At 70.0% G+C, this 55590-nt stretch carries 52 protein-coding genes and 2 tRNA genes (1 of these 54 cut by a window edge); 36 read left to right on the forward strand and 18 right to left on the reverse strand.

Annotated features, from left to right (window positions below; all coding sequences use genetic code 11):
- Both clpX and AC5RUW_RS04795 read left to right on the forward strand, forming a co-directional pair.
- Positions 1-808: the 3' portion of an ATP-dependent Clp protease ATP-binding subunit ClpX gene (gene clpX, locus AC5RUW_RS04790; protein WP_494159654.1), read on the forward strand. It extends 488 nt beyond the left edge of the window; 808 of the gene's 1296 nt are visible here — the last part of the coding sequence; its start codon lies off the left edge, out of view; it ends in the stop codon at positions 806-808.
- Between the two features lie 32 nt (positions 809-840).
- Entirely contained in the window at positions 841-1455 is a 615-nt protein-coding gene (locus tag AC5RUW_RS04795; RefSeq protein WP_494007236.1) for a mycothiol-dependent nitroreductase Rv2466c family protein, read from the forward strand.
- Positions 1456-1539: 84 nt separating this feature from the next.
- Here the strand turns inward: AC5RUW_RS04795 and valS are convergent, their stop codons facing one another.
- A complete protein-coding gene (gene valS, locus AC5RUW_RS04800; protein ID WP_494159655.1) occupies positions 1540-4167 on the reverse strand; it encodes a valine--tRNA ligase in 2628 nt (875 codons plus the stop codon).
- 173 nt (positions 4168-4340) lie between these two features.
- Here valS and AC5RUW_RS04805 point away from each other — a divergent pair, with 173 nt between their 5' ends.
- The gene (locus AC5RUW_RS04805) at positions 4341-4712 is read left to right on the forward strand and encodes a DUF488 domain-containing protein (RefSeq protein ID WP_494159656.1); all 372 of its coding nucleotides are present in this window, start codon (positions 4341-4343) and stop codon (positions 4710-4712) included.
- Positions 4713-4735: 23 nt separating this feature from the next.
- Here the strand turns inward: AC5RUW_RS04805 and AC5RUW_RS04810 are convergent, their stop codons facing one another.
- Positions 4736-5209, reverse strand: coding sequence for a PGPGW domain-containing protein (locus tag AC5RUW_RS04810; protein ID WP_494159657.1), 474 nt, complete (start codon positions 5207-5209; stop codon positions 4736-4738).
- Positions 5210-5349: 140 nt separating this feature from the next.
- Between AC5RUW_RS04810 and AC5RUW_RS04815 the strand changes: the two genes are divergently transcribed.
- The 6 genes from AC5RUW_RS04815 (at position 5350) to AC5RUW_RS04840 (ending at position 12838) form a co-directional block, all read left to right on the forward strand.
- Complete coding sequence (locus AC5RUW_RS04815) at positions 5350-6096, forward strand: SDR family oxidoreductase (protein WP_494159658.1); 747 nt, start codon at positions 5350-5352, stop codon at positions 6094-6096.
- 331 nt (positions 6097-6427) lie between these two features.
- Positions 6428-9709 carry an isoleucine--tRNA ligase gene (ileS, locus tag AC5RUW_RS04820; RefSeq protein ID WP_494159659.1) on the forward strand — a complete coding sequence of 1094 codons (3282 nt, stop codon included), beginning with the start codon at positions 6428-6430 and terminating at the stop codon, positions 9707-9709.
- Positions 9706-11067: a bifunctional folylpolyglutamate synthase/dihydrofolate synthase gene (locus tag AC5RUW_RS04825; protein WP_494159660.1), complete on the forward strand. Its 1362-nt coding sequence runs from the start codon at positions 9706-9708 to the stop codon at positions 11065-11067. The genes ileS and AC5RUW_RS04825 overlap by 4 nt, the downstream gene beginning before the upstream one ends.
- Positions 11068-11073: 6 nt before the next feature.
- A complete protein-coding gene (locus tag AC5RUW_RS04830) occupies positions 11074-11592 on the forward strand; it encodes a DUF4233 domain-containing protein (RefSeq protein ID WP_494159661.1) in 519 nt (172 codons plus the stop codon).
- Positions 11589-12008 (forward strand): nucleoside-diphosphate kinase, encoded by a 420-nt coding sequence (gene ndk, locus AC5RUW_RS04835; protein ID WP_494007228.1) that lies wholly within the window; start codon positions 11589-11591, stop codon positions 12006-12008. The genes AC5RUW_RS04830 and ndk overlap by 4 nt, the downstream gene beginning before the upstream one ends.
- Before the next feature lie 131 nt (positions 12009-12139).
- Positions 12140-12838 carry a CG0192-related protein gene (locus AC5RUW_RS04840; protein ID WP_494159662.1) on the forward strand — a complete coding sequence of 233 codons (699 nt, stop codon included), beginning with the start codon at positions 12140-12142 and terminating at the stop codon, positions 12836-12838.
- On the opposite strand, the gene AC5RUW_RS04845 is transcribed toward AC5RUW_RS04840, so the two are convergent.
- Together AC5RUW_RS04845 and AC5RUW_RS04850 are read right to left on the reverse strand one after the other, a co-directional pair.
- Complete coding sequence (locus AC5RUW_RS04845; protein ID WP_494159663.1) at positions 12835-13308, reverse strand: hypothetical protein; 474 nt, start codon at positions 13306-13308, stop codon at positions 12835-12837. The genes AC5RUW_RS04840 and AC5RUW_RS04845 overlap by 4 nt on opposite strands.
- 94 nt (positions 13309-13402) lie before the next feature.
- The gene (locus AC5RUW_RS04850; RefSeq protein WP_494159664.1) at positions 13403-14038 is read right to left on the reverse strand and encodes a vitamin K epoxide reductase family protein; all 636 of its coding nucleotides are present in this window, start codon (positions 14036-14038) and stop codon (positions 13403-13405) included.
- 411 nt (positions 14039-14449) lie between these two features.
- Here AC5RUW_RS04850 and AC5RUW_RS04855 point away from each other — a divergent pair, with 411 nt between their 5' ends.
- From AC5RUW_RS04855 to AC5RUW_RS04925, 15 genes are all read left to right on the forward strand, one after another.
- Positions 14450-18139: an Rne/Rng family ribonuclease gene (locus AC5RUW_RS04855; RefSeq protein WP_494159665.1), complete on the forward strand. Its 3690-nt coding sequence runs from the start codon at positions 14450-14452 to the stop codon at positions 18137-18139.
- 383 nt (positions 18140-18522) lie between these two features.
- Positions 18523-18834, forward strand: coding sequence for a 50S ribosomal protein L21 (rplU, locus tag AC5RUW_RS04860; protein ID WP_494007402.1), 312 nt, complete (start codon positions 18523-18525; stop codon positions 18832-18834).
- Between the two features lie 63 nt (positions 18835-18897).
- Positions 18898-19158 carry a 50S ribosomal protein L27 gene (rpmA, locus tag AC5RUW_RS04865; RefSeq protein ID WP_494007223.1) on the forward strand — a complete coding sequence of 87 codons (261 nt, stop codon included), beginning with the start codon at positions 18898-18900 and terminating at the stop codon, positions 19156-19158.
- Positions 19159-19261: 103 nt separating this feature from the next.
- Positions 19262-20812 carry a GTPase ObgE gene (gene obgE / locus AC5RUW_RS04870; protein WP_494159666.1) on the forward strand — a complete coding sequence of 517 codons (1551 nt, stop codon included), beginning with the start codon at positions 19262-19264 and terminating at the stop codon, positions 20810-20812.
- Between the two features lie 50 nt (positions 20813-20862).
- Positions 20863-22173: a glutamate 5-kinase gene (gene proB, locus AC5RUW_RS04875; RefSeq protein ID WP_494159667.1), complete on the forward strand. Its 1311-nt coding sequence runs from the start codon at positions 20863-20865 to the stop codon at positions 22171-22173.
- Positions 22174-22182: 9 nt separating this feature from the next.
- A complete protein-coding gene (locus tag AC5RUW_RS04880; RefSeq protein WP_494159668.1) occupies positions 22183-23541 on the forward strand; it encodes a glutamate-5-semialdehyde dehydrogenase in 1359 nt (452 codons plus the stop codon).
- A gap of 128 nt (positions 23542-23669) precedes the next feature.
- Positions 23670-23909, forward strand: a complete 240-nt coding sequence (locus AC5RUW_RS04885; protein ID WP_494159669.1) for a hypothetical protein — start codon at positions 23670-23672, stop codon at positions 23907-23909.
- 38 nt (positions 23910-23947) lie between these two features.
- Positions 23948-24649 (forward strand): nicotinate-nucleotide adenylyltransferase, encoded by a 702-nt coding sequence (gene nadD, locus AC5RUW_RS04890; protein WP_494007218.1) that lies wholly within the window; start codon positions 23948-23950, stop codon positions 24647-24649.
- Positions 24642-26219, forward strand: a complete 1578-nt coding sequence (locus AC5RUW_RS04895) for a hypothetical protein (protein ID WP_494159670.1) — start codon at positions 24642-24644, stop codon at positions 26217-26219. Before nadD ends, AC5RUW_RS04895 begins: the two co-directional genes overlap by 8 nt.
- Positions 26220-26237: 18 nt before the next feature.
- Positions 26238-26621, forward strand: a complete 384-nt coding sequence (gene rsfS, locus AC5RUW_RS04900) for a ribosome silencing factor (RefSeq protein ID WP_494007216.1) — start codon at positions 26238-26240, stop codon at positions 26619-26621.
- Between the two features lie 8 nt (positions 26622-26629).
- Positions 26630-27325: a histidine phosphatase family protein gene (locus AC5RUW_RS04905; protein ID WP_494159671.1), complete on the forward strand. Its 696-nt coding sequence runs from the start codon at positions 26630-26632 to the stop codon at positions 27323-27325.
- A gap of 139 nt (positions 27326-27464) precedes the next feature.
- A tRNA-Ala gene (locus tag AC5RUW_RS04910) sits at positions 27465-27537 on the forward strand.
- Positions 27538-27541: 4 nt separating this feature from the next.
- Positions 27542-27614: transfer RNA gene (locus AC5RUW_RS04915), tRNA-Ala, on the forward strand.
- A gap of 173 nt (positions 27615-27787) precedes the next feature.
- The gene (locus AC5RUW_RS04920) at positions 27788-29437 is read left to right on the forward strand and encodes an FAD-dependent oxidoreductase (protein WP_494159672.1); all 1650 of its coding nucleotides are present in this window, start codon (positions 27788-27790) and stop codon (positions 29435-29437) included.
- A gap of 39 nt (positions 29438-29476) precedes the next feature.
- On the forward strand, positions 29477-30388 hold the full coding sequence (locus tag AC5RUW_RS04925) for an NUDIX domain-containing protein (protein ID WP_494159673.1): 912 nt from the start codon (positions 29477-29479) through the stop codon (positions 30386-30388).
- A 9-nt stretch (positions 30389-30397) separates the two neighbouring features.
- Here AC5RUW_RS04925 and AC5RUW_RS04930 read toward each other — a convergent pair whose 3' ends face one another.
- Positions 30398-31165 (reverse strand): lysoplasmalogenase, encoded by a 768-nt coding sequence (locus AC5RUW_RS04930; RefSeq protein WP_494159674.1) that lies wholly within the window; start codon positions 31163-31165, stop codon positions 30398-30400.
- 339 nt (positions 31166-31504) lie between these two features.
- Here AC5RUW_RS04930 and AC5RUW_RS04935 point away from each other — a divergent pair, with 339 nt between their 5' ends.
- Both AC5RUW_RS04935 and AC5RUW_RS04940 read left to right on the forward strand, forming a co-directional pair.
- Positions 31505-32926 carry an MDR family MFS transporter gene (locus AC5RUW_RS04935; protein WP_494160192.1) on the forward strand — a complete coding sequence of 474 codons (1422 nt, stop codon included), beginning with the start codon at positions 31505-31507 and terminating at the stop codon, positions 32924-32926.
- Positions 32927-33150: 224 nt separating this feature from the next.
- Complete coding sequence (locus tag AC5RUW_RS04940) at positions 33151-34380, forward strand: acyl-CoA dehydrogenase family protein (protein ID WP_494159675.1); 1230 nt, start codon at positions 33151-33153, stop codon at positions 34378-34380.
- Positions 34381-34463: 83 nt separating this feature from the next.
- On the opposite strand, the gene AC5RUW_RS04945 is transcribed toward AC5RUW_RS04940, so the two are convergent.
- The 5 genes from AC5RUW_RS04945 to AC5RUW_RS04965 form a co-directional block, all read right to left on the reverse strand.
- Positions 34464-35285 carry an SMP-30/gluconolactonase/LRE family protein gene (locus AC5RUW_RS04945; RefSeq protein ID WP_494159676.1) on the reverse strand — a complete coding sequence of 274 codons (822 nt, stop codon included), beginning with the start codon at positions 35283-35285 and terminating at the stop codon, positions 34464-34466.
- Between the two features lie 155 nt (positions 35286-35440).
- Positions 35441-36022, reverse strand: coding sequence for a TetR/AcrR family transcriptional regulator (locus AC5RUW_RS04950; RefSeq protein ID WP_494159677.1), 582 nt, complete (start codon positions 36020-36022; stop codon positions 35441-35443).
- Positions 36023-36094: 72 nt separating this feature from the next.
- The gene (locus tag AC5RUW_RS04955; RefSeq protein ID WP_494159678.1) at positions 36095-37456 is read right to left on the reverse strand and encodes a D-arabinono-1,4-lactone oxidase; all 1362 of its coding nucleotides are present in this window, start codon (positions 37454-37456) and stop codon (positions 36095-36097) included.
- Positions 37453-38727 carry a type III PLP-dependent enzyme domain-containing protein gene (locus AC5RUW_RS04960; RefSeq protein ID WP_494159679.1) on the reverse strand — a complete coding sequence of 425 codons (1275 nt, stop codon included), beginning with the start codon at positions 38725-38727 and terminating at the stop codon, positions 37453-37455. Before AC5RUW_RS04960 ends, AC5RUW_RS04955 begins: the two co-directional genes overlap by 4 nt.
- Before the next feature lie 131 nt (positions 38728-38858).
- Positions 38859-39920: a patatin-like phospholipase family protein gene (locus tag AC5RUW_RS04965; protein WP_494159680.1), complete on the reverse strand. Its 1062-nt coding sequence runs from the start codon at positions 39918-39920 to the stop codon at positions 38859-38861.
- A 199-nt stretch (positions 39921-40119) separates the two neighbouring features.
- Here AC5RUW_RS04965 and AC5RUW_RS04970 point away from each other — a divergent pair, with 199 nt between their 5' ends.
- A complete protein-coding gene (locus tag AC5RUW_RS04970) occupies positions 40120-41217 on the forward strand; it encodes a fatty acid desaturase family protein (protein ID WP_494159681.1) in 1098 nt (365 codons plus the stop codon).
- A gap of 103 nt (positions 41218-41320) precedes the next feature.
- Positions 41321-42406: an App1 family protein phosphatidate phosphatase gene (locus AC5RUW_RS04975; RefSeq protein ID WP_494159682.1), complete on the forward strand. Its 1086-nt coding sequence runs from the start codon at positions 41321-41323 to the stop codon at positions 42404-42406.
- 6 nt (positions 42407-42412) lie between these two features.
- Here AC5RUW_RS04975 and AC5RUW_RS04980 read toward each other — a convergent pair whose 3' ends face one another.
- From AC5RUW_RS04980 to AC5RUW_RS04990, 3 genes are read right to left on the reverse strand one after another with little or no spacing between them, the layout of a single operon-like run.
- Entirely contained in the window at positions 42413-43504 is a 1092-nt protein-coding gene (locus tag AC5RUW_RS04980) for an FUSC family protein (RefSeq protein ID WP_494159683.1), read from the reverse strand.
- Between the two features lie 53 nt (positions 43505-43557).
- Positions 43558-44544: a LysR family transcriptional regulator gene (locus AC5RUW_RS04985; protein ID WP_494159684.1), complete on the reverse strand. Its 987-nt coding sequence runs from the start codon at positions 44542-44544 to the stop codon at positions 43558-43560.
- Positions 44545-44594: 50 nt separating this feature from the next.
- Complete coding sequence (locus AC5RUW_RS04990) at positions 44595-45182, reverse strand: ATPase (protein ID WP_494159685.1); 588 nt, start codon at positions 45180-45182, stop codon at positions 44595-44597.
- 295 nt (positions 45183-45477) lie between these two features.
- Between AC5RUW_RS04990 and nrdH the strand changes: the two genes are divergently transcribed.
- The 5 genes from nrdH to AC5RUW_RS05015 all read left to right on the forward strand — a co-directional run bounded on the left by nrdH (position 45478) and on the right by AC5RUW_RS05015 (position 50189).
- A complete protein-coding gene (gene nrdH / locus AC5RUW_RS04995) occupies positions 45478-45723 on the forward strand; it encodes a glutaredoxin-like protein NrdH (protein ID WP_494007201.1) in 246 nt (81 codons plus the stop codon).
- 130 nt (positions 45724-45853) lie between these two features.
- Positions 45854-46351, forward strand: coding sequence for a class Ib ribonucleoside-diphosphate reductase assembly flavoprotein NrdI (nrdI, locus tag AC5RUW_RS05000; protein WP_494159686.1), 498 nt, complete (start codon positions 45854-45856; stop codon positions 46349-46351).
- A 14-nt stretch (positions 46352-46365) separates the two neighbouring features.
- Positions 46366-48486, forward strand: a complete 2121-nt coding sequence (gene nrdE, locus AC5RUW_RS05005) for a class 1b ribonucleoside-diphosphate reductase subunit alpha (RefSeq protein WP_494160193.1) — start codon at positions 46366-46368, stop codon at positions 48484-48486.
- A gap of 48 nt (positions 48487-48534) precedes the next feature.
- The gene (gene nrdF, locus AC5RUW_RS05010) at positions 48535-49509 is read left to right on the forward strand and encodes a class 1b ribonucleoside-diphosphate reductase subunit beta (RefSeq protein WP_494159687.1); all 975 of its coding nucleotides are present in this window, start codon (positions 48535-48537) and stop codon (positions 49507-49509) included.
- A 134-nt stretch (positions 49510-49643) separates the two neighbouring features.
- Positions 49644-50189: a DivIVA domain-containing protein gene (locus AC5RUW_RS05015; RefSeq protein ID WP_494159688.1), complete on the forward strand. Its 546-nt coding sequence runs from the start codon at positions 49644-49646 to the stop codon at positions 50187-50189.
- A gap of 21 nt (positions 50190-50210) precedes the next feature.
- Here AC5RUW_RS05015 and AC5RUW_RS05020 read toward each other — a convergent pair whose 3' ends face one another.
- Genes AC5RUW_RS05020 through arfB form a run of 3 tightly spaced genes read right to left on the reverse strand, consistent with a single transcriptional unit; the run spans position 50211 to position 51387 of the window.
- On the reverse strand, positions 50211-50537 hold the full coding sequence (locus tag AC5RUW_RS05020) for a hypothetical protein (RefSeq protein WP_494159689.1): 327 nt from the start codon (positions 50535-50537) through the stop codon (positions 50211-50213).
- Complete coding sequence (locus tag AC5RUW_RS05025) at positions 50534-50911, reverse strand: serine/threonine protein phosphatase (protein ID WP_494159690.1); 378 nt, start codon at positions 50909-50911, stop codon at positions 50534-50536. Before AC5RUW_RS05025 ends, AC5RUW_RS05020 begins: the two co-directional genes overlap by 4 nt.
- A 53-nt stretch (positions 50912-50964) precedes the next feature.
- The gene (gene arfB, locus AC5RUW_RS05030; protein ID WP_494159691.1) at positions 50965-51387 is read right to left on the reverse strand and encodes an alternative ribosome rescue aminoacyl-tRNA hydrolase ArfB; all 423 of its coding nucleotides are present in this window, start codon (positions 51385-51387) and stop codon (positions 50965-50967) included.
- A gap of 39 nt (positions 51388-51426) precedes the next feature.
- Between arfB and AC5RUW_RS05035 the strand changes: the two genes are divergently transcribed.
- Positions 51427-52422: an ABC transporter ATP-binding protein gene (locus AC5RUW_RS05035; RefSeq protein ID WP_494159692.1), complete on the forward strand. Its 996-nt coding sequence runs from the start codon at positions 51427-51429 to the stop codon at positions 52420-52422.
- Positions 52419-53213, forward strand: coding sequence for an ABC transporter permease subunit (locus AC5RUW_RS05040; protein ID WP_494159693.1), 795 nt, complete (start codon positions 52419-52421; stop codon positions 53211-53213). Before AC5RUW_RS05035 ends, AC5RUW_RS05040 begins: the two co-directional genes overlap by 4 nt.
- A 33-nt stretch (positions 53214-53246) precedes the next feature.
- On the opposite strand, the gene AC5RUW_RS05045 is transcribed toward AC5RUW_RS05040, so the two are convergent.
- Both AC5RUW_RS05045 and AC5RUW_RS05050 read right to left on the reverse strand, forming a co-directional pair.
- Complete coding sequence (locus AC5RUW_RS05045) at positions 53247-53819, reverse strand: MOSC domain-containing protein (protein WP_494159694.1); 573 nt, start codon at positions 53817-53819, stop codon at positions 53247-53249.
- A gap of 80 nt (positions 53820-53899) precedes the next feature.
- Entirely contained in the window at positions 53900-54928 is a 1029-nt protein-coding gene (locus tag AC5RUW_RS05050) for a helix-turn-helix transcriptional regulator (RefSeq protein ID WP_494159695.1), read from the reverse strand.
- 101 nt (positions 54929-55029) lie between these two features.
- On the opposite strand from AC5RUW_RS05050, the gene AC5RUW_RS05055 reads away from it, so the two are divergent.
- Entirely contained in the window at positions 55030-55452 is a 423-nt protein-coding gene (locus AC5RUW_RS05055; RefSeq protein ID WP_494159696.1) for a VOC family protein, read from the forward strand.
- Positions 55453-55590 lie beyond the last annotated feature (138 nt).

Consider the following 55590-nt stretch of genomic DNA (forward strand, 5'->3'; position numbering starts at 1 on the left):
CGTCGGCGAGGACGTCGAGAACATCCTGCTGAAGCTCATCCAGGCGGCCGACTATGACGTCAAGAAGGCCGAACAGGGCATCATCTACATCGATGAGATCGACAAGATCTCGCGCAAGAGCGAGAACCCGTCGATTACCCGGGACGTCTCCGGCGAGGGCGTCCAGCAGGCGCTGCTGAAGATCCTCGAAGGCACGGTTGCGTCGGTGCCGCCCCAGGGCGGCCGCAAGCACCCGCATCAGGAATTCATCCAGATCGACACGACCAACGTGCTCTTCATCGTGGCCGGAGCCTTTGCCGGCCTCGAGGAGATCATCGGCTCCCGGTCCGGCCGGAAGGGCATCGGCTTCGGCGCGCCCCTGAACGAGGCGTCGAAGAACGTCGACTCCTACGCCGACGTCATGCCCGAGGACCTGCTGAAGTTCGGGCTGATTCCCGAATTCATCGGCCGCCTGCCCGTCATCACCACCGTGTCCAACCTCGACCGGCCGGCCCTGATCAGGATCCTCACCGAGCCGAAGAATGCCCTGGTGAAGCAGTTCCAGAAGATGTTCCAGCTCGACGGCGTCGAACTTGCCTTCGAGCCGGCCGCGCTCGACGCCATCGCGGACCAGGCGCTCTCCCGCGGCACCGGCGCGCGGGGGCTGCGGGCCATCCTCGAGGAGGTCCTGCTTCCGGTGATGTTCGATCTGCCCAGCCGCGACGACGTCGCGACCGTGGTGATCACTGAGGAAGCGGTCACCGAGAAGGCCGAGCCGACGCTCATTTCCCACGACGTGGTCGCCAAGCGGCGGACCAAATCCGCCTAGCAGGCGTCCCGAACAGTTTCCGAAGGAGTTCCATGCCCGAGTCCGCCCCGGCTGCCGCCGATTTCTGGTTCGATCCGATGTGCCCGTTCGCCTGGGTGACCTCCCGCTGGATGGAGGAGGTGGAGAAGGTCCGCGACGTGCGCACCGAGTGGCACGTCATGAGCCTGGCGGTGCTCAACGAGGGCCGTGACCTGCCCGCGGACTACCGGGCCCGGATCGACCGGGCCTGGGGCCCGGTGCGCGTGATCATCGCCGCGCAGGAGCTGCACGGCCGTGAGTACGTCAAGAAGCTGTACGACGCCATGGGCACCCGGATCCACAACCAGGGCAACGACGATTTCACCGACGTCATCAGCGCCTCGCTGGCCGAGGTGGGACTGCCCGCGGAGCTGGCCGAGTACGCCGGCAGCGACAAGTTCGACGAGCAGCTGCGGGCCTCCCACACCGCGGGCATCAGCCAGGTGGGCGAGGACGTGGGTACCCCCGTCGTCGCGTTCAACGGCACCGCCTTCTTCGGCCCGGTGCTCACCCGCATTCCGCGCGGTGAGGAAGCAGGCCGGATGTTCGACGGCGCGCTGATGCTGGCGGCCAACCCCGCCTTCTTCGAGCTCAAGCGCAGCCGCACCGAAAGCCCGCGCTTCGACTGAGCTCCTTTGTCTTCCCGCCCGGCGGGACGACGGGAAAGGCCCCGCCCGGAGGAATCCGGGCGGGGCCTTTTGCGTCTGAGGTGGCTACTCCGCCGGGGCGAGCTCGACGTCGGTCACGGCCAGTTCACCGTCGGCGACGGCAAGGCCCAGGTCCCGCACGTTGCCCGCGGCCTGCAGATCGGCCTGTCCGGCGCGGACCCGGGCGATCTGCGCCTCGGAGCCGGTGACGGTGGCCTTGAGCACCTCGGTGCGCTGCTTGACCTTGGCTTCGGACTTGGCCTTCCGGATGCCGCCCAGGGCCAGCGCCACGGTGCCCAGCAGGGCCGGGTCGGCGTCGGCAACGGCACCGGAGAGGCCCTCGGTGGAGGGCCAGCTGGCGGTGTGCACCGAACCGGCGCGCCACCAGCTCCAGACCTCTTCGGTGGCGAAGGGCAGGAACGGGGCGAACAGGCGCAGCAGCGCGTCCAGCGTGGTCGCCAGGGTGGCGAGCACGGAGGCCTGCTCGGCGTCGCCCACGCCGCCGTAGGCGCGGTCCTTGATCAGCTCCACGTAGTCGTCGGTGAAGGACCAGAAGAACGACTCGGTGATCTGCAGGGCCTTGGCGTAGTCATACTTCTCGAACGCCGCGGTGGCCTGGTTGACCACGTCCACCAGCTGCACCAGCAGGGAGGCGTCCAGCGGGTTGACCACCACGGAGGCTTCGGTGCCGGAGCCGATGACGTTGCGCTGCGTAGCGCCCAGGTTCAGGACGAACTTGGAGGCGTTGAGCAGCTTGATGGCCAGCCGGCGGCCGATCTTCATCTGCGCGGTCTCATAGGCGGTGTCCGCGCCCAGCTTGGCCGAGGCCGCCCAGTAGCGCACTGCGTCGGAGCCGTACTCGTTGAGCACGTCGGTGGGAACCACCACGTTGCCCTTGGACTTGGACATCTTCTTGCGGTCCGGATCCAGGATCCAGCCGGAGATGGCAGCGTGCTTCCACGGGGCGCAGCTGTTCAGCGCGTCGGCGCGCACCACGGAGGAGAACAGCCAGGTCCGGATGATGTCGTGGCCCTGCGGGCGCAGGTCGAACGGGAAGACCTTGCTGAACAGCTCCTCGTCCCGGGCCCAGCCGCCCACGATCTGCGGGGTCAGCGAGGACGTGGCCCAGGTGTCGAGCACATCCGCGTCGCCGATGAACCCGCCGGGCTGGTTGCGCTGCGACTCCTCGAAACCCGGTGCCGGCTCGGCGGCGGGGTCGATCGGCAGCATGTCCGGCGTCGGCAGGATCGGCTCGTCGTAGACCGGGTTTCCGGCGGCGTCCAGCGGGTACCACACCGGCACCGGGACGCCGAAGAAGCGCTGGCGGGAGACCAGCCAGTCGCCGTTGAGGCCTTCGACCCAGTTCTCGTAGCGGGAGCGCATGTGGGCAGGATGGAAGTCGATCTCGCGGCCCCGCTCGATCAGCCGCTCGCGCCGGTCGGCGTCGCGGCCGCCGTTGCGGATGTACCACTGCCGGCTGGTGACCACTTCGAGGGGCTTGTCGCCCTTTTCGAAGAAGTTGACCGGGTGGGTGATCTTCTTCGGCTCGCCCTCCAGGTCGCCCGAGGCGCGCAGCATCTCGACCACGGCCTCCTTGGCGGAAAACACTGTCTTGCCGGCCAGGGCAGCGTAGTTCTCCTGCGCTTCCCCGCCGGTGATCCACTCCGGGGTGTCGGCGATGATCCGGCCGTCGCGGCCGACGACGGCGCGCGTGGGCAGGTTCAGTTCCCGCCACCAGGTGACGTCGGTCAGGTCGCCGAAGGTGCAGATCATGGCGATGCCGGAGCCCTTGTCGGGCTTGGCGAGGGGGTGGGCCTTCACCTCGACCTCGACGCCGAACAGCGGCGAGGTCACGGTGGTGCCGAACAGCGGCTGGTACCGCTCGTCGTCGGGGTGGGCCACCAGCGCCACGCAGGCGGGCAGCAGCTCGGGACGGGTGGTCTCGATGAAGACCTTCTCGCCGTCGGGGCGGTGGAAGCTGATCCGGTGGTAGGCGCCGGGAACTTCGCGGTCCTCGAGCTCGGCCTGGGCGACGGCGGTGCGGAAGGTGACGTCCCACAGCGTGGGGGCTTCGGCCATGTAGGCGTCGCCGGCGGCGAGGTTCTCCAGGAAGGCGCGCTGGCTGACGGCGCGGGAGGTGTCGTCGATGGTGCGGTAGGTGCGCTTCCAGTCCACCGAGAGGCCCAGCTGGGTGAACAGGTCCTCGAAGACCTTCTCATCCTCGACCGCCAGCTCCTCGCACAGCTCGATGAAGTTGCGGCGGGAGATGACGTCGAAGTCGCGCTGGTTCTTCGGTGCCGTGGCCGGCGGCCGGTAGCCCTCGATGTAGGGCTTCGTGGGATCGCAGCGGACGCCGTAGTAGTTCTGCACGCGGCGCTCGGTGGGCAGGCCGTTGTCGTCCCAGCCCATCGGGTAGAAGACGTTCTTGCCGCGCATCCGCTGGAAACGGGCCAGCACATCGGTCTGCGTGTAGGAGAACATGTGTCCCACGTGCAGCGAGCCGGAGGCGGTGGGCGGGGGAGTGTCAATGGAGTAGACCTCGTCCCGGACGGTGTCCTCGCGGAAGGCGTAGGTGCCTTCCTCGCGCCAGCGGCGGCTCAGGGACTGCTCCAGGCCCTCGAGGGCCGGCTTGTCGGGAACGTTCACGGTCACGGGTTCTTCGGGCGTGTCTGTGCCCGGGTTGTGTTCAGCCATGTTCTCCATTCTCCCATGTGGGCAGGCTGCCGCGGTATGTTGCGCCGGACGGCCTGCAGAGGCGTGGGTGCGGCCGGGAGGCAGCGCAGCGGGAAGGCAGCTGCCGGCCCGCCGGCACCGATACGGCCGCGGCCGGTGCCGCCGCCGCCGGCCGGCGCGTAGCATCGGCGGGCATGGCGAAGGAACAGGGGAGCATCCGGATCCGGCGCATCTACGAGCCCGACGACGGCGGCTACCGGGTGCTGGTGGACCGGCTCTGGCCGCGCGGGGTGTCAAAGGAACGGGCGCATCTGGATGAGTGGCTGAAGGACCTGGCGCCGGGCACGGACCTGCGCCGATGGTTCGGGCACCGGCCGGACCGCTGGGAGGAGTTCGTATCCCGGTACCGCGATGAGCTGGCAAGGAATCCGGAGGCGGGGGACTTCGCCCTTGCCTGCGCCTCCCGGGCCGACACCGTGCTGCTCTACGGGGCGCGCAACGAGCGGCAGAACGAGGCCGTGGTGCTGCGGCAGTTCCTGCTGGAGCTGCCCGAACCCGGTGCTTAGGAGCGGAGGCGGCAGAGGAACCGCTACGGCGCGCTGGAGGCTTCCGGACCCGGCCGGCCGGCCCCCCGGAAGCGGCGGTAGCTGTAGACCAGCAGCGCCACGGCGATGCAGCCCGAACCGATGAGCGTGCCGCCGGTGGCCCAGCCGCCGGGCAGCCACCAGTCCTGATGCAGGGGCCACCAGTGCGGCGCCCGGCGCCACAGCCCCCAGGTGACGCCCGCGGCCATCAGTGCCAGGGCGCCGCCGAGGGCCAGGGCGATGCGGGGCCAGGTCTGCACCCCTTCCTCGGCGGCCTTGAACGCGCGCACCTTCACCGGGCGCAGCCAGCGGTGGGCCCACGCGTAGCGGAGCGAGAGCACGGCCAGCCCGGCGGCGATCATCAGCAGCCCGGGACCGGGCAGGACAAGGGCTGCCACCCCGACGACGACCAGAGTCCAGCCCGCAACTTCGATGCCGGTGCGGCGAAGCCAAGCAGGAATCAGATCCGTTCGAGCCATGGGCACCAGCTTTCCACATCCGCCGGCGGCACACACCCTGCTTGCCGGGGGCGGGCTGCGCCGGGCCCCCGGGGGGAGCCTCCCGCAACACTGCGGCACACGGGCGGAGGCTGCGGGAACCAACGGTTAGGGTAGGCCCCATGACCAAGCGTGTAGTTGTCACAGGAGCAAGTTCAGGCATCGGTGCCGCCGCCGTACGGGCCCTTACGGCAAGTGGCTGGACGGTGTATGCCGTCGCCCGCCGCGCCGAGCGCCTCGCCGCGCTGGCAGAGGAAACCGGGGCGGTGCCCGTCGCCGCCGACATCACCAGCAAGGCCGACGTCGACGCCCTGGCCGAGCGGGTGCTGGCCGACGGCGGCTTGGCTGCGCTGGTGAACAACGCCGGCGGAGCCTGGGGGATGGACTCCGTGGCGGGCGGGTCCGTGGAGGACTGGGCCCGGATGTACGAGGTCAACGTGCTCGGCACCCTGCGCGTCACCCAGGCGTTCCTGCCGGCGCTGCGCGCAAACGGCGAGGGCAGCGTGCTGATGCTGACGTCCACCGCCGCGTTCACCGCCTACGAGGGCGGGGCCGGCTACTGCGCCGCCAAGGCGGGGGAGGAGCTGATGGCCCGCACCCTGCGCCTGGAGGAAGCCGAGCACAACGTGCGCGTCATCGAAGTCTGCCCGGGCATGGTGAAGACCGAAGAGTTCTCCCGGAACCGGCTGGGCAGCGAGGAAGCCGCGGAGAAGGTGTACGCCGGCGTCGCCAAGCCCCTGACGGCCGAGGACGTCGCCGACGTCATCGCCTACTCGCTGAACCTGCCGCACCACATCAACCTGGACCAGATCGTGATGCGGCCGGTGGCCCAGGCAGCCCAGCACAAGGTCATCCGCCGCGGCGCCTGAACCCCGGCGATGGGGCCGGCCCGGCGCCGCCCTTCGACAGCGCCGGGCCGATCCCCTAAAATGGCCAAAGCAGCTTTGACCCGGCCATCACCGGCGAGCTTCCGGAAGAACAGCCTCCGCCCTGCGGCGAAGCGCCCAGTAGAACCGGACGGGTAAGCCCGTCACAGCAGTCAATGAGCGGCGGCCGATGCCCGCGCCCGGATCCCGGGACGGACACCCGGTCAGCAAGCGAGGTGGTACCGCGGTGAACCGCCGGCGACGCAAGGCCGGTGGGACGTTCGCCCTCGCATCCTGTACCCAGCCCATTCCTTGCCGCTACCAGGATGACGACATGCCACAGATCTACCCCAAGGCGTCCACGACGCCGTCCGCCGACGGCGCTTCCTCCTCGCCCCGCTTCCCCGAGATCGAAGAGCGGGTGCTGAAGTACTGGGACGCGGACGGCACCTTCCAGGCCTCCATCGATGCCCGCCCGGCCGGCACCGACGGCGACAACGAGTTCGTCTTCTACGACGGCCCGCCCTTCGCCAACGGCCTGCCGCACTACGGGCACCTGCTCACCGGCTACGTCAAGGACCTGGTGGCCCGCTACCAGACCCAGCTCGGCCGCCGCGTCGAGCGCCGCTTCGGCTGGGACACCCACGGGCTGCCCGCCGAGCTCGAAGCCATGAAGCAGCTGGGCATGAGCGACAAGACCCAGATCGAGGCCATGGGCATCGACAAGTTCAACGATGCCTGCCGTGCCTCGGTGATGAAGTACTCCCGCGAATGGCAGGACTACGTCACCCGACAGGCCCGCTGGGTGGACTTCGGGAACGACTACAAGACGCTCAACGTCGAGTACATGGAGTCGGTCATCTGGGCGTTCAAGACCCTGCACGAGAAGGGCCTGACCTACAGCGGTTTCCGGGTGCTCCCGTACTGCTGGAAGGACGAGACGCCGCTGTCCAACCATGAGCTGCGCATGGACGACGACGTCTACAAGAACCGGCAGGACCAGACGGTCACGGTCACCTTCCCGATCGTCGCCGGCGACAATGTGCTCTCCGCCGAGCTCGAGGGCGTGCAGGCCATCGCCTGGACCACCACCCCCTGGACCCTGCCCACCAACGTCGCCCTCGCCGTCGGGCCCGACGTTCGCTACGCCGTCGTGCCCGTTGGGCCGAACGGAACCCTGCAGGGAGAGGCCGCCGAAGGCGCCCGCTACCTGCTCGCCGAGGACCTGGTGGGCTCCTACGCCAAGGACCTGGGCTACGACGACGCCGACGCCGCCCGCGCCGCCGTCACCGGCGTGCACACCGGCACCGAGCTGCGGGGCCTGCGCTACGTGCCGCTCTGGGACTACTTCGCCGACGCCGAAAAGTGGGGCACCGCCAACGCCTTCCAGTTCGTGGTGGCGGACTATGTGACCACCACCGACGGCACCGGCATCGTCCACCAGGCCCCGGCCTACGGCGAGGACGACCAGAAGGTCTGCGAAGAGAACGGCATCCCCGTCACCCTCTCCGTGGACGAGGGCGCGAAGTTCCTCAACCTGTTCGCCGAGGGCCCGCTGGCCGAGATCGCCGGCCTGCAGGTCTTTGAGGCCAACAAGCCGATCACCCGCGTGCTGAAGGCACAGGGCCGGCTGCTGCGCCAGGCCAGCTACGAGCACAGCTACCCGCACTGCTGGCGCTGCCGGAACCCGCTGATCTACAAGGCCGTCTCCTCCTGGTTCGTGGAGGTCACCAAGATCAAGGACCGGATGGTCGAGCTGAACCAGCAGATCAACTGGATCCCGGGCAACGTCAAGGACGGCCAGTTCGGCAAGTGGCTGGAAAACGCCCGTGACTGGTCGATCAGCCGCAACCGGTACTGGGGCAGCCCCATCCCGGTGTGGGTCTCCGACGACCCCAACTACCCGCGCACCGACGTCTACGGCTCCCTGGCCGAGATTGAGGCCGACTTCGGCCGGCTGCCGCTGAACCACAACGGCGAACCGGACCTGCACCGGCCGTTCATTGACGAGCTGACCCGTCCCAACCCGGATGACCCCACGGGCAGGTCCACCATGCGCCGCGTGGAGGACGTGCTGGACGTCTGGTTCGACTCCGGCTCCATGCCCTACGCCCAGGTGCACTACCCGCATGAGAACGCCGACTGGTTCGAGCACCACAACCCGGGTGACTTCATCGTCGAGTACATCGGCCAGACCCGCGGCTGGTTCTATACGCTGCACATCCTCGCCACCGCCCTGTTCGACCGGCCCGCGTTCCGCAACGTGATCAGCCACGGCATCGTCCTGGGCTCCGACGGGCAGAAGATGTCGAAGTCGCTGCGCAACTACCCCGACGTCTCCGAAGTGCTGGACCGCGACGGCTCCGACGCGATGCGCTGGTTCCTGATGGCCTCGCCAATCCTGCGCGGCGGCAACCTGATCGTCACCGAGCAGGGCATCCGCGACGGCGTCCGGCAGGTCATGCTGCCGCTGTGGAACGCCTGGCACTTCTTCAGCCTGTACACCAACGCCGCGAACAACGGCGCCGGCTACGAGGCGAAGCTGCGCCACGACGCCCAGGACCCGCTGGACCGGTACATGCTGGCCGCCACCGGCGGGCTGATCCGGTCCATGCGCACCTCGCTGGACGCCTACGAGGTCTCCGAGGCCTGCGAGCTGCTGCGCTCCTACATGGACGTGCTGACCAACTGGTACATCCGCCGCAGCCGCACCCGGTTCTTCGACGAGGACACCGAGGCGTTCGACGTGCTCTACACCTGCCTGGAGGCGGTCTGCCGGGTGGCTGCACCGCTGCTGCCCCTGGTGACCGAGGAGATCTGGCGCGGCCTCACCGGCGGGCGCTCCGTGCACCTGACCGACTGGCCCGAGGCCGGCGCCTTCCCGACCGACGCCGACCTGGTAACCCGGATGGACACCACCCGGCGGATCTGCTCCGTGGGCTCGTCGCTGCGCAAAGGCGCGAACCTGCGGGTGCGCCTGCCGCTGCGGGAGATGACCGTGGCCGTACCGGACGCCGAGGCGCTGACGGGACAGTTCGCCGCGATCATCGCGGACGAGCTGAACCTGAAGAACGTCACCCTGGTCGACGCGGCCGACGCCGATCCGGCGGAATACGGCATCAGCCAGAAGCTGGTCGTCAACGCCCGGGCCGCCGGCCCGCGCCTGGGGAAGAACGTGCAGACGGCGATCAAGGCCGCCAAGGCGGGGGACTGGTCGGTGGACGACGCCGGCACCGTCACCGCCGGCGGGCTGGAACTGGAACCGCACGAGTACACCCTGGACACCGTGGTCGACGCCGCCGAAGGCGAAGCCGCCAAGGCCGTCACCGTGCTGCCCGGCGGCGGCTTCCTGGTCCTGGACACCGAGGTGACCCCGGACCTGGCCGCCGAGGGCACCGCCCGCGACGCCATCCGCGCCGTCCAGCAGGCCCGCCGCGACGCGGACCTGCACATCAGCGACCGGATCCGGACCGTCGTCGTCACCGGCCCCGCCTCCGCGGCGGCGCTGGAAGCGAACGCGGAGCTGGTGAAGGGCGAAACCCTCACCGCGGACCTGCAGGTCCGTGCCGACGGCGCGGACGACGACTTCGAGGTCACTGTGGAGGTGATCCGATGAGCGGGGACATCGACGGCTTCTCGGTGGAGAGCGTCTACGCCGAGCTGCTCAGCCGCGCGCCGGAAAACAAGATGGAGCCGCGGATGGCTCCGCTGTTCCGGGCCATGGAGCTGCTCGGGGAGCCGAACAAGGCCTTCCCGATCATCCACCTCACCGGGACCAACGGGAAGACCAGCACCGCCCGGCTGATCGAGGGCGGGCTGCTGGCCTACGGACTGCGCACCGGCCGCTACACCAGCCCGCACCTGAGCAAGGTCACCGAACGGATCAGCATCGACGGCAAGCCGGTCGACGATGAGACGTTCGTGCGGATCTGGGACGAGATCCGCCCCTATCTGGAGATGGTCGACGCCGAACTGGTCGCCGCCGGCCAGCCGAAGCTGACCTACTTCGAGTGCGTCACCATCCTGGCCTACGCCGTCTTCGCGGATGAGCCGGTGGACGTGGCCGTGATCGAGGTCGGCCTCGGCGGCATCACCGACGCCACCAACGTCGGTGACGGCCAGGTCTCCGTGGTGACCCCGATCAGCCTGGACCACACCGAGCTGCTCGGCGACGACGTGGCCGACATCGCGTACGAGAAGGCCGGCATCATCAAGCCGGGCGGGTTCCTGGTCAGTGCCGCCCAGCCGATGGGCGCCGCGCAGGTGCTGCTGGAAAAGGCGCGGGAGGTTGGCGTCCCTTACCGGTTCGAGGGCGTCGAGTTCGGCGTCGCCTCCCGGGTCATGGCGGTCGGCGGCCAGATGGTCACCATCGACGGCCTGGCCGGACGCTACGAGGAGGTGCCGGTGCCGCTGCACGGCGAGCACCAGGCGCAGAACGCCGCCGTCGCCGTCGCAGCGCTGGAGGCCTTCATCGGCGGCGGAACCCGGGAACTGGACGTGGAGCTGCTGCGCACCGGGTTTGCCGCGGTCACCTCGCCCGGCCGTCTGGAGACCGTCCGCACCGCCCCGACGATCATCGTTGACGCCGCCCACAATCCGGCCGGCATCACGGCCGCCGCCGCGGCCGTGAAGGAAGCCTTCAACCTCACCGCCCTGACCCTGGTCGTGGGCATCCTCGCCGAGAAGGATGCCCCCGGCATCCTGGAGGAACTGCGCGAGGGCTTCGGTGAACTGGTCAACGGTGTCTGCCTGACCCAGTCGATGTCTCCCCGTGCCATTCCGGCCGAGGAGCTCGAGGAGGACGCCCTCGACGCAGGTTTCTCCGAGGACCTGGTGCACGTGGAGCCGAAGCTCGACGACGCCCTCGAGTGGGCGGTCGCCCGCGCGGAGGAAACCGGTGACCTGGGCGGGGGAGTGCTCATCATCGGTTCGATCACCCTGGTCGCCGAAGCGCGCACCCTGCTCGGAAAGTAGGCCGACATGGCGAAACTGACCAAGGCCCAGCGCGAGTGGCGCCCGGGCATGCCCAAGAAACGCCGATCCACGAAGGTGCTGTTTGCCTCCACGGTCCTGGCCCTGGAGGCCTTCGTGGTCCTGTTCGCCACTCTGGTGGTGTTCGGGCTGAACCGGGACACCCTGAACCCGTGGCTGGTCATCGGCGGCGGGCTCGTCCTGGCGCTGGCGATGATCGGCACCTGCGCCTTCCTGACCAAACCGGCCGGCCTGGCCGTGGGCTGGGTGCTGCAGCTGCTGCTGATCATTACCGGCTTCCTGGAACCGATGATGTTCCTGATCGGCGTGCTGTTCGCCGCCACCTGGTGGTACGGCCTGCGGGCCGGGGCACGGGTGGACCGGGAGAACCGGGAGCGGGACCGGCAGCAGGCCGAATGGGACCGGGCCCAGGCCGCCAGCGGACGGGATGCCGCAGCCGGCCCCGAAGGCACCACGTCAGCGGATAGGCTGGGAGCAGACCCCGACACCCGAGGAGAAAACACGTGAGCACCGAGCGCACACTCGTCCTGATCAAGCCCGACGGCGTCCGCCGTGGCCTGACCGGCGCCATCCTGGCCCGCATCGAAGCCAAGGGCTACCGGCTGGCCGAGCTGCGGCAGGTTGCCGCCACCCGGACCCTGCTCGAGGAGCACTACGCCGAACACGCCGGCAAGCCGTTCTACGAGCCGCTGGTGGAGTTCATGCTCAGCGGCCCGGTGGTGGCCGCCGTCGTCGAAGGTGAGCGCGTCATCGAGGGCTTCCGCTCCCTGGCCGGCACCACCGACCCGACCACCGCCGCCCCGGGCACCATTCGCGGCGACTTCGGCCGGGACTGGGGCACCGCCGTGCAGCAGAACCTGGTCCACGGCTCGGACTCGCCCGAGTCCGCCGCCCGCGAGATCGGCATCTGGTTCGGCAAGTAACCGGACCGTCCGCTTGTGAAAAGGCACCCCGCCGACGCGGGGTGCCTTTTCCTTTGCGCCCTTCCTCTTCGCCGTCGCTCCCGACGGTGGGCGGGGTTGCGCGATGAGCGGCTTCGCCTAGGCTGGGCGGCATGGCTCTCATCTACGACGCGACCCTGCGCCCGACCAAGACCGAAATGATCGCCTCCTGGCTGCCGGGCACCGGCTGGTTTACCGGCCCGGCGCAGCCCGACGTGCAGCCCGTCGCCGCGTTCCGCTGGGACGACCCCGAAGGCGAGGTCGGCATCGAGACCCACCTCGTGTCCGTGGACGACGCCGTCCTCCAGGTGCCGCTCACCTACCGGGCGGCTCCGCTGGCGGGCGCGGATGCCTTCCTGCTGGGCACCATGGACCACTCCGTGCTCGGGCAGCGCTGGGTCTACGACGCCGTGGGGGACCCGGTCTACGCCGGGGCGCTGGCCGCCGCCGTGCTCGACGGACAGGACCAGGCCGAGCAGCAAACCCCCGACGGAGACGTCCTGCCGCCGACCGTGGCGCTCACCGGCACCGGATATCCCGAAGGCCAGGACCTCGTGGAAGGGCTCGACGACGGCCCCGGCGGCCCGGCGTCCACGCTGACGGCCGCCGGACTCGTCTTCTCCGTGCTTCGGGCGCCGGACCTGGACGGGCCGGCCGTGCAGGCCCCGGCCCTGACCGCCACCTGGGCGGGGCAGGAGGTTCCGGTGGTGCTGGCGTACGTCTCGGGGCAGCAGCCGGCCGCCGGGGACGGCAGCGCCGGCGACGGCATCGACGCCGCCGGCCCCGGGGCAGGAACGGACACCGCAGGCTAGGGAATCAGGCGTTCCGTGCGCAGGCGGGCAAAGAGAACCTTGAACGCGTCCTCGGTGCGCCGGTAGCCCGTGAACCCGGCCAGCCGGCTCTTGCTCATGTCGGTCAGCACTTCGATGTTCCGGCCCAGGTCCGCGTCCGTGTGCCACCAGGAGGCGAGCCGGGTGATGTCCGCCTCGGCCAGGCCGTGGCGGGCGGCCAGGTCCTTCCAGGGGCCGGCCATGTCGGCCATCTGCGCTTCCAACGGGCGCGGTTCGGTATCGAAGCCCTCCGCCTCGACGCCGAATTCGGCCGCCAGGCGGGGCCAGAGCGTCCGCCAGCGGAAGACGTCGCCGTTGACCACGTTGAACGCCTCGTTGGCGGTCTGCCCGTCCGTGGCGGCCCAGAGCATGTGCTCGGCCAGCAGGCCGGCGTCGGTCATGTCGGTAACGGAGGTCCACTGGGTTTCCGAGTCGGGGAAGATGAACGGCATCCCCAGCTCCCTCGCCCCGCGATGCCGGTGGCGCCGGCCACCAGCGCCGTGGGGGGTCTCGGAACGGGAACGGGCCGGGCGGGTTCTGAGCATGTCAGCCCGCGAAGGCGGGCAGGAACCGGAAGAAGATCGACGCCGCCGTCGCCACCCACAGGAGGACGACGATCGGCCAGATCCACTCGCGCAGGAACCGCACGAGCCCGGCCGGGGCCGGCAGCACACCGGCCGCCAGGTTCCGCACGGTCGTGAACACGAACAGCGGGATCATCGCGGTCCACACCACGATGCAGTAAATGCACAGCACGTAGATGTCGAACAGCGCCTGGCTCCACAGCCAGACCACGAACACCATGCCCAGGGTCACCCCGGCCTGCAGGCCCGCCCAGTACCAACGCGGGAACTGCGCCCCTGCGAGCAGTGAGACGCCGACCGTGATGGTGACGGCGAAGGCAACGATGCCGATCAGCGGGTTCGGGAAGCCGAACAGCGACGCCTGCCAGGTTTCGAAGACGGTGCCGCAGGAGACGAACGCGCTGAAGTCGCAGCTGGTGATGTAATCGGCGTCCGCGTAGACGCGGAGCCGCTCCAGCACGAGGATGCCGGACCCCACCCACCCGACCACCGAAGTAATCAGCATCATCCAGCCGATGTGGCGGTCGGATATCGCGCCCGGCCGCTCAGCTGCCTCCGGTGGCTGCGGCGAGGTGCGGGAGGATGGTGACGTCGGCACGGGTTCTCCTTCTGCCGGGTGGTTTTCTCCGATTCTATGCGCGGCCTCGGGCCAAAAAGGGACGCTTGTGAGATAATGGCTGTGGCCGACGGAGGAACCACATTCCGTCGTCGGTCCAGCGACAGGCTTCCGGTTCTGCCGGCGACGCTTCCCGAGCATGCTGCCCACCAATCCGGGTGGGCCGCCGGGGATCCGCCGGGCAGACCTACCAGATACAAGCCGAAACGAGAGCGTTCCGTGCCGGTAGCAGGAAAAGCGCCGCTGGTCGTCGGGAGAGACCGCGCCTGCAGATGGCGCGAGCCCCGGTCGGCAATTGGATGACTTCCGGCGGGCCGTGACGCCCCAGCCGATTTACATTGCCTCTGGGCATTGGAATGTGGCCAGTGCCGCAGGGGCCGGAGTGCACGCTAGATGACTACCGAAGACACAACAGAAAAAGCAGCGGAACTCGAACCGACGGGTGACGGCGGGCAGGCCGGCACGGCTTCAGCGCCGGCTGAAGCCCCCGCTGAAGCCCCCGCTGAAGCCGAGGCAAAGGCCCCGCCCCGCAAGCGGGCTCCCCGGACCCGCCGCAAGGCCGTGGCGCCCGAAGGCCCCGCAGAAGCGGAGGGCACCGTGAACAGCGACGCCGCCGCTGAGGCGCCCGTCGGAACCTCTGCCGCGGACCCTGCCGCCCAGGAGTCCGCTGCCGCTGCGGTTCCGGAACCCGCGGCCCAAAAGCCGAAGCGGACCCGGACGCCGCGGCGCAGCAGCGCCGCTGCCGGCGCTCCCGCCTCCCGCGCCGCCGTCGATGAGCCGGCCCCCGCTGCACGGGAGCCGGAACGGGAGGCCTCCCCGGCCGAGGCCGCGACGGCCGCCGCCCAGGCAGCCGCCGACGACGCCGTCGCCGCACCGGCCACACCCGCGGCCGAGGCCGCGGGCGTGGCCCCAGCCAAGACAACCCGCCGGCGCCGCGCCTCGGCCAAGGCAGAGTCGCCAAAGCCCGCCGAGAGCAGCATCCAGGCCGACGACGCCGAAGTCCAGGACGTGGATCCGGCTGCTACTGCCGCCGCCGCAGCCGCCGACGATACCGTCGCTGCTCCGGGATCCGCTGCCGCGGAAGCCGCCGGCCTCGATGCCGACGCACCGGCCGCAGCAGCCGAAACGGACGGTGCCGCCGACGGCCAGGCATCGGAGAAGCCCGCCCGGGCGCCCCGCCGGCGGAGCGCCGGCACACGTGCCCGGAAGGAAGCTGCCGCAGCCGAAAGCCCCGCGGCGGAGGCTGCCGCCACGCCGGCCGCGGATGACGCCGACGCCGGCACCGCCGCCCCCGCAGACGAAAAGCCCGGGGAAGCGCAGCCGGAGGAGGCAACGGGGGAGGCCGGTTCGGCACCCGGTTTCCTGGATCCGTTCGCCCTGCCGCAGGACCCGACCATTCCGCTCTTCCATGCCCCCGACCTGACCGTGGTCCGGACGCCCGCGGATGAGGCGCCCGAGCCGGAGGAGGAGGCCGAGGAGGACACCTCCGAGGCCGGCCGCCGCCGTCGTCGTCGGCGCGGCCGCACCAGGGCAGAGGCAGACACCGAGGCAGCCCCGGCAGCGGATGCCGCTGAAACCGGAAGCGGGCCCGAGGAGGGCCAGGACGGCGTGACGTCGCGCCGCCGCCGTCGCCGCCGCCGCGGCGAGGCGGACCTGGAGCTCACCGGTGGAAGCGATGACGATCCGCCCAACACGGTGACCCGCGTCCGGGCGCCCCGCGCCCACGCCGACGCCGCTCCCACCGACCGGGTGACCAGCGTGAAGGGCTCGACCCGGCTGGAGGCCAAGAAGCAGCGCCGCCGTGAATCCCGCGAGTCCGGCCGCCGCCGCCACATCATCACCGAGGCCGAGTTCCTGGCCCGCCGCGAATCGGTGGACCGGCAGATGGTCGTCCGCCAGCGCGGCGACAGGATCCAGATCGGCGTCCTCGAGGACGGCGTGCTGGCCGAGCACTTCGTCTCCAACACCCAGCAGGACTCGCTGATCGGCAACGTGTACGTAGGCAAGGTCCAGAACGTGCTGCCGAGCATGGAAGCGGCCTTCGTTGACATCGGCCGCGGCCGCAACGCCGTCCTGTACGCCGGCGAGGTCAACTGGGACGCCGCAGGCCTGGACGGCCAGCCGCGCCGGATCGAGCTGGCGCTGAAGTCCGGGGACTCCGTCCTGGTGCAGGTCACCAAGGACCCGGTGGGCCACAAGGGTGCCCGGCTGACCAGCCAGATCTCACTGCCCGGACGCTACCTCGTGTACGTTCCCGGCGGCTCCATGACCGGCATCTCCCGCAAGCTGCCGGACACCGAACGGGCGCGGCTGAAGAAGATCCTCAAGGACCACCTGCCGCAGAACGCCGGCGTGATCGTGCGCACGGCGGCCGAGGGCGCCTCCGAAGAGGAGCTGATGAATGACATCAACCGGCTCCGCGCGCAGTGGGAACAGATCGAGGCCAAGTCCAAGTCGACCAAGACCCTGCCGCCGGAACTGCTCTACGGCGAGCCGGACCTGACCATCAAGGTCGTCCGCGACGTCTTCAACGAGGACTTCTCCAAGCTCATCGTCTCCGGCGAGGAAGCCTGGGACACCATTGAGGCCTATGTGACCTACGTGGCGCCCGACCTCGTCGACCGGCTGGAGAAGTGGACCTCCGAAGAGGACATCTTCGCCGTCCACCGCATTGACGAACAGATCGCCAAGGCGCTTGAACGCAAGGTGTTCCTGCCTTCCGGCGGTTCGCTGGTCATCGACCGGACCGAAGCCATGACCGTGGTGGACGTGAACACCGGCAAGTTCACCGGCAGCGGCGGCAACCTTGAGGAAACCGTCACCAAGAACAACCTTGAGGCCGCTGAGGAGGTCGTCCGCCAGCTGCGGCTGCGCGACATCGGCGGCATCATCGTCATCGACTTCATCGACATGGTCCTTGAAGCCAACCGTGACCTGGTGCTGCGCCGCCTCGTCGAGTGCCTGGGCCGGGACCGCACCAAGCACCAGGTGGCCGAGGTCACCTCGCTCGGCCTGGTCCAGATGACGCGGAAGCGGATGGGCACGGGCCTGCTGGAGGTCTTCGGGGAGACCTGCGAGCACTGCGACGGCCGCGGCGTCGTCACCCAGGACGTTCCGGTGGAACACCGCCGGCATGCCGTCTCGGAGGACAACCACCAGCACCACCTGAAGCAGGAAAAGCAGTCCCGCGGCGACCGCCGGCGCAAGGGCCGCAAGGAGCCCGTCGCGGCGCCGGCCCAGCCCGTCCAGGCCGATGCCGAGCCGAAGGCCGAGGCCGAAGACCCGGAGGCCAAGGCCAAGGCCGCCGCTGCCCGGGCCGCCCTGGCCACCATCGCAGCGGCAGCAGCCGCTGCGCATGAACCCGGCCAGGAGCAGGACTCCGCCGAGCCTTCCGCCGAGCAGGCACAGGACCGCGGGGACGATGCCGACCGCAACGGCGACGCCGACCGGCCGGAGGGGCGCCGTGACCGCGGCCGCCGCGGCCGGCGGCGGGACCGCGATGCAGCCGCCCCCGCAGCGGATGCACCGGCGCCTGAGCCCTCCGCAGACGCTTCCGGGGAGCCTGCAGGGGACGAGGCGCCGGTGGCCGAGGGCCCGGTGCTGCGGATTCAGGGCGAAACCGTCGTGGTGCCGCGTCGTGAGCGCCGCCGCCGCCCGCCGGCCGAGCCTGCCCTGACCCTGGAGAGCCTCGCCGAAGCCTTCGACGTGGTCGCTCCGCGCAGCGGCTCCGAGCAGCCGGCGGCACCCGCCGCCGCGGCCGACGACGCTGCGGAACCGGCCTCCGCCGGCCGGCAGCCCTCGGCTGAGGACACGGCCGCCGCGAAGCCGGCTGTTGCCGCGGACCCGGCCGGCTCCGCAGCCGACGGCGGTGCCCGGCCGGCCCGTCGCCGCCGTCGTGCCGCCAGCAGCCCGCAGGGCTCCGGCGACGCAGCCCGCATCGAAACCGCGGCCGCTGAGGCCACGGGCGAGGGTACCCGCCGTGTCGCGGCCGCCGGGCAGGATGCACCGGCGCCCGCCGCGGAGCCGCAGAAGGCCGCAGCGCCGGTCATCCTCGGCGTGGGCGTGCCGGCGTCCGAACTGTAGGCAGCCGGTCCGGGTCCCCCGTGGACCCGGCCGCAGCAGGCGCACCGCATCGGCGGTGCGCCTGCTGCGTTTAACGGCATGCCTGCGGCCTGTCTGCTGCCTGCGGGCGGCCCTCCTGCGGCCCGGCGCCGGGGCCCGGCGGGAAGCAGGCCGAAAGTAGGATAGAGTTGTACCCCAAGCAGTTCGCCGCCCTCCGCGGCGCGCCGGGTGTGCCGTGCATTTGCGGGTTCCGCAGTGCTTAGCGTAATCTTGAACCTCGGTGCGAACGCCTTCCGGCCGTAGACGGGTCAGGCGTAACTGCATTGCGCAGCCGGACATCACCTTCAGAGTCCGGCCGGAAGCGCATCCAAAGTATTTAGACGTCGAGAGAAGTGAGTTCCCAAGTGGTGTACGCGATTGTCCGCGCCGGCGGCCGCCAAGAAAAGGTTTCCGTTGGAGACCTCGTGACCCTGGACCGCGTCCCCGGTGGAGCCGGCAGCACTTTTGAGCTGCCTGCCCTGCTTTTGGTTGATGGCGACAAGGTCACCTCCTCCGCCCAGGACCTGGCCAAGGTCACCGTGACTGCCGAGGTCGTCGAAAACCTCCGCGGTCCGAAGATCGTCATCCAGAAGTTCAAGAACAAGACCGGCTACAAGAAGCGCCAGGGCTACCGCTCGGCACTGACCAAGGTCAAGGTCACCTCCATCAACTCCTGATTCCGCTGCCGGTCCGCCGGCACCCGGTTTCCAGTTCAGCCAGAGCAAAGGCAGGCATAGAAAATGGCACATAAGAAAGGTGCGAGCTCTACTCGCAACGGCCGCGACTCGAACGCACAGTACCTCGGCGTGAAGCGCTTCGGCGGCCAGGTCGTCAAGGCCGGCGAGATCCTCGTCCGCCAGCGCGGCACCCACTTCCACCCCGGCGCCGGCGTCGGCCGTGGCGGTGACGACACCCTGTTCGCCCTCGAGGCGGGCGCAGTTGAGTTCGGCAGCCGTCGTGGCCGCCGCGTGGTGAACATCGTGGCAGCTGCCGCGGAGTAATCCACTTCCAGCTTTGTCGACGGGGCGGGCCGAATGGCCCGCCCCGTCGTGTTTTAAGCCGAGTAGACTTGGCGTTATCCCCCCAGGCCCTTGAAGGAGAACTATGGCCAGCTTTGTAGACCGTGTTGTACTGCACGTAACCGGCGGTACGGGTGGTCACGGCTGCGTGTCCGTCAAGCGCGAGAAGTTCAAGCCGCTCGGCGGTCCCGACGGCGGCAACGGCGGACATGGCGGGGACGTCATCCTGCGGGTGGATCCCCAGGTCACCACCCTGCTCGACTACCACCACACCCCGCACCGGCACGCCGGCAACGGCGGCGGCGGAATGGGCGACTGGCGCGCCGGCAAGACGGGGGAGCCGCTGGTGCTCCCCGTGCCCGAGGGCACCGTGGTGAAGTCCCGTTCCGGCGAGGTTCTGGCCGACCTGGTCGGCGAAGGGGCGGAGTTCATCGCCGCCGCCGGCGGGCAGGGCGGGCTGGGCAACTCCGCCCTGTCCTCCCAAAAGCGCAAGGCCCCCGGCTTCGCGCTGCTCGGACTGCCGGGCGAGGAACGCGACATTATCCTCGAGCTGAAGTCGATCGCCGACATTGCCCTGGTCGGCTTCCCGTCCGCCGGCAAGTCCTCCCTGATCGCCGCCATGTCCGCGGCCCGCCCCAAGATCGCCGACTACCCGTTCACCACCCTGGTGCCGAACCTGGGTGTCGTCGAAGCAGGCGATGTCCGCTTCACCGTGGCGGACGTGCCCGGCCTGATCGAAGGCGCCTCCGAGGGCCGCGGCCTGGGCCACAACTTCCTCCGCCACGTCGAGCGATGCGCCGCCCTGGTGCACGTCCTGGACTGCGCCACGCTGGAAACGGACCGCGACCCGCTGACCGACCTCGACATCATCGAGGGCGAACTGGGCAAGTACGAAGTGGACATGTCCTACGCCGAGGGTGAAGCGGTGCCGCTGAACGAGCGGCCGCGCCTGGTCGCGCTGAACAAGGTCGACACCCTGGACGGCCGGGAGATGGCCGAATACGTCCGCCCGGAGCTCGAAAGCCGCGGCTACCAGGTCTTCGAGGTGTCCGCCGCCAGCCACGAAGGGCTGCGCGAGCTGGGCTTCGCCATGGCGCGGATCGTCCGTGAGGCCCGCGAACAGCGCAGCGTGGCGCCGGTCAAGGTGCAGCCGGAGGTGCTGCGCCCCCGGGCGGTCAACAAGAAGGACTTCACCATCCGGCGCGAAGAGCGCAACCTGGAGCCGCTGTGGCGGGTCCTCGGCGAAAAGCCGGTGCGCTGGGTGCAGCAGACGGACTTCACCAACGACGAGGCCGTGGGTTACCTCGCCGACCGGCTTGCCAAGCTGGGTGTGGAGGACGGGCTGTTCAAGGCCGGCGCCACCCCGGGAGACGCCGTGGTCATCGGCGAGGATGACGCCGTCATCTTCGACTGGGAGCCCACCATGGCCGCCGGGGCGGAGCTGCTGGCCGCCTCCCCGCGCGGCTCGGACATCCGCATCGAAGACTTCTCCCGGCCCACCCGCGCTGAAAAGCGCGAGGACTACCAGCAGCGCAAGGACGCCCGCGCCGCGGCCCGGGCCGAGCTGGAAGAGGAGCGGCGCGCCGGGATCTGGACCGAATCCCTGAACCGCGGGGCAGCGGACGGGGACGACTAGGCTTCACAATGCCCCGGCTCCCCGGAGCCGGGGCATAGGCTGGTCTGGTCATGACTGATAACGCACACACAGACCAGACAGCACCCGCGCCCGCCGCCGCCGCCGCCGCGACGGCCGTACCGGAGAAGCGCCGCCCTTTGAAGTCCCGTGCCGGGCTGGCCCGTGCCCGCCGCATCGTGGTCAAGGTGGGCTCCTCCTCCCTGACCTCGGTGGCCGGCGGCATTTCCGACGACGCGCTCCAGCAGCTGGCCGCCGTCCTGTCCGCACGCCACCGACAGGGCACCGAGATCATCTTCGTCTCCTCCGGGGCGATCAGCGCCGGACTGGCCCCGCTGGGCCTGACGAAACGGCCCAGCCACCTCTCCACCCAGCAGGCCGCCGCGAGTGTGGGCCAGGGCCTGCTCATGGCCCGCTACAACGAGTTCTTCAGCCGGCACGGCGTCACCGTCAGCCAGGTGCTGCTCACCGTGGAGGACCTGATGCGCCGCTCCACGCACACGAACGCGCACCGGGCCATGGAGCGGCTGCTGAACTTCGGCGTCCTGCCCATCGTGAACGAGAACGACACGGTGGCCAGCCATGAGATCCGGTTCGGCGACAACGACCGCCTCGCGGCCCTGGTGGCGCACCTGGTGAAGGCAGACGCGCTGATCCTGCTCTCCGACGTCGACGCCCTCTACGACGGCCCGCCGTCCGCCGGCGCCGTCCGCATCCCGGAGGTCACCGGCCCCAAGGACCTGGAGGACGTGCGGATCGGCAAGGTCGGCCGTGCCGGCACCGGGACCGGAGGGATGGTCACCAAGGTCGAGGCCGCCACCATCGCCGCCGCCTCAGGCATTCCTGCGCTGGTCACCTCCACCGCCAATGCCGCGGCTGCCCTGGCCGGCGAGGACGTCGGCACCTGGTTCAGCACCCGCGGCCGGCGCCAGCCCATCCGGCTGCTCTGGCTTGCCCACCTGGCCCGCATCCGCGGCACCCTGGTGCTCGACGACGGCGCGGTCAAGGCCGTCGCTCAGAGGCGCCGCTCGCTGCTGGCTGCCGGCATCACCGAGGTCCGCGGCAGCTTCGAGCCCGGCGATCCGGTGGCCCTGGCGGACAGCCGCGGCGTCGTCGTCGCCCACGGGCTGACCAACTACGGTTCCGACGAACTGCCCGTCATGCTCGGACGTTCCACCCGGGAACTCTCGCAGGAACGCGGCCGCAGCTATGACCGGGCGGTGGTGCACGTGAACGACCTCGTGGTGCTGCCGGGCAGCCGGCACGCCGATGCCCTGTCGGCGGCCCCGGACAACCCCTCCCGTCAGCCGGCGGGCCTGCCGGATGCCGCGCCTGCCCCCGCCGACGCACCGACCGCCAACTAGACTGGGAGCATGACCGTGAACACCTCCACAGCCGCAGCCGAAAACGCCGCCGAGGAAGCCGCCGCCGCCTCCGACGGACTCGAGACCCGCGAACCGGCCGAGGGCGCCGACGGCATTGAAGCGGGGGTGCTGGCCGTCGCCGACGCCGCCCGCACCGCCTCGCGCAGGCTGGCCCGAGCCACCCGTGCGCGCAAAGACGCGGCCCTGGAAGAGATCGCCCGCCGCGTGCTGGCCGGCCAGGACCGCATCCTTGCCGCCAACGCCCAGGACCTGGAGGCGGGGCGAAGCAACGGGACCTCCGCCGCCCTGCTGGACCGCCTCACCCTGACGCCGGAGCGCATCGGCGGGCTCGCCGACGCCCTGAAGATGCTCGCCGGGCTGCCGGATCCGGTCGGCACCGTGGCCCGCGGACAGACCCTGCCCAACGGACTGCGGCTGCGCCAGGTGCACGTGCCCCTCGGCGTCGTGGCCGCCATCTATGAGGCCCGTCCCAACGTCACCGTGGACATCGCCGGTTTGGCGCTGAAGAGCGGCAACGCGGTCATCCTGCGCGGCGGCAGCGCGGCCGGACGCACCAACGCCGTGCTGGTGGAGATCATCCGTGACGCCCTTGAGGCCGCCGGCCTGCCCGCCGACGCGGTGCAGAGCATCGACCAGTACGGCCGGAGCGGGGCCAACGTGCTGATGAAGGCGCGCGGGAAGGTCGACGTGCTCATCCCCCGCGGCGGCCGTGACCTGATCCAGACCGTGGTGGCCAACGCCGCCGTGCCCGTCATCGAAACGGGGGAGGGCAACGTCCACATCTACCTGGACGCCTCCGCCCCGGCCGAGATGGCGGTGCCGATCCTGCTCAACGCCAAGACCCAGCGGCCCAGCGTCTGCAACACCGTGGAGACCTTGCTCCTGCACCGCGACGCCGCCGCCGCCCCGGATGTGCTCGCCGCGCTGGCCGGCGCCGGCGTCCGGCTGCACGTGGACGAGCGGGCGGCCGCACTGCTGCCCGACGGGGCGGAATCAGTGCCGGCCTCCGAGGAGGACTGGGGCCGCGAATACATGGACCTCGACCTCGCCGTCGCGATGGTCGACGACATGGATGAGGCGCTGGAGCATATCCGGCGCTGGTCCACCGGCCACACCGAGGCCATCCTCACCAATGACCTGGCCCAGGCCGAACGCTTCATCGCGGAGATCGACTCGGCGGCCGTGATCGTCAACGCCTCCACCCGGTTCACCGACGGCGGGCAGTTCGGACTCGGCGCCGAGGTGGGCATCTCCACCCAGAAAATGCACGCCCGGGGGCCGATGGGCCTGACGGAACTGACCACCACCAAGTGGATCGTGCAGGGCGACGGACACATACGCAGCTGACCGGCAGGCCGCCCTGCACCGGACCCGGCAGGGCGGGCCCTGCCGGGTCCGGCGTGCCGGGCGGCTACCATTGGTAAAGACACCACGCCGGGAAACCGGCCCACCAGAGACTTCTCAAGGGGAGATCCATGCTGATCCAGCTTTCCAGCGCCGCCCTCACCGCGGCAGAGCACTCCGAGGCGCACGTTGAGCTGCCCATGTCCGCATACGCCTACGGCGCCATCATCTTCGGGCTCTTCCTCGTCCTGATGCTCGCCACGGTCATGTTCACCAGCCTGGGCCACCGCCACGAGGCCACGGCGGAGCATGTGGATCCGCAGCGCCAGTTCCCCAACAAGCATGACCACGGCCAGGGCATCGAAGGCTGACACCGGCCGCGGTGGATAAAGCAGGAACAGTTTTCCATATGGATGCCAGGCGCGACGGCGCGGACGGCCGGTCCCGGCCGTTCCGCCTGGGCGTGATGGGCGGGACCTTCGACCCGATCCACCACGGCCACCTGGTGGCCGCCAGCGAGGTGGCGGCGGAGTTCGACCTGGACGAGGTGGTCTTCGTGCCCACCGGCGAGCCGTGGCACAAGTCGGACCAGGTGGTCAGCCCCGCTGAACACCGTTACCTGATGACGGTCGTGGCCACGGCGTCGAACCCCCGCTTCACCGTAAGCCGGGTCGACATCGACCGGCCCGGACCGACGTACACCATCGACACGCTTCGGGACCTGCGGCAGGCCCGGCCGGACGCCGAGCTGTACTTCATCACCGGGGCGGACGCGATGGCGCAGATCCTGTCCTGGAAGGACATCGGCGAGCTGTGGTCCCTGGCCCACTTCGTGGGAGTGACCCGTCCGGGCCATGAGCTGCAGAACATGGGCCGCGAGGATGTAAGCCTGCTGGAGGTCCCCGCCATGGCGATCTCCTCCACCGACTGCAGGCAGCGCGTCGCCGCCGGCCAGCCGGTCTGGTACCTCGTGCCCGACGGCGTCGTGCAGTACATTGCCAAGCACCGGCTGTATGCGCCGGATCCGGATCCGGCCCCGCGTGCAGCCGCCAGCGACACAGCCAACCAGCAGCTCCAAGCGACAGATAGCGGATGGGTAGGAAATGACTAACGGTCCAGAGTCCGTAGACGCACCACGGCGAAGCCGTCGGGCGGCTGACGTACCGGCGGACGCTGGCAGGCCCGCCCCGGAGCGGGAATCCCAGCAGCGCGCCAGGGACCGCGAGGCCCTGAGGGCCTACAAGGCGCTTACCGAGAACCAGCCGAAGCAGGCCGCGGAGTCCGCCGCGCCGCCCACGCGCCGACAGCTTCGGCTGCAGCAGCAGCGCGCGGCCCAGGAGGCGTCGCAGGACCGGCAGATTCCGCAGGACCGGCAGACTCCGCAGGACCAGCAGACGGCATCGGCTCCCGGCCGGCGCCGTACCGCCGGAACCGTCGCCGGTACCCCCGCTGAAGGTTCCTCCGGTCCCGAAGCCGCGCCGGCAGTGAAGGAGCCCGCCCCGAAGGAGCAGGCCCGCAGCCCCCGGAAGGCCCAGGACAGCGGGACAGCCGCGCCCGCTGCCAAAGCTCCCGCCTCGAAGGCCCCGACCCGCAGCCCCCGGGCCGCGGGCGGACCCGGCGACGCCGCCGAGGCCTCCCCGAAGGCCGCCCCCGGCAGCACCAAGGCAGCCCAGGACGGACCGGCGAAGGCTGCACCCAGCCGCCGTGCCCGCCGCCTGGCGGAGGCCGGCCTGGCCGCTGACGGCCCGTCCGCCGGCGCCGCTGCCGAACGGCCGAAAGCACCGTCCGCCGGAGCCGTTCCCGCGGACGCCGACGCGCCGAAGCCCGCGGCCCGACCCGGCGTTCCCGCGGACGCCGACGCGCCGAAGCGCGGCGACGCACCGTCCGGGCCCACTGCCGGCGCTGCGGACAAGTCCGCTGCCCCCGGTGCACCCGCTGCCGGGGCGGCACCCGCCGCCGGGGCGGACGAGGATCCAAACGCCGACGTCGCCAACATGAGCGTGGAACAGGCCCTGGCAGCGCGCCAGGCGCTGGAGGGCCAGGCCCGCAACCAGGTGGCGATGATGGAGGCGATGCGGAAGGAGGACCCCTACTCGGTGGACCTCGAACTGCTCGCCCAGCAGAAGGCGCTGGCCGAGCGGGCTGCGGTGCTGAACAAGCGAACGCAGAACATCCAGCGTCTTTCCGAGGAAAACCAGCAGCGCCGGCCGCAGACGAACGACCCGACCACCGCGCACAACCTGGCGATGGTCACCCCGCTGGAGTTCGTCCGGGTGCCGGGCATGGACCGCCCCGTGATGAAGCGTCCGCCGACGGCCCACGTCCCGATCGTCACCGACCGGCAGCAGCAGGCCCCGGCCAAACAGCCGGCACGCAGCCAGGACCGGCGGTCCCAGCCGCGGGCCGCCGGGAAGGATGCCGCCGCCGACGCCGCCGCCGAGGCGCGCCACGCCCGCATCCTTGCCAGGGCCGACGCGCTGGTGAATGCCCCGCTTGACCCCGACCAGGGCGCCCATCCGATCGGAGCGCGCAGCGCCTTCGGTCTGGATCCGCTTGACGTCATGACGGCCGGACTCGGCCGTACCCGGAGGATGCGCTGGGTATCCTTCGGCCTTGCCGGTGCAGGGTTCGCAGCCCTCGTCACCAGCATTTTGCTGATCGTCGGCGGCTTCGGCAGCTGACGCAACCCTAGGAGACATGTGAGCGCCACCGAAACATCCATCGAGACCGCCCGGACGGCTGCCGCCGCCGCGGCCTCCAAGCTGGCCGACGACATCATCGCGATTGACGTCAGCGACCGGCTTGCCATCACCGACGTCTTCCTGATCGCCTCCGCGTCGAACGAGCGGCAGGTCAACGCCATTGTCGACGCCGTGGAAGAGGAACTCGCCAAGACCGGGCTGAAGCCGGTCCGCCGCGAGGGCCGCTCCGAGGGGCGCTGGGTCCTGCTGGACTACGCCAACGTCGTGGTCCACGTGCAGCACGAGGAGGACCGGGTCTTCTACGCCCTGGACCGCCTCTGGAAGGACTGCCCCGTTCTCGACCTGCAGCTGGAACAGCCCGCAGCGTCGGCTGACTCGTAAGGGCGGGGTTGTCCTCCCGCTCACCCTGGGACCCGGCGAACACGGGCCGCCGGGTACTCTTCTGGCGACACGGCCGCACTGAATGGAACCGTGCCGGCCGGTTCCAGGGGCAGCTGGACATTCCGCTGGACACCGTCGGGCGGGCCCAGGCCGAGGCGGCCGCCCGGCGGCTGCGCCTGCTGCGGCCCGCCGTCGTCATCTCCTCCGACCTGGCCCGCGCCCGGGACACGGCCCTGGCGCTGGGCAGGGCGGCCGGACTCGACGTCGACCTGGACGCCAGGCTGCGCGAAACGATGGCCGGGCGCTGGCAGGGCATGAGCTTTGCCGACATCACGGCCGACGACGGCGAGGCGCTGGCCCGCTGGTCTGCGGGAGCGAGCGACGCCCGGGCAGGCGGAGGGGAGACCCGGGTCGAGGTCGGCCGGCGGGTGGCCGAAGCTGTGGGGGAGGCCCTGCAGCGTGTCCCCGAGGGCGGGCTGCTGGTGGTGGCCAGCCACGGCGGGGCCATCCGAGCCGGCATCTGCGCCCTGCTGGAGCTGCCCGAGAACTCCTGGGCCGTGATCGGCGGGGTCTCCAACGCCCACTGGAGCCTGCTGGATGAGCGCGACCCCGCCGGAGGCGGACCGCGCTGGCAGCTCGCCCGGCACAACTTCGGCCCCGAGGACCTCCCGCTGCAGGCTCCGGCAGCCCCGCAGGAGACGTAGCGGGACCGCGCAGCCGCCCGAATTGCACTGCTGTAGTTCGATTTTGCACCGGCCGGGCGGCTGTACTATAGTAGAGGAGTTGCTTCGCCGGAGGGCGAAGAAAACAACACACCGGAGGCCGGTCAAACGGTACTTTTCAGGGGCTGTGGCGCAGCTGGTAGCGCACCTGCATGGCATGCAGGGGGTCAGGGGTTCGAGTCCCCTCAGCTCCACTCCGGGGGTATGGCGCAGTTGGTAGCGCGTCTGCATGGCATGCAGAAGGTCAGGGGTTCGAATCCCCTTACCTCCACATCGGAAAGAGAGGCCCGCATTTGCGGGCCTCTCTTTTTTCTTGTCCTTTTTCCTGTCCGTCCGCCCGTCCGTCTGACATACTCCTGTCGCATCGGACCCGCCGCGCGGCGCTGCGAAGACGCTGAACCGGAGACGGCCGTCCGCAGCCTGCAATCGGAGTGGGGGAACGTCATGGAAGACGTCGATGTCATCGTGGTCGGAGCGGGAACGGGAATGTTCGCGGCCCTGGCGGCCGCAAACCGGGGAATGAGCGTCCTGGTCGTCGAGAAATCCGCGCACGTGGGCGGCTCCACCTCGCTGTCCGGCGGAGGGTTCTGGATACCCGGCAACAGCATCCTCCGCGACAACGGACAGCAGGATGACCCGGAGCGGATCCGCACCTATCTCCGGGCCGCGACCCGGGGTGAGGTCGAGGATGAGCGGTGGCAGACGCATATCGACCTCGGGCCGGAAGCCGTCGATCTGCTGCGCCGGGCCACACCGTTGAAGTTCCAGTTCATGAAGGAGTACGCCGACTACTTTCCGGAACTGCCCGGAGGCTCGGCGACCGGGAGGGCCTGCGAACCCAAGCCCTTTGACGCGAAGGTCCTGGGGGAGGACCGTGCCCTGCTGCGCCGTCCCATACTGACGGCGCCGTTCCCGATGCCGATCACCGGCTCGGGCTACAAATGGCTCAACCTCGTGGCACGCACGCCCAAGGGCGTGGTGACGGGTGCCCGGCTGATGGGCCTCGGCGTGGGCGGAATGGCCCTGGGCCGGGAGTACCTGGCCGGCGGCCAGGCCCTCGCCGCGGGGCTGCTCGCCGGGCTGCGCGCGGCCGGCGTGGCCATCTGGACCAAGACGCCGCTCTCCGACCTGGTGCTCGAGGACGGGAGGGTGGCCGGCGTCGTCGTCCGGCGGGACGGCGAAAACGTCACCGTCGGAGCGCGGCGCGGCGTCATCCTCTCCACCGGCGGCTTCGACCGCAATGCCGAGATGCGGGGCAAGTACCAGTCACCGTCGGTGGACGGCTCCTGGAGCTTCGGCGCCGAATCCAACACGGGAGACGTCGTCGCCATCGCAGAAAGCCACGGCGCCGACCTGGCCTTCATGGATGCCGCGTGGTGGTTTCCGGCGGTCCCGGTGCCGGGTCCGCAGCCGGGCGCGCTGCTGGCGGAACGGTCACTGCCGGGCCAGATCATCGTCAACGGCCGCGGCCGCCGGTTCATGAACGAAGCGGTCAACTACATGAGCGCCGGGCAGATCATCACCGGCAGGCACAGCGCGGAGGATCCGCACATTCCGGCCTGGATGATCTTCGACCAGCGCTACCGCAACCGGTACCTGTTCGGCGCCGGGCTGTTTCCCCGCCAGCCGCTGCCCAGGGCCTGGTACGACGCAGGCATCGCCAAGCAGGAATCCACGCTGGAGAAACTGGCGTCGTCCCTGGGCATGGCGGATCTGCCGGCGACCGTGGAGCGGTTCAACCTGCTGGCCGGCTCCGGGCGGGACGACGACTTCGGCCGCGGCGACAGCGCCTACGACCGCTACTACGGCGACCCGACCGTCACCCCCAACCCGTGCCTCGGGCCGATCGATTCCGGGCCGTACTACGCCGTGCAGGTGGTGCCTGGAGACCTCGGCACCTGCGGCGGGATCCGCGCTGATGCAAGCGCGCGGGCCCTGCGGGCGGACGGATCCGTGATCCCCGGGCTGTACGCCATCGGCAACGCCGCCGGCAATGCGTTCGGCCGGGTCTACCCCGGCCCCGGCGCCACCATCGGCCAGGGACTGACCTTCGGATATGCGGCCGCGAAGGACCTCGCCGGGCAGCCGGCCTGAGCTGCGGCCGGCCGGGTTCGGTTATGGCAGGCTGGGGCCATGAGGATTGAGCCCCCTGCACCCGGTGAGCCGCGCCGTCCCTTTGGTCCCCGCAATCCCGGCGATGCGTGGGTCACGGCTCCGGACGGGGAACGCTACTGGGGCCGGTTCGGGGCGGCGGGGCTGCTGGCCCTGGACCCTGACCGGGGCGTGCTGCTGCAGCACCGCGTCTCGTGGAGCCATCACGGTGACACCTGGGCGCTGCCCGGCGGCGCGCGCCACGAAAATGAAACAGCCCTCGACGCCGCCCTGCGCGAGTCAGCGGAGGAAGCCGGTGTGCCCTCCGCTGCGGTACGGCCCCGCCTGATGAGCGTCCTGGACCTGGGCGTCTGGTCCTATGCCACCGTGGTGGCCGACGTGACTGAATCCTTTGAGCCGGTGATCAGCGACCCGGAAAGCCGGGAGCTCGCCTGGGTGGCGCCCGACGACGTTGCCGGCCTGCCGCTGCATCCCGGCTTCGCGTCCTCGTGGGAGAAACTGCGCCGGCTGCTGGGAGTGCGGCCCGCCGTCGTCGTCGACGCGGCCAATATTGTCGGTTCGGTGCCGGACGGCTGGTGGAAGGACCGCGCTGCGGCTGCACAGCGGCTGCTGGAGGCGGCAGCGGCGCTCAGCGCGCAGGGCGTACCGGCGGACGCTTTGGGCCTGCCGGAGGATACCTGGTTCCCGGAGGTGACCGTCGTGCTGGAAGGCAGGGCCCGCAGCGCGGCCGGTGTTCCCGACGCTCCCGGCCTCACCGTCCGACGGGCGGAGGCCGCCGGTGACGAGGCGATCCTGGCAGCCGCCGTCGAACTGGCCGCGCACGGGCGCAGCGTCACGGTGGCCACCAGCGACCGGGAGCTGGCCGCCAGGTGCCGCGCTGCCGATGCCCGGATCATGGGCGCCGGCAGCATGCGGGAACTGCTGCAGTACTAGCAGCGAAGCTCAGGATGCGGCGGCGGGACGGCGCAGCCGGGCGAGAAGCCCGCGGCGCCGGGGCGCGGCGGGGTCCGCCGCCGCGTCCGTTCGCTGCAGTGCCCGTCGGCGGAGGTAACCGGCAACGATCAGGCCCTGTCCAGCGCAGTAGGTCAGCATCACCAGCGCGCTGGTCCAGGCCGGCATCGCCCCGGGGGTGAAGATGCGGAAGGCCAGCACGGTGTCCGATGCCAGGAAGAGCAGCCCGCCGACGGCGACCAGCGGCCCGCAGCGGGCCGCCGTCGCCGCCGTGCCGCCCAGCACCAGGCCGTAGAGGGCCACCGCAGCGGTCAGGGAGCCCAGCGAGGGCCACAGCGCCGCAAGCATGCCCGCCCACCAGACCGGAAACACCAGCGCCCAGCCCGGAAACGGCCCCGGGGCTGCGTGTTTGAACAGCAGGCGGATCCAGCAGAGATGGGCGACACCGAAGGCGGCGATCATCACCGGCACCTCCGGCACCTGCGGGAAGAAGGCCCCGGCGCCGTCGCCGATCCAGGAGAAGGTGAGGGCGCCGAGCAGCAGCACCGACGCGCCGTCGACCTTCCGCCCGCGCAGGGTCCAGAGCGCCGCGCCGGCCAGCAGCGGCATCAGCACCAGCTTGGTGGGGCCGGCGACGTCGTCGGCTTCCACGAAGCGGGCCGTGACGTGGACCGCGGAGGCGGCCGCGAACGGGGCGAAACCCCACCACGGGTTCGTCGGCGGATCCGCCGGCACCTCACGGGCAGGCACTGAGCTCACGGCACTCCTTCGGGTCGGTTGTGCCCCATCCTAGGCCGGGCGGCGCGCCCGTGCGGGGAGAAACGTGGCAGGACACGCCCCGGCAGTACGCCGCTGTGAGCGTGCACACCTGTAGAGCCGAGGAATGAAACCGGCAGGTGCCCGCGTTACGGTTGAGGAGCCTGGGCCGGAACGGTCCCTGAGCCGTCACGACGGTCCCGCCGCGCAGCCGGCGCCCGCCCGCCAATTTCGACCCCGAGAAGGACAGTTCCCCCTTTGAGTACCGATACACATCCCGTCGCTTCTCCCGTGCCCGGAGCCGCGGCGCCGGCGCCGGCCCCGGCCCCCGCGCCGGACACGATGGACGCCCGCACCAAGACCGTCATCGGCCTGCTGCTGGTCTCCTCCTTCGTGGTGATCCTGAACGAGACCATCATGAGCGTGGCGCTGCCGCGGCTGATGGCCGACCTTCAGATCACCGCCGCAACTGCCCAGTGGCTCACGACCGGGTTCATGCTGACCATGGCCGTGGTGATCCCGGCCACCGGCTTCCTGCTGCAGCGCTTCACCATGCGCGCGCTGTTCATCGCAGCGATGTCCCTGTTCAGCACGGGCACCCTGCTCGCCGCCCTGGCGCCGGGCTTCGAGACGCTGCTGGCGGGCCGGATCATCCAGGCCAGCGGCACCGCCATCATGATTCCGCTGCTGATGACCACCGTGCTCAACACCGTGCCGGCACACAAACGCGGCCGCATCATGGGCACCATCTCCATCGTCATCGCCGTGGCGCCGGCCATCGGTCCCACTGTCTCCGGGCTGATCCTGAACGTGCTGGACTGGCGCTGGATGTTCTGGCTGGTGCTCCCGATCGCGCTGGCCTCCCTCGTCCTCGGGGCCCTGAAGGTGCAGAACCTGACCGACACCCAGCGGGTGCCCTTCGACATCCTCTCGATCGTGCTGTCCACGTTCGCCTTCGGCGGGTTGATCTTCGGGTTGAGCAGCATCGGCGAGGCCGCCGCGGGCGAGGCCCCGATGCCGCTGTGGATCCCGCTGTCGGTCGGCGCTGCCGCGCTTGCCGCTTTCGTCGTCCGCCAGCTGGTGCTGCAGCGCGACGACCGGGCCCTGATGGACCTGCGCACCTTTGCCAGCCGGCCCTTCGTGGTGGCCATCCTCATGGTGCTGATCAGCATGATGGCGCTCTTCGGCTCGTTGATCGTCCTCCCGCTCTACCTGCAGAACGTCCTCGGCCTGAGCACGCTGAACACCGGCCTGCTCCTGCTCCCCGGAGGGGTCGTCATGGCGATCCTGTCGCCGATCGTCGGCGGCCTGTTCGACCGGTTCGGTCCCCGCCCGCTGGTCGTCCCGGGCGCGCTGCTGCTCAGCGCCGCGCTGTGGGGGATGACCCTGCTGGACCAGGAGAGCCCCGTCGGCCTGGTCATCGCCCTGCACTGCGTGCTGAACTCCGGACTTGGATTCATCTTCACGCCGCTGTTCACCTCGGCGCTCGGCTCGCTGGACCGCTCCCTGTACTCGCACGGCAGCGCCATCCTGAACACGCTGCAGCAGCTGGCCGGCGCCGCCGGCACGGCTGTCTTCATCACCCTGATGACCGCCGGTACGACGGCGGCGGTGAACAGCGGTGCCGATGCCGTCAGCGCGGCCGCCGACGGTGTGCATACGGCGTTCTTCTGGGGCGCCGTCGTCTCGCTGCTGGCCCTGGCCGCATCGTTCCTGGTGCGCCGGCCCGCCAATGAGCTGCCCGAGGGTGCCCTCGCGCACTAGCTTCAGCCGCCGGACGCGGCCATGACGGCGACGCGTCGGACGGCAGGACGGCGGGGCCCGGGTTTTCCCGGGCCCCGCCTTCTGCGTCTTCAGTGCCGCTTCGGTGCCGGGCGGGGCCGCGGATGGGAAGACAACCCAACGCCTCCGGACCGGTCCTTGACCCGCGATGTGACGGTCGTCATACTAACTAAGCGATCAGTTACCTCAGTCGGCAGGAGCCCTCGATGACCGTCACCCAGACCGCCCGCCCAGTCTTCGACCCCGCCGCCGCGGGCGACGTCGACTCCGACCTCTACCTGCTCGATGACCTGCTCGATGACGAGACCCGGGCGCTTCAGGCCAGGGTGCGGGCCTTCGTGGACCACGAGCTGCTGCCGGTGATCAACGGCTATTGGGAGCGGGCCGAGTTCCCCGCCGAACTGGTGCCTAAGCTCGCGGCCCTGAACATCACCGGCGGGACCATCAGCGGTTACGGCTGCCCCGGCCTGAGCCGGGTGGCAACGGCGGTGACCGCAGCAGAGCTGGCCCGTGGAGACGGGTCCATCTACACGTTCTTCGGCGTCCACTCCGGCCTGGCCATGGGCAGCATTGACATGCTCGGCAGCGACGAGCAGAAGCAGCGATGGCTGCCGGCCATGGCGCGGCTGGAGAAAATCGGGGCCTTCGCCCTCACCGAGCCGGACCACGGCTCCGACTCCGTATCACTGGAGACGACCGCCCGACGGGACGGGGACGAGTATGTCCTCAACGGCCGCAAACGCTGGATCGGCAACTCCAGCTTCGCCGACGTCGTCATCATCTTCGCCCGGGACGAGGCCGACGGCGCGGTCAAAGGCTTCGTCATGGAAAAGGAAGCGGACGGCAGCCACCCCGCGGGGTTCTCGCCCACGGTGATCACCGGCAAGATGGGCAAGCGTGCGGTGCTGCAGCCGGACATCGTGATTGAGGACCTGCGCATTCCGGCCGGGAACCGGCTCGAGAACAGCAACAGCTTCAAGGACGTCAACACCGTGCTGACCTCCACCCGCGGGGGAGTGGCGTGGGAGGCGCTGGGCCACGCCCAGGCCGCCTACGAGCTGGCCGTGGCCTACGCCAAGCAGCGCACCCAGTTCGGCGCCCCGATCGCCGGCTTCCAGCTGGTGCAGAACAAGCTGGCGAACATGCTGGCGCAGCTGACGGCGATCAAGCTCACCTGCTTCCGGCTCAACGACCTCGCCGAGCAGGGGAACCTCACCTCACCCATGGCGTCCATGGCGAAGATGTTCGCCGCCCGCCAGGGCCGCTGGATCTGTTCCGAAGCCCGCGACATCATGGGCGGCAACGGGCTGCTGCTGGAAAACCACGTGGCCCGGCACCTGACCGACATGGAGGTCGTCTACACCTACGAGGGAACCGATTCCATGCAGTCACTGATCCTGGGCCGGCACATCACCGGGCTCTCCGCCTTCGCCTGACGCCGGCCGGCCGGGGCCCGGCGGATCGTCGGGCCCCAGCCTGGTTCCGGTCCTCTGCCCCGGAGCCAGGGACGGTCAGTCCGTCAGTCCACCCGCAGGCCGAGCACCCGTCCGGTGTTCTCCGCCGCAGGATCCAGCACGTCGGGCCACTGCGCCGTGGTCATGAACAGCACGGCGCCGTCCTCGCCGCCGACGGCGCAGGAAAAGCAGCCTTGCTCCAGCTGCACCGTCTCCAGTACCCGCCCGCCCTGCTCGATCCGCACGCAGCGCTCGCCGGGCACCTCGGCGAACCAGATGCCGCCGCTTCCGTCCCAGCAGATGCCGTCGGGCGCGCTGCTCTCCAGCACGGCCCAGGCCCCGGCCGGGCTCAGTGTGCCGTCCGAGGCGATCGCGAAGGACGTGAGCCGCCCGGCGTAGGACTCCGCCACCACCAGCGTGGAGCCGTCGGCGGAGACCAGCATTCCGTTGGGAAAGGCGAGTCCCTGCGCCACCTGCTGCGTCGACCCGTCGGGACGGACCAGGGCGATGACCCCGTTGTGCTCGGGTTCGCCGGCGTAGTCGTGCCCGATGCCGTTGACATAGATGTTGCCGCCCGGGTGGACGGCGATCTCGTTCCAGGGGTGCTCGGAGATGGGCGTCAGGTCGGCCAGCGGCAGCAGGCCGGCGTGCGGCAGCTCAATGAGCACGTGCGCGTCGCTGCCGGAGACGACGGCCATCCTCCCGTCGGGCAGCCAGTCGAAGCTGATCGGAAAGGACGGCACGGCCGTTACGCGGCGGAGGTTCCCGACGGCGTCCAGGGCCGAAATGGTGCCGGCCCGCCAGTCCGCGAACCACAGTTCGCCGCCGTGCCAGCGTGCGGACTCGCCCATGCCGATACCGGACAGCAGGGTGGTCGGTCCTGTCATGATGCGCCTCGTTTCCTCGGGCAGTGCGTCCTCACCACTATCCCGCCGGGACGGACCGGGAAACAGGGAGAAGCAGGAGAAACCGGGGAAGGCGTGACGCCGGCGGCGCACCGACGGCGCGAGGGCGCCGACAGGCTACGCGGGCGGGCGGCTGACTACGCGCCGTCGACGCCCAGCATGCGCAGCGCGAGGGTGCTGTGGTGCCTGCCGATCTCCGCGGCGCTGAGCCGGCCGCCGCCCTGGAACCATCGGGCCACGTCAATGCAGAGCGAAAGCAGCGCCAGGGTGGCCAGCGCAGTGTCCTCGACGGCGAAGCGTCCCTGCTGCCGGCCCCGCTCAACGACGGCGCGGAACTCGGCGTCGACCGCGCGACGGAACTCGAGGACCTCCCGGCGATGATCGTCGGAGAGGGCGGCGAGCTCGAAGTTCACCACCGAGGACTTGGTCCGGTTGACGGCCTGCCACTCGACCAGGTCGCGCACCATGGAGCGGATCTGCTCCACGGGGTCGGTGTCGGCGGCGGCGCTGGCCCGCACCAGCTCGAGGGTCCGTTCGTGACCTTCGCGGGAGATGGTGTAGAGCAGTTCTTCCTTGGAGCTGTGGTGCACGTACACTGCGCCGGGAGTCACGCCGGCGGCGGTGGCGATATCCCGGGTGGTGGTTCCATGGAACCCCTTGGCCGCGAAGGCCTCCGTGGCCGAATCCAGCAGCCGCTGGCCTGTGGCTGGTGCAGGCACCGATACCTCCGGGGAGTAGGTGAATGAGCGTTCAGCAATCAGGGTAGCCGAGTTCCCCCTGCCTGCGGGGGGCTAGGGACCGAGCACCCTGTCGAGATAGCCGTTGCTGAAGACCCGGTCCGGATCCAGACGGTTCCGCAGCGCCTGGAAGTCCCCGAACCGCGGATACCGCTGCGCCAGGGCCGTGCTGTCCAGGGAATGCAGCTTGCCCCAGTGCGGCCGCCCGCCGTGCGCCAGCATCATCTCCTCCACCGCCGCGAAGTAGTCGGCGGGATCCTCCCGCCAGTACCGGTGCACGGCAAGATACCCGGTGTCCTGTCCGTACGCGGTCGACAGCCAACGGTCGTCAGACGCGGCCCAGCGCACCTCGACGGGGAACGAAATGCGCCAGCGGCGTTCGGCGATCAGTGTCCGAAGGGCTTCGAACGCGGCCGGCAGCAGCTCGGCGGGCACCGCGTACTCCATCTCCTGGAAGCGGACCGTCCGCCGCTGCGTAAACACCCGCCAGGAGGCGTCCGTATACTCCCGGCCGCCGAGCAGGCCCGCCGCCGCCCGGTTCACGGCCGGTACCGCCGCCGGCAGGGCGAGGCCGGCAGCGCAGGTGGCACGGAAGAGGCCGTTGGCGAGCAGCGAATCGTCCACCCAGCCCCGCAGCGGAGGCAGCGGCCGGCGCGGGGCGGACACCGGCAGCCGGGTGTTGGTCTTGGTGGCCGCCCGGTCGGTGTGCGGAAACCAGTAGAACTCAAAGTGGTCCGCGGACTTCACCCGGTCCGGCAGATCGGCCAGCACCGCGGCGAGCGTTTCGGACCGTTCCTCGGCCCGCAGCAGGAACGCCGGGACGCACTGCAGCGTCACATCGGCGATGATGCCGAGGGCGCCCAGGCCCAGGGCGACCGCCGGCAGCAGGGGGTCATCCCCGCCCACGGTGAGCAGGCCGCCGTCGGGCTGGACCAGGGTCACGCCGCAAACCTGGGCAGCCAGGCCGCCGAAGACCGCACCGGTCCCGTGCGTTCCGGTCGACACCGCTCCCGCTATGGACTGCCGGTCAATGTCGCCCAGGTTGGGCATCGCCAGGCCGTAAGGTGCCAGCAGCGCGGGAATCCGGTGCAGCCGCGTGCCCGCGTGCAGGGTGGCCCGGCCCCGGTCCGCGTCCACGCGTACCAGCCCCTGCAGCCGGTCCAGGTCCAGCCGCACCCCGGGCGCCGCGGCGATGCCGTTGAAGCTGTGTCCGGCGCCCACCGCCTTGATCCTGCGCCCGGCCGCGGCGGCGGAGGCGACGGCGCGCTGCAGCTCGCTCCGGCTGCCCGGCCGCAGCACCTGTTCCGGCGTCACCGCCACCGTTCGTGCCCAGTTGCGCCACGTCCCGGGACGCCGGGCGGTGCGGGCGCCGGCCGCCGCGGGAACCGGCGGCGTCCGGTGACTGTCCGGGGTCACAGGAAGGCCTTTCCCTCGCCGCGGTAGGTGGGCAGGACGGCCGTGACACGGCCGTTCTCCACCACGTGGAACTCGTTGAGCCGCTCGGCCGGCTCGCCGCTCTTTGCGTGGCGCAGCCAGACCCGGTCGCCGACGGCGAGACCGGCGGCCGCCCGCCCGGACAACGGCGTCTGGACTTCGCCCGCGCCCTCCCGCGGCAGCAGCCGCAGCCCGCGCGGCCAGGCCACCTGCGGCACCCGGCTGCTTCCGGGCGGACCGGAGGCGATCCAGCCGCCGCCCAGCACGGTGGCGATCCGTGGGGCAGGCCGCCGGACCACGTCGAAGCCGATCGCAGCCGCGGGCGCAGGCGCAAACGCGCGGTAGGTGTCGAACAGGTGTCCGGCGAAGATGCCGGAGCCGACGGTGATCTCGGTGACCGACGGGTCGGCGCCGGTGGCTTCCACCGACCCGGTGCCGCCGCCGTTGACGAACTCCAGGTCGGTGAGCCCGCGCAGCTGCCTCGCGATCTCCGCCCGACGCCCGCGCAGCTCGTCCATGGAGCGGCGCTGCACCTGCCGCATCAACAGGTTCATCGCTGCGGATCCCGGAACCGCGTCGCCGACGCCGGCGACCTGGCCCTCGTACATCATCAGTCCGACCAGCCGGAAGCCGGGCCGGGCGATGATGCGACGGGCCAGGCGGACGGCGTCGGCCGTGGCGTGGACGGGGGAGCGGCGGGTTCCGATGAACCCGAGCAGCGGGGACCGCCACGAGGCGTCGGCATCCAGGCAGATCCGCAGCGCGGGCCGCCGGGCAGACGGCACCAGGGAATCGATGAGGTCCAGCTGGGCCTCGTCGTCCACCATCAGCGTCACCCGTGAGGCCAGCTGGGCGTCCGAGGCCAGCCGCGCCAGCGCGGCGCGGTCCGTGCTGGGGTAGCCGACGACGACGTCGGTGCAGGTGCGTGCCAGCCAGAGCGCCTCGGCGAGGGTGAAGGCCAGGATGCCGTGGAAGCCCGGCAGGGCGAGCAGTGCGTCTATGACCCCGCGCACCCGCAGCGACTTGCTGGCCACGCGCAGCGGCACGCCATCCGCCCGGCGGAGCAGGTCGGCGGCGTTCCAGCGCAGCGCCGGCAGACTCAGGACGCCCACCGGCGCCGGCAAGTGGGCGGTGGCCCGGGCCAGCTCCGTCCAGTAACCGGCCGGATTCCGCCACGGCTGCGTGGCGTCGGCCGGCGCCGGGCTGAGATCCAGGGCGCTTCCGAGGGAGGGCAGGTCAGCGGTGTGGCTCATGCCGGTTCTCCTTTCACCTGCCGGGATCGTAGCGGGCCGCGCGGGGACGGTGCAGGCGGCACGCGGGCGTCCGGGAGCCGGTGCCGGGGCATCCGGCACCCGGCATCCGCGGCCGGGCGGCAGCGCTGGTCTCAGCGCCGTGGCGGTGTCAGCAGGGCTGCGAGCCGCTGCAGCTCGGCCTCCCCGTCCTGCACCATCTGTTCGGCCGTGTCCAGCAGCCCGCGCAGGTTTTCCGGGCGGGCGTCGTCGAGCGCGGCGTCGACGTGGGGCGGCAGCTGGGCCTGCACCCGCACATAGCGTTCGCCCAGGGCGATCCCCAGCTGCCGGCGCATCAGTTCCCCGGGGCCGCCGTAGAGCGCCCTCAGGGCTGGCAGCAGAAGCTGGAGCCTCGGCTGGGTGTGTACCAGCTCCGCGGCTGCCTCCGGCTCCAGCGACAGGCCGCCGGAGGAGGTTCCGGTGCCGAGGGAGACCAGGAGCACGCCGTCGTCGCTGTCCGCCTCCGCGGGTTGCGGGCCGTGCCCGGGCATTCGGCCGGCCACTCCTGCGGCATCCACGGCGGTGGCGGCGCAGGAGCGGCGCACCCCGGCGACGGCATAACTGAGGCCCACGAACGCCGGATCGCGGGCGACGACGCCGCCGTCCACCAAGCTGCGATCCCGCCCGGCCGGGTCCCGGAAGGGTACGGGGGCAAAGTAGCTGGGAAAGGAAGAGGTCGCCAGGGCGGCGGTGGTCATCGGCGCGTCGCCGAGTTCGGACTGGTCCAGCCCGCCGCCGGTGAACAGCAGCGGCTCGGCGGTCGGCAGGTCGCACGTCACGACGGCGGCAGGCCGCAGGGCCTCCGACAGCCGGGTGAGCCCGAAAAAGGACTGCAGGTAGCGCTCCAACGGCGCTGAGGGGTACTTCGGCTCCGGGTGGCCCTGCGCGGACAGGGCCGGCTGCCCGGACGGAAAACCCGGAAAGATCTCCCGGCCGTGATCCGTGTACATCCGACGCAGCTGTGCCGCCGGGGCGCTGCGGCCGTCCTCCTGCGGGCAGGTGAGTCCCAGGGCCAGGATGCCGCCGGTGGAGGTCCCGACGACCAGGTCGAACAGCTCCGCCGTCCGCCTGCCGGTGAGTTCCTCCAACCGCATCAGCCAGGTGGCCGGAAGGACGCCGCGGATGCCTCCGCCGTCGATGGAAAGGATGCGCTGCATGGCACTCCCGCCGTGGTCGGCGGCACGGTGCAGCCGCGTCTGGTGCCATGCTCCGGCCCGCCCAGGACGGCCGTCAAGGTTATACCGTGGGCAGGCCCACGCACGACAGGAACAGGAATCCGGGTTACGCTGGGGACATCTGCAGGGCAGTAGGTGCCCGTTATCTCGGCTGGGAAGTCGCAAAGAACAAGAAGGCCGAATGACCCTAACTGCATCCACCCGTACCCAGCGCACGCGCCGGGAGGGACTGCCCGCCATCCGTGAAAACTCCGTTGTCAATAGCTACTCCAAGCTGCTGAAGACGGTTCGCGATGAGGGCCTGCTGAAAAAGCGCCCCGGTTTCTACATCACCGTGTCCGTGCTGCTGCTCGCCGCCATCGCCGCGGCCGGCACCGGATTCGTGCTGCTGGGGGAGAGCTGGTTCCAGCTGCTGATCGCCGCCGCGCTCGGCATCCTGCTGACCCAGGCCGCTTTTATCGCCCACGAGGCATCGCACCGCCAGGTGTTCGAGTCCGGGCCGGCCAATGACCGCGCGGGCCGCTTCCTGGCCAACGCCGTGGTCGGCATCAGCTACCAGTGGTGGATGAACAAGCACACCCGGCACCACGCCAACCCGAACACGGTGGGCAAGGATCCGGACATCGACATGGACACCATCTCCTTCCAGGAGGAGCACGCGGCCGGCCGCCGCGGCTTCGGTGCCTGGTTCACCCGCCGGCAGGGGTGGCTGTTCTTTCCGCTGCTGACCCTGGAGGGCCTGAACCTGCACGCGACCTCCATCAAGTACCTCTTCACCCGCCACACAGTTAAGGGCCGCTTCCGGGAGCTCTCGGTGATCGCCCTGCGCCTGGGGCTCTACCTCGGCGCGGTGTTCTACTTCCTGCCCGTGGGAATGGCCTTCGCGTTCATCGGCGTGCAGCTGGCCGTGTTCGGTATCTACATGGGCGCCTCCTTCGCCCCGAACCACAAGGGCATGCCGATCATTGCCAAGGACGTGAAGGTGGACTTCCTGTCCCGCCAGGTGCTGACCAGCCGCAACATCGTCGGCCGGGGCATGAAAACCCTCCTGGGCGGGCTGAACTACCAGGTGGAACACCACCTGTTCCCGTCCATGCCGCGCCCGCATCTGCGCCGGGCCAGCCAGATCGTCAAGGCGCACTGCGCCGAGCACGACATCAAGTACACCGAGACCACGCTGATGCGCTCCTACGGCATCGTGGTCCGCTACCTGAACCGGGTGGGCCTCGCGGCCCGCGACCCTTTCGACTGCCCGGCAGCATCCGCCTACGGGCGCTGAGCCGCCGCGCACCCGCCGGAACCTCCGGTTCGCCGTCCCCTGCCAAGGTGGGCGGCGAACCGCGTTAAGGGGACCGGAAAACCGTATCTGACAGACTGGACCCATGGCTGATTCCACGGACACCCCGCCCGCCGCCGACCCCGCCGCCGCCAGGCAGGGCGGCCACTTCGGCATGTACCTCGAAGACACGCTGCACAGCCTGCGGGTGGACCGCGCCCGCCGCCGCGGCGAGGTCCAGACCGTGCTGGCCTTCACCGGGTACGGCTCCACGGACTGGGTCCGGGTGCTGGGCCGGGTGATCCTGGCCAAACCCGGCTACTTCGACGGCGAGGACCAGTCCCGGGCCGCCAAGGCCATCCGGGACGGCTGGCGCGGCTGGCGGAACTTCATCAGCCCGCCGGTAAACAACGCCGTGGTCACCGTGGAGGTCGGCGGAGAGCGGCACGAGGTGCAGGCCGATCGCGGCGGCGTCGTGGACGCCGTCCTCCCGGCGCGGCTGGAGCCCGGCTGGACCACTGTGACGCTGCATTCCCAGGACGGTGAGTCCATGGTCTCGCCGGTGTACATCGTGGACCCGGCCGCCACCGTCGGGGTGCTCTCGGACATTGACGACACCATCATGGTCACCGCCCTGCCCCGGCCCATGCTGGCCGCATGGAACACGTTCGTCCTGGACGAGCATGCCCGCACGCCCACCCCGGGGATGGCCGTGCTGTACGACCGGCTGTCCAGGGCCCACGCCGGCCCCGTCATCTACCTCTCCACCGGGGCCTGGAACGTGGCTCCGACGCTGACCCGCTTCATCACCCGGAACCTGTACCCGGCCGGGCCGCTGCTGCTGACCGACTGGGGGCCCACCCGGGACCGCTGGTTCCGCAGCGGCCCCGACCACAAGCGCAGCCAGCTCGAACGCCTGGCCAAGGACTTCCCCAACATCAAGTGGCTGCTGATCGGCGATGACGGCCAGCATGACGAGGCCATCTACGCTGCCTTCGCGCAGCGTTACCCGGAGAACGTCCAGGCCGTGGCCATTCGCCAGCTCTCCACCGGTGAGGCGGTGCTGGCCGGCGGCCGCTCGACGTCGCACCGGGACGCGGTGCCCAGCAGCATTCCCTGGATCTACGCAGCCGACGGCGCCGGCATGTCCCGTCAGCTCGCCGGACTGGGGCTGCTGCCCGACGCCGGGTAGCGGCGTTCAGCCGTCGGCGTCGGCGGAGATGATGCGCAGGATCCGGCGCAGGTCCATCGCCATGGCGGCGGTGGCATCCACCGGGTTCTCGGCCGACGCGGAGGTGTTGACCAGCCGGATCAGGTCCAGGACGGCCTGCCGGGCCGCGGCGTGGACCTCGCCCTCGGAGTCCCATGCCTCCACGGCCTCGGCGGTGGCCTCGACGGCGTCGGCCAGCGGTTCGGCCAGGGCCGCCGGAACGGCCACGTCCCCGGGACTGCGCCAGATGGCGTCGGTCAACACCTCGGTCATGTCCTTCACATGGCGGGTGGCCCGTTCCATCGCCCGCAGCGCCCGGTAGTCGGCGTCGAAATCCCGCCGGTACCTGCGGCTGCGGATGTTGCCGTGCCGGCTGCTGTCCGCCAGCTCCACCGCCTCACGGACTTCCCGGGTAAGGGAGTCGAGCTGGTTCTCCCGCTGCGACCATTCCTCGTGTTCCGGCGGCCAGCTCTCGCGCAGCGCCGCGCCCATGTCCTGCAGCTGCCGGGCCAGGGAATTGCGCAGCGACACCAGCCCGTTGACCGCGCCGTTCAGGTGGAGCGGCGGGAACACGACCGCGTTGACGGTCAGTCCCACGGCGACGCCGACGAGCATCTGCACCCCGTAGCCGAAGGAGTAGCCGTTCGGATCGTCGCCGCCGAGCACCAGGACGAACAGCGCGGCGACGGGCAGGTAGTCACGCCCGGCGCCCAGCCGGGGCAGCCCGGCCAGCAGCACGCCGAGGCCGACGATCAGGGAGATGGTCCAGACGTTGGGGGTGCCGAAGAGCAGTGCGAGCAGGGCCAGGGCCATGCCGACCACCAGCCCGGCCAGGGTCTGCATCCCGGTGCGGAAGGAGCCCGAGACGGTGGGATACATGCTGACCAGGGCACCGAGCGGCGCATAGTACGGGTAATGCGAGGCCACACCGGGGACGTGAGGGGCGATGGTCCAGGCGATGCCGACGGCGACCGTGGCCTTCAGCGCCAGCTGCAGCCGGGTGTAGCGGAGGAACCCGGTCACCTGGTTGGTCACGGCGTGCAGGGCCCGCTTGGGGGCGGTCATCTCACCGGTGCTCATCGGGCCAGTATTGCCCGATCCGGGTGCGGTAGTCGATTCGGGTGAAATGCGCCTCAGGCGCTGCGGCGGGTGATCGACGCCGACTTCAGCACCCGGGCGAGCAGGTCCAGGAAGACCCGCACCCGCGCATTTTCCCGGTCGGTCGGCACCAGGGCGAAGATGTTCCGTGCCAGCCGGATTTCCGGTACCTCGATGACGACGACGCCTTCCTGCGCACCTGCCCCGCCCTGCCCGGCAGCGGCGGGGCCGCCGTCGCGCGCGCCGGCTCCCTTCGGCTCGGCAAGCATCGCCAGTTCCGGGACCAGCGCGGCGCCGACGCCGGCGCGCACCATGGCCAGGGAGGCGTTGAAGTCGTCGCAGTAGGCGCTGATCCGCGGATGCAGGTTGCACCCGGCCAGCAGGCGTTCAATCACGACGGCGTCGGGAGTGCCCGGATGATGCATGATCCACGGCATGCCGGAGAGCTGTTCCGGGCTGACTTCGGCGCCGCGGCGGATGCCCCAGGAGGCCGGCAGCACGACCCGGAAATCGTCGTCGCCCACCCACTGCCGGTTGATGGTGGCCGGCCAGGCCAGTCCGCTCTGGCCCACCTGGTAGATCAGGGCCACGTCCAGCTCACCGCCGCCGCGCAGCCCGTGGATGGTCTGGGCGGGTTCGGCGACGAAGGTGCGCAGGTCGATGCCAAGGCCCTTCCACTCCGGGGTGCCGAGCAGCCGGGGGAGGGCGAAGGTGGCCAGGGACGGGAAGATGCCCAGGCGCAGCTCGTGCGCTTCGGCGGCATCGGCGCGTGCGGCGGCCGCCATCAGGGCGTCCATGTCCGTCAGCACCTTGGCGGCATGCCGGGCGATGACCTCCGCGGCCTCGGTGGCGACGGCGGTGCGGGCGGTGCGGACAAACAGGCGGGTGCCGGTTTCGCGCTCCAGGGCGGACATCTGCTGGGACACCGCCGACGGCGTGTAGCCCAGCCGTGCGGCGGCGCCGGCGAAGGAGCCGACCCGGATGACCTCCAGCAGGGTCTTGAGATGGACGGGGTTGAGCACCGGGAGCCTTTCGGTACGGCCGCGGACTGTGCCGCCTGACGGCAGCCAGCCTACCGGGGGCGGCCGGCCGGCGGCTGGAATGACGACGTCGAATGGTCGGGAGCGGTCGCGGGAGCGGGGCCCGTGGCCCACCCGGTCAGGTCCAGGAGCATGTCGGCGACCTCGCGGACGCTGCGGCCGTCGGTGTCGAGCCGGGGAATACGGTTCGGTGTCAGCTCCTCCAGTTTCAGGGCCGCTGACCTGCTTCTGTCCTGGTGCTCGCGCAGGTCGGTGCCCTGGATCCGGGCCCGCAGCCGTTCCACCGCGGTGCGGTCGGAGGAGGTCAGCAGGGCGGCGGTGACCACCGGGTCATCGCCCATGGCGGCGGCCAGTTGCGCCGTGAAGCGGACGCTGACCGTATTGGTGTAGATCAGCCTGCGGTAACCCAGGCTGCGGTAGTTCGCCCAGAGGGCGGCCAGGTTCCGCTCCGCGAGGTTGTGCTCCCACGGCGGCGGAAAGGCGAGGTCCAGGTTGTCGCCCTCGATCACGGCGTGGGCGATGCCCAGGGAGCTCAGCCGGGCGTGAAGCTCGAACGCCGCTGCACTCTTGCCGACGCCGGACCGGCCGCCGATGAACAGGACCTCGCTGCGGATAGGCATGCCCCAGTATCCCCGCGCAGCGACACGCCGTGGCGGGGCGACACGCGGACAGTTTTCCGGGCTCCGGAGCAGTGGAAACCTGTGCGTCCGGTTCTCCCCAGCCTGTGGAGAACCGAGCCAAAAACGCGTCAATCCGCGGCACTCTCCTGTGCATGAACTGTGGACGACGCCTGTGTCTAATGACATACTTGTAATACATCATCTTGGGGTCGCGGGCGTGGCTGCGCACTAGATGTAGTGGCTGGATGTAGGATCAGTGGACAGACTTCGAGCAAGACCCAGGGGAGAACCAACCATGACCGTCACGGTTTACACCAAGCCTGCGTGCGTCCAGTGCAACGCGACCTACCGCGCCCTCGACAAGAAGGGCATCACTTACCAGGTTGTGGACATGTCCCAGGATGCCGAGGCCCTGGAGCGGGTCCGTGCGCTGGGTTACATGCAGGCCCCCGTCGTCATCACCGATTCGGATTCCTGGTCCGGCTTCCGCCCGGACAAGATCAACGAGCTGGCCGAGTCCGCCGTCACCTCGGTGGCCTGACCGCTCGGTCAAGGCAACGTCCGCCTACGGTCGGACATCCGCCGCGGCGCGGAACAGGCCCTGGGCCTGTTCCGCGGACGACGGCACCCAGCCAGCGCCGCCGTCGGCGGCCGCACCGAGGAGCAGCACCATGAGCCTGGGCCTGAGGGAACGCGTCGCCGAGGCGGGCGCTCCGGCGCAGCCGGAGCATCCGGAGACGGACGCCGACCTGGTCTACTTCACCTCCGCTTCCGGCTACACCGGCCGGTTCGTGGAAAAACTTGGCCGGCCCGCCGGCCGCATCCCGCTCCACACCGCTTCACCCACACTCCTGGCCACCCGCCCCTTCGTCCTCGTCCTGCCGACCTACGGCGGCACGGCGGCGCAGCCCGGGGCCGCTGCCAAGGGAGCAGTGCCGAAGCAGGTCATCAAGTTCCTCAACGTGGAGGCCAACCGCAGGCTCCTGCGGGGGGTCATTGGAGCGGGCAACACCAACTTCGGGGAGAACTACTGCCTGGCGGCGGACATCGTCGCCCAAAAGTGCAGGGTCCCCGTGCTGTATCGATTTGAACTTATGGGCACGTCCGAGGACGTCGCCACGGTCAACGAAGGATTGGAAGAGTTTTGGACACATCAGTCGCAGCAGTGACGGACTCCAAGGAAATGCCCGAGGAGTACAAGGGCCTGGGCTATCACGAGCTCAACGCGATGCTGAACCTCTACGGCAAGAACGGGGAGATCCAGTTCGACGCCGACCGCGCTGCTGCGCGCCAGTACTTCCTCCAGCACGTGAACAACAACACCGTCTTCTTCCATGACCTGGAGGAGAAGCTGGAGTACCTGGTCGCCAACCAGTACTACGAGCCCGAGACGCTCGAGCAGTACTCGATGGAGTTCATCAAGGACCTGTACAACCGGGCCTACAAGAAGAAGTTCCGGTTCGAGACCTTCCTCGGCGCGTTCAAGTTCTACACCTCGTACACGCTGAAGACCTTCGACGGCAAGCGGTACCTGGAGCGCTACGAGGACCGCGTGTGCATGGTCGCCCTGCACCTGGCCCGCGGCGACGAGCAGCTGGCCCAGCAGATGGTCGACGAGATCATGGACGGCCGCTTCCAGCCGGCCACCCCCACCTTCCTGAACGCGGGCAAGAAGCAGCGCGGCGAGCTGGTCTCCTGCTTCCTGCTGCGCATCGAAGACAACATGGAGTCCATCGGCCGCTCCATCAACTCCGCCCTGCAGCTGTCCAAGCGCGGCGGCGGCGTGGCCTTCGCGCTGACCAACATCCGTGAGGTGGGCGCGCCCATCAAGCAGATCGAGAACCAGTCCTCGGGCGTCATCCCGATCATGAAGCTGCTCGAAGATTCCTTCTCCTACGCCAACCAGCTGGGTGCCCGCCAGGGTGCCGGCGCGGTGTACCTGCACGCGCACCACCCGGACATCAACCGCTTCCTCGACACCAAGCGCGAGAACGCCGACGAGAAGATCCGCATCAAGACCCTCTCCCTCGGCGTCGTGGTTCCGGATATCACCTTCGAACTGGCCAAGCGCGACGAGGACATGTACCTGTTCTCCCCGTACGACGTCGAGAAGGTCTACGGCATGCCGTTCTCCGACATCTCGGTCACCGAGAAGTACTACGAGATGGTCGACGACGCGCGGATCAAGAAGACCAAGATCCGGGCCCGCGAGTTCTTCCAGACCCTCGCCGAGATCCAGTTCGAGTCCGGCTACCCGTACATCATGTTCGAGGACACGGTGAACCGGGCCAACCCGATCGACGGCAAGATCATCATGTCCAACCTGTGCTCCGAGATCCTGCAGGTCTCCGAGCCGACCACGTACCAGGAGGACCTCTCCTACGACGTGACCGGCAAGGACATCTCCTGCAACCTGGGCTCCATGAACATCGCCAAGACGATGGATTCCCCGGACTTCGGCCGCAGCGTGGAGACCGCCATCCGTGCGCTCACCGCCGTCTCGGACATGAGCCACATCGCCTCGGTGCCCTCCATCGCCAAGGGCAACGACCAGTCGCACGCGATCGGCCTGGGCCAGATGAACCTGCACGGCTACCTGGCCCGTGAACGGGTGCACTACGGCTCCGAAGAGGGCCTGGACTTCACGAACATCTACTTCTACACGGTCGCCTACCACGCCGTGCGGGCCTCGAACCTGCTGGCGATTGAGACCGGCCGGAAGTTCGCCGGCTTCGAGCGCTCCAAGTACGCCTCGGGGGAGTACTTCGACAAGTACACCCAGCGTGAGTGGGCGCCCAAGACCCAGCGGGTCCGCGAGCTGTTCGAGGGCGTGCACATCCCCACTCAGGCCGACTGGGAGGCGCTGAAGGCGTCGGTGATGGAGCACGGCATCTACAACCAGAACCTGCAGGCCGTCCCGCCGACCGGTTCGATCTCCTACATCAACAACTCGACCTCGTCGATCCACCCGGTGGCGTCGAAGATCGAGATCCGCAAGGAAGGCAAGATCGGCCGCGTCTACTACCCGGCGCCGTACCTGACGAACGACAACCTGGAGTACTACCAGGACGCGTACGAGATCGGCTACGAGAAGATCATCGACACCTACGCCGAGGCCACGCAGCACGTGGACCAGGGCCTGTCGCTGACGCTGTTCTTCAAGGACACCGCCACCACCCGCGACATCAACAAGGCGCAGATCTACGCCTGGCGCAAGGGCATCAAGACGATCTACTACATCCGCCTGCGCCAGCTCGCGCTTGAGGGCACCGAGGTTGAGGGCTGCGTCAGCTGCATGCTGTAACGCTCCGCCTCCTGCCCCGACGTATCTGAAATTTAGACAAGGAAGACAATGACCGAGAAGCTCAAGCTGATCGACCACGTGCAGGCGATCAACTGGAACCGGATCCAGGACGACAAGGACGTCGAGGTCTGGAACCGCCTGGTGAACAATTTCTGGCTGCCGGAGAAGGTGCCGCTGTCCAACGACGTTCAGTCGTGGAACACGCTCACCCCGGAGGAGCAGCAGCTCACCATGCGCGTGTTCACCGGCCTGACCCTGCTCGACACCGTGCAGGCCACGGTGGGAGCCGTGTCGCTGATCCCGGACGCGATCACTCCGCATGAGGAGGCCGTGTACACCAACATCGCCTTCATGGAGTCGGTGCACGCCAAGAGCTACTCCTCGATCTTCTCCACCCTGTGCTCCACCAAAGAGATCGACGAGGCGTTCCGCTGGTCGGTTGAGAACGAGAACCTGCAGAAGAAGGCGCAGATCGTCACCGAGTACTACCGCGGCGACGATCCGCTCAAGCGCAAGGTGGCCTCCACCCTGCTCGAGTCGTTCCTCTTCTACTCCGGTTTCTACCTGCCGATGTACTGGTCCTCGCGGGCCAAGCTGACGAACACGGCCGACCTGATCCGCCTGATCATCCGCGACGAGGCCGTTCACGGCTACTACATCGGCTACAAGTTCCAGCGCGGACTGGAAACCGTGTCCGAGGAGCGCCGCCAGGAGATCAAGGACTACACGTACGAGCTGCTGTTCGAGCTGTACGAGAACGAGGTGCAGTACACGCACTCGCTGTACGACGGCGTGGGCCTGGCCGAGGACGTCAAGAAGTTCCTGCACTACAACGCCAACAAGGCGCTGATGAACCTGGGCTACGAGGCGATGTTCCCGAGCACCGTCACCGACGTGAACCCGGCGATCCTCTCCGCCCTGTCCCCGAACGCCGATGAGAACCACGACTTCTTCTCCGGCTCCGGATCCTCCTACGTGATCGGCAAGGCCGTGAACACGGAAGACGAGGACTGGGACTTCTAGTTCCTGCAGCAACACCGTAGATGCCGCCGCGGCGGGCCTTCTGGCCTGCCGCGGCGGCATTTTTGTGTATGGCGGTGCGAGGATGGACCGCGACAGGCGCCGCAAGGGCGCCACTTCGGGGGAAGTTGGGTCTCATGCCTTACGGAATCATCTCAGCACTGGACCAGGGCAGCGGAGAAAGCGGCGGTTTTGTCGTCTGGATCGGCGTCGCCGGAGCAATCGTTGTGGTCCTGCTGATCGCTCTGACGCTTAAGACGAGGACGGGCAAGAGCAACAGCAACGGCATGCATCAGTTGCAGAGGAAGCGGGCCTTCACCGCGAATAACGTGGAGACCAAGCGTTTCACCGCCGCCAGGTTCCAGGAAGGCTACGAGATGACGCAGGTGGATGATCTGCTGGCGAAGGCAGCTGCCGAACTGCGTCGCCTGGAAGATGAAAACAACAGCCTGCAGCGGCAACCGGCGGCGCCCGGGAGAGGCGCTGTTCCTGATGCCGCCCCGATCATCACTGCCGAAGACGTCGTCAAGCAGAAGTTCAATCCGACGAGGATGCGGCCCGGGTACGCCCAGGATGAGGTGGATGACTTCCTGGACGAGCTCGTGGTGGCCCTCAGAACCTGGGCCTCAGAAAACGAGGAGCTACGTGCCCGGTCCCTCGGCGGCGGTCAGAGCGGCCGCTGAGGAGGCGCCGGCGCCGGATCTCTAGGCCGGGGCGGGCCGCCACTCGTCCGCGTCGATGTCCAGCACCGCGGGCAGCCGGGCCGCTAAGCCCAGCCGCCTCAGGAGTTCCACGAGGTCGGCACGCGCAGCGGACACCACGACGGTCTCGCCCCGGTACTCGTCTGCGATGCCGTCGAGCGTCGACCGGAGGTCCGTGCCGCCGGCCGCGTCGAACCTGCCGGCGGTCCTGTACCGGGAGAGCCAGTCCGGATCCGGCATGCCCCGCTCCATCAGCACCACGGTGGCCGGGCACTGCAGGTCGCTCACGGCGGGGGAGCGGCTGCGGCGGGCCGCCGTCGGGCGTCTCACTGAAAGTGCTCCGGGCCCAGGAGCCGCTCCGTGGGCAGCGAAACCGATATCGTGGCGGACATGTCGGCCGACTTCGCGATCGCGCCGGCCACCTCGAACGACACCGACACCCGGTCCCGGTGCACCTCTCGGATCAGTACCTTGTGGTGCTCCCCGTCAATCTCCAGCCACCAGTCCTGAAGCAGGAAGCCCAGTCCCAGCTCGTTCAGCAGCTGCTCCGCCTCGCCCAGCTCCAGGCCGGCGGCGCGACGCCGCTGCAGCAGGTCGTACGGGACAAACTTCCCGTCGCTGTCCAGATGCAGATAGCCGACGTGTTCGCCGTCGAGGTCGCGCAGATGGTCGAAGGTGTTCTCGGCGGGCATCGGCTCGGTCATGGCAGGAGCCTAGCCGCAGGCGGGGAGTTTCTGCGCTTTTACTCGCAAAACGGCTAGTCCCTTGGAGGCTTCTGCCGCTGCTGCTTGGTGGCGGAGCGCTGCTTCTTGGCCGTGAGCCGGCGGGCATTGGAGCCGCGGGTCGGCTTGGTCCGGCGGCGCGGGGGCGGTCCGGGGGCAAGCGCCTGGGCGAGGAGGGCGGCAAGCTTGGCCAGGGCGATCTCCCGGTTGCGCAGCTGGGACCGCTGTTCGGAGGCCGTCACCGTGAGCACTCCGGCCGCCAGGCGGCCGGACAGGCGACGCAGCAGCTCAGCGCGTTGCCCGTCCGTGAGGGCCGCCGAGCCCGCAACGTTCCAGGACACAGCGACCCGGCTGTCCGTAGTGTTCACATGCTGGCCGCCCGGGCCGGACGAGCGGGAAAAACGCCACTGGAGCTCCCCGGCGGGAATCGTCAGGGCGGGATTTACCACGAGGTCCATGCCATACAGCCTTGCACAGGGAGCGTCTACCCTAGGCCCATGAACCCGTCCCCGTCGCCGGCGGTACGCACCGCAGGCCTGCGCAAGGACTTCGGCAGCACCACTGCCTTGGCCGGCGTCGACCTGGAGGTGCCCGCGGGCAGCGTCTACGGCGTGATCGGGCCCAACGGTGCGGGCAAGACCACCCTGCTGCGCCTGCTGCTGGACCTGCTGCGTCCCACCAGCGGGCAGATTCGAGTCCTTGGAACCGATCCGCGCCTCGGCGGCCCAGGCCTGCGACGCCGGATCGGGTACCTGCCCGGCGAACTGAACGTGGAGCCGCGCGTGACCGGCAGGGAGCTGCTGCGCATCTACGCGCGGATCAGCGGCCCGGTCGACCCAGCGACGGTTGCCGCGCTGGCCGAGCGGCTCGACGTCGACCTGTCCCGCCCGGTGCGGAACCTGTCCAAGGGCAACAAACAGAAACTTGGCCTTCTCCAGGCCTTCATGCACCGCCCGCCGCTGCTCATCCTGGATGAACCCACCAGCGGGTTGGATCCGCTGGTCCAGCAGGAGTTCCTCGCCCTGCTGAACGAGGTGCGCGACGCCGGGCAGACAGTGCTGCTCAGCTCGCACGTCCTCAGCGAGATCGAGCAGGCCGCAGATCGGGTCGCGATCCTGCGCTCGGGCCGGGTGGTCGCCGCCGCCACCACCGAAGCCGTCCGCGCCTCGGCGAGCCGCCGGGTGCGGGTCGCGACGCCGCCCGGGAGCGCGGACGCGCTCCGGAACCGGCTGGCCGCGGTGCCGGGGTTCGACGTCGGGCAGCTCACCGGCAGCTCTACTGTGGAGGAGGGGCCGACGACGCTCCACGGCCGGTTTGACGGGGACATCCCCGTGCTGGTCGCAGCACTGGCCGGGCAGCCGATCACCGACCTGGTGATTGAGGAGCCGGACCTGGAGGACGCCGTCCTGCGCTTCTACGCCGACCCTGTAGGGGAGCCGGGGATCTCCGGCACCATCGCGGAGGCGGCGGACACGTCCAGGGAGTCCCGGTGAACGGGGCACCGGTGTTCGCGGGGTCCCTGGCCCGCTCCTGGCGGGGCCTCCTGGGCTGGGCGGCCGCGATCGTAGCCGTGCTCGCGCTGTACCTGCCGCTGTACTCCTCGCTGGCCGGAGACCAGCTGCAGCAGCTGGTGCAGGGCCTGCCGCCTGAGCTGGTGTCGGCGCTGGGCTACGACGAGATCACCTCCGGGGCCGGCTACACCCAGTCCACGTTCTTTGGCCTGATCGGCTTCGTGCTCTTCACCATCGCGGCGGTGGCGTGGGGGACCCGGGCCCTCGCCGGTGACGAGGAGGCCGGCACCATGGAGCTGACGCTGGCCCACGCGGTGAGCCGGGTGCGGCTGGTGGTCGAACGCGCGGCGGCGGTGACCGTGCGCCTGCTCGCCCTGGGTGTGTTCGCCGGGCTGGCGGTCCTGGCCTTCAATGGCCCGGCCGGCCTGGATCTGGAGCCGGCGCATGTCTGGGCTGCGAGCGCCGCGCTCACCGGATTGGCGCTGCTCACCGCCGCCGTCGCGATGGCCGCAGGCGCCCTCACCGGCCGCCGGGTCGCCGCAATGGGTGCGGCGGCGGGTGTTGCAGTGGCCGGCTATGCCCTCAACGCGGTGGCGAACCAGAACCCTGATCTCGAGGTCCTGCACCGGGTCTCGCCGTACCACTGGGCCTTCGGTGCCCGCCCGCTCGCCGACGGCGCCGACTGGGCCGGACTTGCCGGCCTGTACGGCGCGGCGCTGCTGCTGTTCGTGGTGGCCGCGCTGGCCCTGGGCCGCCGGGACATTGGCAGATAGGCCGCGGCCGTGGCTTCGGCAGGTCCCCGGACCTCAGGGCAGGCGGCCGGGCCGCAGCAGTGACGGGTGGCCGGCTCGTGCCGGATCCAGGGGAACAGGACTGGCCAGGACCGCCGGGCCGCGCGCCAGGGTTCCGCTGGTGAGGGGCCGGCAGCGCAGCCCGCCCCGGCCGCGCATCGCCTTGTGCGCTCCCGGAGCCAGCACGGCGTCCATCCAAGCGCAGGGGTGGGCGTGCCGCCCGGCGTGGAAGCCCACGGATCCGCCGGCGGTCTCCAGCACGAAATCCGTCCCGATCAGCGGGACGAGCTCCGCGCCGCGGAGCACCAGGTTGCGGCGGGGGAGCAGCGGATCGAACGGCCCGGCGTCGAGCTCCGCCGCGATCACCTCCAGCGATTCGACGGCGAACAGTGTGACGGCCGCGTCCATGTGCGCGGCCTTGCCGAAGAACCGGTCACCCACGATGCCCTTGCCGGCCACCACCTCCACCTGATCCGCATCGGTGGTGGCGACGTCGGCCGCTCCGTCCCGCGCCCGGCCGAAGTAGGCGTGCGCCGGGGACACCAGCAGGTGCAGGATCTCGACGTCGTACCGGTACTGCTCGCTCATGTCTTTACGCTAGCGCTTCGCCGCTCCGGCCCTGCAACCGCGCCCGACGGGACGCTGGCCAGGTTCAGCTGTCCTGACCTTCAGCCGACCGATCCGGGCACGGCAGCCGCCGTCGACGCCGACGCGAACCGCTGCGCGAGCTGACCGAACGCCGCCGCCAGCTCGGGTGGATCGACATGCTCGATGTCGGCGTCGAACCGTCCGAGGAAGGCGGCCAAGGCAATCCAGGACCAGGATCCGGCATCCAGCCGGCACCGGGCGGGGCCCAGGTCCTCCACCGTGCCGTCACCGGCGAAGGGCTGCACTGCCGTCGCCGGAAGGTTCAGTACCACCGTGCCCCGGCACGGCCAGGCGTCCGTCGTGTCGGAGCCCTTGAACCGGGCCGCGACGAACCTCCGAGCATCTCCACCGGGCACGTCGCGCAGTTCGAAACGTGGACCGGCGGGGGAGCGGGGGCGCATCCGGTCCACGCGGAAGATCCGCCAGTCCTCCCGTTGCAGGTCCCAGGCCAGCAGATACCAGCGCCCTGCCATATTCAGCAGATGATGCGGCTCCACCCGGCGGGGGCCGGCGTCGGGCGCGCGGTCCTGCCGCGGTTCATCGGCGCGGGCCGGAGGCACCTGCGTCGGGGCATAGTCGAACCGCAGCACCTGCCGGGCACGGACCGCCGCCGAAAGACTGAGCAGCACGTCCGGGGCCACCACCTGTGCCGGAGCTCCGCCGCTTCTGGGCATGGCCGAGAACTGCAGCGCATCCAGCCTGTGCCGCAGCCGGGAGGGCAGCACCTGCCGCACGGTGGCCAGCGCCCGCGCCGCCCCCTCTTCGATGCCCGCCCCGGTGCTGCCGGCGGCCTGCAGGGCGACGGCGAGCGCGAGCGCCTGCTCGTCGTCGAACAGCAGCGGCGGCAGTTCCGCGCCGGCTTCCAGGCGGTATCCGCCGTCCGGTCCCTTCACCGATCGGACCCGGTAGCCCAGCTCCCGCAGCCGGTCCACGTCGCGGCGCACCGTGCGGTGGCTGATCTCCAGCCGGCCCGCCAGCTCGTCTCCGGACCAGGTGCGATGCACCTGCAGCAGGGACAGCAGCTGGAGCATCCGGGAGGTCGTCGCCATAAAGGTCATCCTAGGTTTCAGTAGCGGCCATGTCCTGACCTCTACTGCTGTGAGGGTTGAGGTGTGCCGGAAAGTCCGGGCATCCGTTCCAAGGAGCAGCCATGTCAGTCACCACCACACCCCACCTGAACTTCCGCGGCGATGCCGGAGAGGCGTTGGAGTTCTACCACTCGGTGTTCGGCGGCCGGCTTGTCCTCATCACCAATGAGGACGCCGGTGCCGCCGAGACGCCGGAGGAGGCCAAGCAGATCAAGTTCGGGCAGGTCGTGGGCGAGAACGGATTCTCCGTCATGGCCTACGACGTCCCGGCGAGCCAGACATACGACCAGGGCGACAAGTCCGTCTTCGTTTCCGTGCGCGGCGATTCGGCGGACGAGATCAGCGACCTGTGGACGCGGATGGCGGAGTCCTCCACGGTCCTTGAGCCCCTCGCCGCCTCGGCGTTCGCACCCCTCTACGGCATGCTGAAGGATCCGTTCGGCGTCGTCTGGGTGCTCGACGTCGCCGTGCCCTGGGAAGGGTGACCGCACCCGGGCAGCGCCGGAAGGCAGCGGACCAGCGGGGCGGCAGGCCGGCGCCGGCGGGCGGAATGCCCGCGGGCACCGGCCTGTTAACACGGATGCGGGCCGCAGCCGGCGCCCCGCATCCCGTACTGCAGGAAG

Source organism: Arthrobacter sp. Y3222053 (genome assembly GCF_059092805.1).

Coding starts and splice junctions, on each gene's coding strand:
- AC5RUW_RS05050 (WP_494159695.1), bottom strand. CDS start 54,928: ATGGCGACGACCTCCCGGATGCTCCAGCTGCTGTCCCTGCTGCAGGTG.
- AC5RUW_RS04925 (WP_494159673.1), top strand. CDS start 29,477: ATGAGGATTGAGCCCCCTGCACCCGGTGAGCCGCGCCGTCCCTTTGGT.
- ileS (WP_494159659.1), top strand. CDS start 6,428: ATGCCACAGATCTACCCCAAGGCGTCCACGACGCCGTCCGCCGACGGC.
- nrdH (WP_494007201.1), top strand. CDS start 45,478: ATGACCGTCACGGTTTACACCAAGCCTGCGTGCGTCCAGTGCAACGCG.
- AC5RUW_RS04970 (WP_494159681.1), top strand. CDS start 40,120: ATGACCCTAACTGCATCCACCCGTACCCAGCGCACGCGCCGGGAGGGA.
- AC5RUW_RS04945 (WP_494159676.1), bottom strand. CDS start 35,285: ATGACAGGACCGACCACCCTGCTGTCCGGTATCGGCATGGGCGAGTCC.
- obgE (WP_494159666.1), top strand. CDS start 19,262: ATGGCCAGCTTTGTAGACCGTGTTGTACTGCACGTAACCGGCGGTACG.
- AC5RUW_RS04895 (WP_494159670.1), top strand. CDS start 24,642: ATGACTAACGGTCCAGAGTCCGTAGACGCACCACGGCGAAGCCGTCGG.
- AC5RUW_RS04940 (WP_494159675.1), top strand. CDS start 33,151: ATGACCGTCACCCAGACCGCCCGCCCAGTCTTCGACCCCGCCGCCGCG.
- AC5RUW_RS04990 (WP_494159685.1), bottom strand. CDS start 45,182: ATGCCTATCCGCAGCGAGGTCCTGTTCATCGGCGGCCGGTCCGGCGTC.
- AC5RUW_RS04830 (WP_494159661.1), top strand. CDS start 11,074: ATGGCGAAACTGACCAAGGCCCAGCGCGAGTGGCGCCCGGGCATGCCC.
- AC5RUW_RS04935 (WP_494160192.1), top strand. CDS start 31,505: ATGGACGCCCGCACCAAGACCGTCATCGGCCTGCTGCTGGTCTCCTCC.
- AC5RUW_RS04795 (WP_494007236.1), top strand. CDS start 841: ATGCCCGAGTCCGCCCCGGCTGCCGCCGATTTCTGGTTCGATCCGATG.
- AC5RUW_RS05055 (WP_494159696.1), top strand. CDS start 55,030: ATGTCAGTCACCACCACACCCCACCTGAACTTCCGCGGCGATGCCGGA.
- AC5RUW_RS04805 (WP_494159656.1), top strand. CDS start 4,341: ATGGCGAAGGAACAGGGGAGCATCCGGATCCGGCGCATCTACGAGCCC.
- AC5RUW_RS04840 (WP_494159662.1), top strand. CDS start 12,140: ATGGCTCTCATCTACGACGCGACCCTGCGCCCGACCAAGACCGAAATG.
- AC5RUW_RS04885 (WP_494159669.1), top strand. CDS start 23,670: ATGCTGATCCAGCTTTCCAGCGCCGCCCTCACCGCGGCAGAGCACTCC.
- AC5RUW_RS04825 (WP_494159660.1), top strand. CDS start 9,706: ATGAGCGGGGACATCGACGGCTTCTCGGTGGAGAGCGTCTACGCCGAG.
- rpmA (WP_494007223.1), top strand. CDS start 18,898: ATGGCACATAAGAAAGGTGCGAGCTCTACTCGCAACGGCCGCGACTCG.
- AC5RUW_RS04815 (WP_494159658.1), top strand. CDS start 5,350: ATGACCAAGCGTGTAGTTGTCACAGGAGCAAGTTCAGGCATCGGTGCC.
- AC5RUW_RS04810 (WP_494159657.1), bottom strand. CDS start 5,209: ATGGCTCGAACGGATCTGATTCCTGCTTGGCTTCGCCGCACCGGCATC.
- AC5RUW_RS04920 (WP_494159672.1), top strand. CDS start 27,788: ATGGAAGACGTCGATGTCATCGTGGTCGGAGCGGGAACGGGAATGTTC.
- AC5RUW_RS05045 (WP_494159694.1), bottom strand. CDS start 53,819: ATGAGCGAGCAGTACCGGTACGACGTCGAGATCCTGCACCTGCTGGTG.
- valS (WP_494159655.1), bottom strand. CDS start 4,167: ATGGCTGAACACAACCCGGGCACAGACACGCCCGAAGAACCCGTGACC.
- AC5RUW_RS04965 (WP_494159680.1), bottom strand. CDS start 39,920: ATGCAGCGCATCCTTTCCATCGACGGCGGAGGCATCCGCGGCGTCCTT.
- AC5RUW_RS05035 (WP_494159692.1), top strand. CDS start 51,427: ATGAACCCGTCCCCGTCGCCGGCGGTACGCACCGCAGGCCTGCGCAAG.
- nrdI (WP_494159686.1), top strand. CDS start 45,854: ATGAGCCTGGGCCTGAGGGAACGCGTCGCCGAGGCGGGCGCTCCGGCG.
- nrdE (WP_494160193.1), top strand. CDS start 46,366: ATGCCCGAGGAGTACAAGGGCCTGGGCTATCACGAGCTCAACGCGATG.
- AC5RUW_RS04855 (WP_494159665.1), top strand. CDS start 14,450: ATGACTACCGAAGACACAACAGAAAAAGCAGCGGAACTCGAACCGACG.
- arfB (WP_494159691.1), bottom strand. CDS start 51,387: ATGGACCTCGTGGTAAATCCCGCCCTGACGATTCCCGCCGGGGAGCTC.
- AC5RUW_RS04880 (WP_494159668.1), top strand. CDS start 22,183: ATGACCGTGAACACCTCCACAGCCGCAGCCGAAAACGCCGCCGAGGAA.
- AC5RUW_RS04975 (WP_494159682.1), top strand. CDS start 41,321: ATGGCTGATTCCACGGACACCCCGCCCGCCGCCGACCCCGCCGCCGCC.
- nrdF (WP_494159687.1), top strand. CDS start 48,535: ATGACCGAGAAGCTCAAGCTGATCGACCACGTGCAGGCGATCAACTGG.
- AC5RUW_RS04845 (WP_494159663.1), bottom strand. CDS start 13,308: ATGCCGTTCATCTTCCCCGACTCGGAAACCCAGTGGACCTCCGTTACC.
- AC5RUW_RS04960 (WP_494159679.1), bottom strand. CDS start 38,727: ATGAGCCACACCGCTGACCTGCCCTCCCTCGGAAGCGCCCTGGATCTC.
- proB (WP_494159667.1), top strand. CDS start 20,863: ATGACTGATAACGCACACACAGACCAGACAGCACCCGCGCCCGCCGCC.
- nadD (WP_494007218.1), top strand. CDS start 23,948: ATGGATGCCAGGCGCGACGGCGCGGACGGCCGGTCCCGGCCGTTCCGC.
- AC5RUW_RS04980 (WP_494159683.1), bottom strand. CDS start 43,504: ATGAGCACCGGTGAGATGACCGCCCCCAAGCGGGCCCTGCACGCCGTG.
- AC5RUW_RS05025 (WP_494159690.1), bottom strand. CDS start 50,911: ATGACCGAGCCGATGCCCGCCGAGAACACCTTCGACCATCTGCGCGAC.
- AC5RUW_RS05015 (WP_494159688.1), top strand. CDS start 49,644: ATGCCTTACGGAATCATCTCAGCACTGGACCAGGGCAGCGGAGAAAGC.